The organism is Vibrio cincinnatiensis DSM 19608, from assembly GCF_900167345.1.
GTDB classification, from domain to species: Bacteria; Pseudomonadota; Gammaproteobacteria; order Enterobacterales; family Vibrionaceae; genus Vibrio; species Vibrio cincinnatiensis.
This window is the reverse complement of sequence record NZ_FUXB01000004.1, coordinates 115,343-173,013: the sequence shown is the minus strand read 5'-3', so window position 1 is coordinate 173,013 and position 57,671 is coordinate 115,343. Positions and strand designations below refer to the sequence as shown.

The 57,671-nt window shown below is 43.6% G+C and carries 55 protein-coding genes (2 of these 55 running past the window's edge); 40 read left to right on the top strand and 15 right to left on the bottom strand.

The features are described 5' to 3' along the window. A protein-coding gene (locus B5D54_RS04985) for a uracil-xanthine permease family protein (protein WP_078925390.1) crosses the window boundary here: on the bottom strand, nucleotides 1–399 show its 5' portion. It extends 849 nt beyond the left edge of the window; only the first 399 of its 1,248 coding nucleotides appear in the window; the start codon lies at nucleotides 397–399; its stop codon lies off the left edge, out of view. 211 nt (nucleotides 400–610) lie between these two features. On the opposite strand from B5D54_RS04985, the gene B5D54_RS04980 reads away from it, so the two are divergent. Together B5D54_RS04980 and B5D54_RS04975 are read left to right on the top strand one after the other, a co-directional pair. Beyond that, on the top strand, nucleotides 611–1,762 hold the full coding sequence (locus B5D54_RS04980) for a DUF8605 domain-containing protein (protein ID WP_078925389.1): 1,152 nt from the start codon (nucleotides 611–613) through the stop codon (nucleotides 1,760–1,762). Between the two features lie 35 nt (nucleotides 1,763–1,797). Then, nucleotides 1,798–3,198 carry a metal-dependent hydrolase family protein gene (locus tag B5D54_RS04975; protein ID WP_078925388.1) on the top strand — a complete coding sequence of 467 codons (1,401 nt, stop codon included), beginning with the start codon at nucleotides 1,798–1,800 and terminating at the stop codon, nucleotides 3,196–3,198. A gap of 65 nt (nucleotides 3,199–3,263) precedes the next feature. On the opposite strand, the gene B5D54_RS04970 is transcribed toward B5D54_RS04975, so the two are convergent. From B5D54_RS04970 to bepA, 4 genes are read right to left on the bottom strand one after another with little or no spacing between them, the layout of a single operon-like run. Next, the gene (locus B5D54_RS04970; RefSeq protein WP_078925387.1) at nucleotides 3,264–3,695 is read right to left on the bottom strand and encodes a DUF2069 domain-containing protein; all 432 of its coding nucleotides are present in this window, start codon (nucleotides 3,693–3,695) and stop codon (nucleotides 3,264–3,266) included. Then, entirely contained in the window at nucleotides 3,692–4,264 is a 573-nt protein-coding gene (wrbA, locus tag B5D54_RS04965; protein ID WP_078925386.1) for an NAD(P)H:quinone oxidoreductase, read from the bottom strand. The genes B5D54_RS04970 and wrbA overlap by 4 nt, the downstream gene beginning before the upstream one ends. Beyond that, the gene (gene arsC / locus B5D54_RS04960; protein WP_078925385.1) at nucleotides 4,261–4,611 is read right to left on the bottom strand and encodes an arsenate reductase (glutaredoxin); all 351 of its coding nucleotides are present in this window, start codon (nucleotides 4,609–4,611) and stop codon (nucleotides 4,261–4,263) included. The genes wrbA and arsC overlap by 4 nt, the downstream gene beginning before the upstream one ends. A gap of 57 nt (nucleotides 4,612–4,668) precedes the next feature. Continuing rightward, entirely contained in the window at nucleotides 4,669–6,141 is a 1,473-nt protein-coding gene (gene bepA / locus B5D54_RS04955; RefSeq protein WP_367946445.1) for a beta-barrel assembly-enhancing protease, read from the bottom strand. Nucleotides 6,142–6,393: 252 nt separating this feature from the next. Between bepA and B5D54_RS04950 the strand changes: the two genes are divergently transcribed. The 3 genes from B5D54_RS04950 (at nucleotide 6,394) to B5D54_RS04940 (ending at nucleotide 9,685) form a co-directional block, all read left to right on the top strand. Next, nucleotides 6,394–6,630 (top strand): sulfurtransferase TusA family protein, encoded by a 237-nt coding sequence (locus B5D54_RS04950; protein WP_078925383.1) that lies wholly within the window; start codon nucleotides 6,394–6,396, stop codon nucleotides 6,628–6,630. Next, nucleotides 6,623–7,693: an AI-2E family transporter gene (locus B5D54_RS04945; RefSeq protein ID WP_078925382.1), complete on the top strand. Its 1,071-nt coding sequence runs from the start codon at nucleotides 6,623–6,625 to the stop codon at nucleotides 7,691–7,693. The genes B5D54_RS04950 and B5D54_RS04945 overlap by 8 nt, the downstream gene beginning before the upstream one ends. A 120-nt stretch (nucleotides 7,694–7,813) precedes the next feature. Further along, nucleotides 7,814–9,685: a methyl-accepting chemotaxis protein gene (locus B5D54_RS04940; RefSeq protein ID WP_078925381.1), complete on the top strand. Its 1,872-nt coding sequence runs from the start codon at nucleotides 7,814–7,816 to the stop codon at nucleotides 9,683–9,685. Between the two features lie 110 nt (nucleotides 9,686–9,795). On the opposite strand, the gene bcp is transcribed toward B5D54_RS04940, so the two are convergent. Both bcp and B5D54_RS04930 read right to left on the bottom strand, forming a co-directional pair. Next, nucleotides 9,796–10,266: a thioredoxin-dependent thiol peroxidase gene (gene bcp, locus B5D54_RS04935; RefSeq protein WP_078925380.1), complete on the bottom strand. Its 471-nt coding sequence runs from the start codon at nucleotides 10,264–10,266 to the stop codon at nucleotides 9,796–9,798. 16 nt (nucleotides 10,267–10,282) lie between these two features. Next, a complete protein-coding gene (locus B5D54_RS04930; protein WP_078925379.1) occupies nucleotides 10,283–10,825 on the bottom strand; it encodes a glycine cleavage system transcriptional repressor in 543 nt (180 codons plus the stop codon). Nucleotides 10,826–11,161: 336 nt separating this feature from the next. Here B5D54_RS04930 and dapA point away from each other — a divergent pair, with 336 nt between their 5' ends. Beyond that, entirely contained in the window at nucleotides 11,162–12,040 is an 879-nt protein-coding gene (dapA, locus tag B5D54_RS04925; protein ID WP_078925378.1) for a 4-hydroxy-tetrahydrodipicolinate synthase, read from the top strand. A 52-nt stretch (nucleotides 12,041–12,092) separates the two neighbouring features. Continuing rightward, the gene (gene bamC, locus B5D54_RS04920) at nucleotides 12,093–13,115 is read left to right on the top strand and encodes an outer membrane protein assembly factor BamC (protein ID WP_078925377.1); all 1,023 of its coding nucleotides are present in this window, start codon (nucleotides 12,093–12,095) and stop codon (nucleotides 13,113–13,115) included. Between the two features lie 40 nt (nucleotides 13,116–13,155). Here the strand turns inward: bamC and B5D54_RS04915 are convergent, their stop codons facing one another. From B5D54_RS04915 to B5D54_RS04900, 4 genes are read right to left on the bottom strand one after another with little or no spacing between them, the layout of a single operon-like run. Then, complete coding sequence (locus tag B5D54_RS04915) at nucleotides 13,156–13,377, bottom strand: DUF2897 family protein (protein WP_078925376.1); 222 nt, start codon at nucleotides 13,375–13,377, stop codon at nucleotides 13,156–13,158. 1 nt (nucleotide 13,378) lies between these two features. Then, a complete protein-coding gene (locus tag B5D54_RS04910) occupies nucleotides 13,379–14,059 on the bottom strand; it encodes a M15 family metallopeptidase (RefSeq protein WP_078925375.1) in 681 nt (226 codons plus the stop codon). Continuing rightward, a complete protein-coding gene (dapE, locus tag B5D54_RS04905) occupies nucleotides 14,059–15,195 on the bottom strand; it encodes a succinyl-diaminopimelate desuccinylase (protein WP_078925374.1) in 1,137 nt (378 codons plus the stop codon). The genes B5D54_RS04910 and dapE overlap by 1 nt, the downstream gene beginning before the upstream one ends. A gap of 17 nt (nucleotides 15,196–15,212) precedes the next feature. After that, the gene (locus B5D54_RS04900) at nucleotides 15,213–15,560 is read right to left on the bottom strand and encodes an ArsC family reductase (RefSeq protein WP_078925373.1); all 348 of its coding nucleotides are present in this window, start codon (nucleotides 15,558–15,560) and stop codon (nucleotides 15,213–15,215) included. A 266-nt stretch (nucleotides 15,561–15,826) separates the two neighbouring features. On the opposite strand from B5D54_RS04900, the gene B5D54_RS04895 reads away from it, so the two are divergent. The 5 genes from B5D54_RS04895 (at nucleotide 15,827) to galM (ending at nucleotide 21,056) form a co-directional block, all read left to right on the top strand. Beyond that, complete coding sequence (locus B5D54_RS04895) at nucleotides 15,827–16,114, top strand: winged helix-turn-helix domain-containing protein (protein WP_078925372.1); 288 nt, start codon at nucleotides 15,827–15,829, stop codon at nucleotides 16,112–16,114. 380 nt (nucleotides 16,115–16,494) lie between these two features. Continuing rightward, nucleotides 16,495–17,514, top strand: coding sequence for a UDP-glucose 4-epimerase GalE (gene galE / locus B5D54_RS04890; RefSeq protein WP_078925371.1), 1,020 nt, complete (start codon nucleotides 16,495–16,497; stop codon nucleotides 17,512–17,514). 81 nt (nucleotides 17,515–17,595) lie between these two features. Beyond that, nucleotides 17,596–18,648 (top strand): UDP-glucose--hexose-1-phosphate uridylyltransferase, encoded by a 1,053-nt coding sequence (locus B5D54_RS04885; protein ID WP_078925370.1) that lies wholly within the window; start codon nucleotides 17,596–17,598, stop codon nucleotides 18,646–18,648. Nucleotides 18,649–18,821: 173 nt separating this feature from the next. Further along, nucleotides 18,822–19,982: a galactokinase gene (gene galK / locus B5D54_RS04880; protein WP_078925369.1), complete on the top strand. Its 1,161-nt coding sequence runs from the start codon at nucleotides 18,822–18,824 to the stop codon at nucleotides 19,980–19,982. Nucleotides 19,983–19,994: 12 nt separating this feature from the next. Then, nucleotides 19,995–21,056, top strand: a complete 1,062-nt coding sequence (gene galM / locus B5D54_RS04875) for a galactose-1-epimerase (RefSeq protein WP_238124129.1) — start codon at nucleotides 19,995–19,997, stop codon at nucleotides 21,054–21,056. Between the two features lie 181 nt (nucleotides 21,057–21,237). On the opposite strand, the gene B5D54_RS04870 is transcribed toward galM, so the two are convergent. The 3 genes from B5D54_RS04870 to B5D54_RS04860 all read right to left on the bottom strand — a co-directional run bounded on the left by B5D54_RS04870 (nucleotide 21,238) and on the right by B5D54_RS04860 (nucleotide 24,623). Beyond that, nucleotides 21,238–22,248: a substrate-binding domain-containing protein gene (locus B5D54_RS04870; RefSeq protein ID WP_078925368.1), complete on the bottom strand. Its 1,011-nt coding sequence runs from the start codon at nucleotides 22,246–22,248 to the stop codon at nucleotides 21,238–21,240. A 171-nt stretch (nucleotides 22,249–22,419) separates the two neighbouring features. Then, nucleotides 22,420–23,427, bottom strand: coding sequence for a substrate-binding domain-containing protein (locus tag B5D54_RS04865; RefSeq protein ID WP_078925367.1), 1,008 nt, complete (start codon nucleotides 23,425–23,427; stop codon nucleotides 22,420–22,422). A gap of 77 nt (nucleotides 23,428–23,504) precedes the next feature. Then, a complete protein-coding gene (locus B5D54_RS04860) occupies nucleotides 23,505–24,623 on the bottom strand; it encodes an ABC transporter ATP-binding protein (RefSeq protein WP_078925366.1) in 1,119 nt (372 codons plus the stop codon). Between the two features lie 272 nt (nucleotides 24,624–24,895). On the opposite strand from B5D54_RS04860, the gene B5D54_RS04855 reads away from it, so the two are divergent. From B5D54_RS04855 to B5D54_RS04820, 8 genes are all read left to right on the top strand, one after another. Further along, nucleotides 24,896–26,134: an extracellular solute-binding protein gene (locus B5D54_RS04855; protein ID WP_078925365.1), complete on the top strand. Its 1,239-nt coding sequence runs from the start codon at nucleotides 24,896–24,898 to the stop codon at nucleotides 26,132–26,134. A gap of 60 nt (nucleotides 26,135–26,194) precedes the next feature. Further along, entirely contained in the window at nucleotides 26,195–27,499 is a 1,305-nt protein-coding gene (locus B5D54_RS04850; RefSeq protein WP_078925364.1) for a sugar ABC transporter permease, read from the top strand. A gap of 11 nt (nucleotides 27,500–27,510) precedes the next feature. Next, complete coding sequence (locus B5D54_RS04845; protein ID WP_078925363.1) at nucleotides 27,511–28,353, top strand: sugar ABC transporter permease; 843 nt, start codon at nucleotides 27,511–27,513, stop codon at nucleotides 28,351–28,353. Between the two features lie 4 nt (nucleotides 28,354–28,357). Next, nucleotides 28,358–29,584: a glycoside hydrolase family 53 protein gene (locus tag B5D54_RS04840; protein WP_078925362.1), complete on the top strand. Its 1,227-nt coding sequence runs from the start codon at nucleotides 28,358–28,360 to the stop codon at nucleotides 29,582–29,584. 24 nt (nucleotides 29,585–29,608) lie between these two features. Then, nucleotides 29,609–31,672 (top strand): beta-galactosidase, encoded by a 2,064-nt coding sequence (locus tag B5D54_RS04835; RefSeq protein ID WP_078925361.1) that lies wholly within the window; start codon nucleotides 29,609–29,611, stop codon nucleotides 31,670–31,672. Between the two features lie 257 nt (nucleotides 31,673–31,929). Next, complete coding sequence (locus tag B5D54_RS04830) at nucleotides 31,930–33,156, top strand: maltoporin (protein WP_115173969.1); 1,227 nt, start codon at nucleotides 31,930–31,932, stop codon at nucleotides 33,154–33,156. Between the two features lie 58 nt (nucleotides 33,157–33,214). After that, on the top strand, nucleotides 33,215–34,213 hold the full coding sequence (locus B5D54_RS04825; protein ID WP_078925360.1) for a glycoside hydrolase family 53 protein: 999 nt from the start codon (nucleotides 33,215–33,217) through the stop codon (nucleotides 34,211–34,213). 103 nt (nucleotides 34,214–34,316) lie between these two features. Next, the gene (locus B5D54_RS04820) at nucleotides 34,317–36,053 is read left to right on the top strand and encodes a methyl-accepting chemotaxis protein (protein WP_078925359.1); all 1,737 of its coding nucleotides are present in this window, start codon (nucleotides 34,317–34,319) and stop codon (nucleotides 36,051–36,053) included. A gap of 55 nt (nucleotides 36,054–36,108) precedes the next feature. On the opposite strand, the gene B5D54_RS04815 is transcribed toward B5D54_RS04820, so the two are convergent. Further along, nucleotides 36,109–36,453, bottom strand: a complete 345-nt coding sequence (locus B5D54_RS04815) for a DUF2956 domain-containing protein (RefSeq protein ID WP_078925358.1) — start codon at nucleotides 36,451–36,453, stop codon at nucleotides 36,109–36,111. Nucleotides 36,454–36,643: 190 nt separating this feature from the next. Between B5D54_RS04815 and B5D54_RS04810 the strand changes: the two genes are divergently transcribed. The 20 genes from B5D54_RS04810 to fliL form a co-directional block, all read left to right on the top strand. After that, a complete protein-coding gene (locus tag B5D54_RS04810; protein ID WP_078925357.1) occupies nucleotides 36,644–37,144 on the top strand; it encodes a DUF2919 domain-containing protein in 501 nt (166 codons plus the stop codon). 65 nt (nucleotides 37,145–37,209) lie between these two features. Continuing rightward, entirely contained in the window at nucleotides 37,210–38,112 is a 903-nt protein-coding gene (locus B5D54_RS04805; RefSeq protein WP_078925356.1) for a Dyp-type peroxidase, read from the top strand. Between the two features lie 121 nt (nucleotides 38,113–38,233). Continuing rightward, nucleotides 38,234–39,370 (top strand): flagellin, encoded by a 1,137-nt coding sequence (locus tag B5D54_RS04800; RefSeq protein WP_078925355.1) that lies wholly within the window; start codon nucleotides 38,234–38,236, stop codon nucleotides 39,368–39,370. Nucleotides 39,371–39,606: 236 nt separating this feature from the next. Then, complete coding sequence (locus tag B5D54_RS04795; protein ID WP_078925354.1) at nucleotides 39,607–40,743, top strand: flagellin; 1,137 nt, start codon at nucleotides 39,607–39,609, stop codon at nucleotides 40,741–40,743. A gap of 291 nt (nucleotides 40,744–41,034) precedes the next feature. Beyond that, complete coding sequence (locus B5D54_RS04790) at nucleotides 41,035–42,165, top strand: flagellin (protein ID WP_078925353.1); 1,131 nt, start codon at nucleotides 41,035–41,037, stop codon at nucleotides 42,163–42,165. A 73-nt stretch (nucleotides 42,166–42,238) separates the two neighbouring features. Further along, nucleotides 42,239–42,697: a flagellar protein FlaG gene (gene flaG, locus B5D54_RS04785; RefSeq protein WP_078925352.1), complete on the top strand. Its 459-nt coding sequence runs from the start codon at nucleotides 42,239–42,241 to the stop codon at nucleotides 42,695–42,697. Between the two features lie 21 nt (nucleotides 42,698–42,718). Further along, nucleotides 42,719–44,674 carry a flagellar filament capping protein FliD gene (gene fliD, locus B5D54_RS04780; RefSeq protein WP_078925351.1) on the top strand — a complete coding sequence of 652 codons (1,956 nt, stop codon included), beginning with the start codon at nucleotides 42,719–42,721 and terminating at the stop codon, nucleotides 44,672–44,674. A 4-nt stretch (nucleotides 44,675–44,678) separates the two neighbouring features. Further along, entirely contained in the window at nucleotides 44,679–44,984 is a 306-nt protein-coding gene (locus B5D54_RS04775) for a flagellar protein FliT (protein ID WP_078925350.1), read from the top strand. Nucleotides 44,985–44,994: 10 nt separating this feature from the next. Next, on the top strand, nucleotides 44,995–45,405 hold the full coding sequence (fliS, locus tag B5D54_RS04770) for a flagellar export chaperone FliS (RefSeq protein ID WP_078925349.1): 411 nt from the start codon (nucleotides 44,995–44,997) through the stop codon (nucleotides 45,403–45,405). Nucleotides 45,406–45,632: 227 nt separating this feature from the next. Then, the gene (locus B5D54_RS04765) at nucleotides 45,633–47,105 is read left to right on the top strand and encodes a sigma-54 dependent transcriptional regulator (RefSeq protein WP_078925348.1); all 1,473 of its coding nucleotides are present in this window, start codon (nucleotides 45,633–45,635) and stop codon (nucleotides 47,103–47,105) included. A 119-nt stretch (nucleotides 47,106–47,224) separates the two neighbouring features. Continuing rightward, entirely contained in the window at nucleotides 47,225–48,277 is a 1,053-nt protein-coding gene (locus B5D54_RS04760) for a sensor histidine kinase (protein WP_078925347.1), read from the top strand. Nucleotides 48,278–48,279: 2 nt separating this feature from the next. Beyond that, a complete protein-coding gene (locus B5D54_RS04755) occupies nucleotides 48,280–49,692 on the top strand; it encodes a sigma-54-dependent transcriptional regulator (protein ID WP_078925346.1) in 1,413 nt (470 codons plus the stop codon). A gap of 92 nt (nucleotides 49,693–49,784) precedes the next feature. Beyond that, nucleotides 49,785–50,096 carry a flagellar hook-basal body complex protein FliE gene (gene fliE / locus B5D54_RS04750; RefSeq protein WP_078925345.1) on the top strand — a complete coding sequence of 104 codons (312 nt, stop codon included), beginning with the start codon at nucleotides 49,785–49,787 and terminating at the stop codon, nucleotides 50,094–50,096. An 18-nt stretch (nucleotides 50,097–50,114) separates the two neighbouring features. Continuing rightward, complete coding sequence (fliF, locus tag B5D54_RS04745; protein WP_078925344.1) at nucleotides 50,115–51,857, top strand: flagellar basal-body MS-ring/collar protein FliF; 1,743 nt, start codon at nucleotides 50,115–50,117, stop codon at nucleotides 51,855–51,857. After that, complete coding sequence (gene fliG / locus B5D54_RS04740; RefSeq protein WP_078925343.1) at nucleotides 51,850–52,890, top strand: flagellar motor switch protein FliG; 1,041 nt, start codon at nucleotides 51,850–51,852, stop codon at nucleotides 52,888–52,890. The genes fliF and fliG overlap by 8 nt, the downstream gene beginning before the upstream one ends. A gap of 54 nt (nucleotides 52,891–52,944) precedes the next feature. Further along, complete coding sequence (gene fliH, locus B5D54_RS04735) at nucleotides 52,945–53,748, top strand: flagellar assembly protein FliH (RefSeq protein WP_078925342.1); 804 nt, start codon at nucleotides 52,945–52,947, stop codon at nucleotides 53,746–53,748. Then, nucleotides 53,748–55,070: a flagellar protein export ATPase FliI gene (fliI, locus tag B5D54_RS04730; RefSeq protein WP_078925341.1), complete on the top strand. Its 1,323-nt coding sequence runs from the start codon at nucleotides 53,748–53,750 to the stop codon at nucleotides 55,068–55,070. Before fliH ends, fliI begins: the two co-directional genes overlap by 1 nt. Nucleotides 55,071–55,079: 9 nt before the next feature. Beyond that, entirely contained in the window at nucleotides 55,080–55,532 is a 453-nt protein-coding gene (gene fliJ, locus B5D54_RS04725) for a flagellar export protein FliJ (RefSeq protein WP_078925340.1), read from the top strand. A gap of 115 nt (nucleotides 55,533–55,647) precedes the next feature. Then, nucleotides 55,648–57,219, top strand: a complete 1,572-nt coding sequence (locus B5D54_RS04720; protein ID WP_078925339.1) for a flagellar hook-length control protein FliK — start codon at nucleotides 55,648–55,650, stop codon at nucleotides 57,217–57,219. 32 nt (nucleotides 57,220–57,251) lie between these two features. Beyond that, nucleotides 57,252–57,671, top strand: partial view of a flagellar basal body-associated protein FliL gene (fliL, locus tag B5D54_RS04715; protein WP_078925338.1) — the 5' portion only. It continues 63 nt past the right edge of the window; only the first 420 of its 483 coding nucleotides appear in the window; it begins with the start codon at nucleotides 57,252–57,254; its stop codon lies beyond the right edge, outside the window.

Genomic DNA, 57,671 nt, shown 5'->3' with positions numbered 1-57,671 from the left:
CCCCAATGCCATATTGACTGCCGTAGGGGCAAGGCCTAAACCAATCACCATAATGACCGGGCCAACCACGACAGGGGGCAGTAATTTATGTACGATTCCGACACCACGGACTTTGATTATTGCTCCAAGTAGCACATAAACAATCCCTGCGGCCATTAACCCCCCCATGGTTGCTGCAATTCCCCAAGCTTGAACGCCGTACATAATAGGAGCAATAAAAGCGAAGGAAGAGGCGAGGAAGATGGGGACTGAGCGGCGGGTGATAATTTGGAATAAAAGAGTACCGATACCGGCACCGAACAGTGCTACGTTAGGGTCGAGCCCAGTAAGTAATGGAACCAGAACCAGCGCTCCAAATGCAACAAATAACATCTGTGCGCCTTGAATGGCATTTTTCATCGTATTTTCCCTAATGCTGAATAAAATTCGCGGGATTCTATCATCTTTGCAAACGATTGCTATGGAAAATAGATCAAATTTCTTCCATTTTAGGCCGGTTATCAACCCATAAAAGTTGAAGGAAATTTGACAGGGGCGTGAGAGGGTTGCCTTGCTCGAAGATCGATAGTTGCTTATCATCAACGCTTACTCGTGAGGAGATAGGAATACTATGCGCTATTTACTTTTGCTGATAATGGGATTAATGAGTTTACCTGGACTCGCTTCTTCTAAAATTAGCCTATACCAAGCTGAAGTTGTCCTTGATGGGCAACAACGTGATGCAGAAGCCAATGCCAGAATGAGAGGCCTACAGGAAGTGATTGTCCGAGCGTCTGGTAACAAGGATGCGGTCAATAATGAGGTTATACAAAAAGCGTTACGGCAAAGCGCACAGTATTTAAATCAAATGAGTTATGGCCAACAAGATGGGCATCGAACCCTGAATATGACTTTTAGCGCTCCTCATATCCGAACTTTACTGACGCAAGCTCAATTACCCTTCTGGCCTGAAACTCGAAGCAATATATTGGTGTGGTTGGTCGAAGAGTCCAATTATGATCGCCATATTAGTTGGGAGTATTCAAATAGCGAACTCATGCAGCAACTCAAAACCAGTGCCCAACTGCGAGGTTTACCGTTAACGATTCCTATCGGCGACTTTGATGACATTACGGGAATTCAAACTTCAGATCTATGGGGAGGCTTTTCTCAACCGATTAGCTTTGCAAGTCAACGTTATCCTACTGAGGCGATATTAGTGATAAGGGCACAAGGTAATACTTTACGCTGGACGCTTTATGACCAACCTGCAGAACAAATGTTAGCCTCACCAAAGACGCCAATGGTTGGGCAAACAAGTGGCACGCAAGCGGCGAGCTCACTGATTGATGAACTGAGTGATTATTATGCCCAAAAAGGGGGGGTACTCGTCAGTAGTGAGTCTTCTCAAAAGTTACTTGTCGAATTTAAATCCGTTAACTCTCCTTTGACTTTCTTTCGATTAGAAGAGTCGGTAAAGCGTTTAAGTTCAGTGGCTTCTCTTGATGTGGTAAAAATTAAAGGTGATGAAGTGACCTTTCATGTCCACTTACTGGCGAGTGAGGAAGAGTTTACACAAGAAGTACTAAGAATGAGGCAGGTGACTCAGCGAACCGTGCCTCAGCCTGCTGTGATTCCTCCCCCCTCCTCTTTTCAGCAAGGGGAATCAGAGCCATCGATTCAGCAAGAGAGCGAGATAGAGGGATCTGAGAAGCTAAACGTCGAGCAGACGTTGGCAGTTGAGCCACAAGAAACTAAACTTTATTTTTCTTGGAAAGAGTAATCAAGAATGGCGTTGATTTGCATGAGGAAACCGTTATGAATGAACACAGTGAGCAGACTTGTTCCTGTTGCAGTGACACGATGAGCCAAATCAATGAGCGGTTAACCCTAAGCGTTCAAGAGTCACAAGCTATCTATCAGCATTTGTCTCAATCGCTGACCTCAACGTCTTCATTGATGAGTGAAACACAGTATTGGTTGATTAATGCTAAGTTGTTTGACGGTGAAACGTTAACGATTAAAGATAACGTCAGCCTATTTATCGATGGGGATAAAATAGGTCAAGTCGTCGTCGGGCAAGATGCGAAAGTGGAAGGGTATAAAACTTTAGACTGCCAAGGTTACACGTTAATGCCCGGCTTGATCGATGCACATTGGCATTCATTGTTGTGTGCTATTACTAAGCCACAAGCGATGATGGAAGCAATGACGTATATTCATCTGCTGGCGGCGAGAGAGGCCAATAACACTTTAATGAGAGGGTTTACCACCGTCAGAGATGCGGGGGGGCCTTGTTTTTCTTTAAAAAAAGCGATTGATCAACAGATCTTTAATGGGCCTCGTATTTATCCTTCGGGGGCAATGATTTCTCAAACCTCCGGCCATGCTGATTTTAGAATGGCTTCAGAATTATTTGAGTGCCATTCCTTAAGCCGTATCGAACGTGAAGGTATCGCCTCTATTGCTGATGGGAATGATGCGGTACTGAAGTCGGTTCGTGAGCAGTTAATGCAAGGCGCTTCACAAATTAAGCTGATGGCAGGGGGCGGCGTCGCTTCACCCCATGATCACTTGTTCACCAATCAATATACCGAGAATGAGCTTAAAACGGCGGTAGAGGCAGCAAAAGATTGGGGCACTTATGTCATGGTTCATGCTTATACAACACACAGTATTCAGCGAGCGATCAAATGCGGTGTGCGTTGTATTGAGCATGGTCAGCTTTGTGATGAAGAAACGGCACAGCTAATGGCCGAACGTGATGTTTGGTGGAGTCTACAGCCTTTCCTCGCGGATGAAGATGCCAATGTTTATCATGATACAAACAGTATTCACAAACAACGGCTAGTGTCAGAGGGAACGGTAAGAGCCTATGAGCTGGCAAAAAAATATAAGGTGAAGCTTGCTTGGGGAACGGATATTTTATTTACCCCCAGTAATCTGGCTAAGCAAGGGAAGATGTTGTCTAAACTGACGTGTTTCTTTAAACCGTTAGAAGTCTTGAGAATGGCAACCAGTAGCAATGGGCAGTTACTGAAATTATCAGGCCATTGTGATCCTTACCCAGGAGAACTTGGCGTGATTAAAGAAAACGCATTGGCGGATCTTTTATTGGTTTCTGGTAATCTGAATAATGATATTAGCTTTTTAGACGATCCTGACAAGAAGATTGCAATGATTATTCAGGCCGGAAAAATTAAGAAGCAGATTCTATAAATACGGATTCCAACTCAATATCAAAATCGCCCCAGCGTTCAAAAGCTAGGGCGTTTTTGTTTGAGTTACTTATCTTGACCAAATTGAGCTTTCTCTGCCTTTTCCACTTCGGACAGTTTGGTTAATTTTAGTCCCAGTTCTTTACCACGCAGACGTGCATAAAGCGTATTGCCAATAAAGGCACCACTGGTGAAAAGTAATTCTATTGCCGCCAACCAGCGTTCACCGTTATCGACATATAAAAGGGTGAGAGCATGTAAAAAATAGAGCATGAGCACAAAGTTTGCCCAAGCATGAGTATAGGGTTTTCCTTTCATGATCCCCGGCAATGGCAGTAATAGCGGGATAAGCCAACCAATAGTGACCGCCAGTGGCGATATATGTGGATGTGGAGACCAGATTAATTGCCAAAGTGCAATCCAAATCATTAGTGAGAGTATTCCCCCAAGTGCTAGCCAGCGCACCACACGAGTCTGAGGGGAGTGGTAGATTGTCATGATCCTTCCTTGAGTTGACGTGCAATACGAGCAAGCCGTTGCCCTAGTTTTCGAGCTAATTCACTTTCATCGCTCGTTAATTGCCCTGATGAGGAAACATAACTCGCCCCGTAAGGTGTTCCACCAGAACGAGTCGTGTGAAGTTTTGGCTCAGAATAGGGAATACCAACAATTAACATACCGTGATGGAGCAAAGGGAGCATCATGGTGTGTTGGGTTGTTTCTTGCCCACCATGTAAACTTGCTGAACTGGTAAAAAGGCAAGCAGGTTTATCGATTAAATCTCCATTGATCCATAATGGCGTGGTTTGGTCCCAAAAGTGCTTCAGCGGGGCGGCCATATTGCCGAACCACACTGGGCTACCAAAAGCTAAACCGTCACACTGTTGGAGTTCTTCCATCCTAATAATGGGGTCGCTCACTGGAACGAGAGGATCATCCAACGGCGCGACTGTGCGTAATAAGGCTTCACAGCCTGAGACAGACTCTATCCCTCTGGCTATCTGCCGAGCCAGAGCGAGCGTTCCCCCGTGACGGCTAAAATAGAGAACAACTAAGCGCGTGCTCATAAAATTTCAAGAACTTGCTCTGGTGGCCGTCCATGTCTTGCTTGACCGTTAGCGACAACAATAGGGCGTTCAATCAGTTTAGGGTGCTCAGCCATCGCTTGAAAGAGCACATCATCCGAGAGTGTTTCATCGGCGAGGTTAAGCGTTTGATAAAGGGCTTCTTTCGTACGCATCATACTACGGACAGTGGGCAGACCAAGCTGGGTATACAGCTGTTTTAACTGGGCAACATCGGGTGGGGTTTCTAAGTATTTAATAATGGTGGGCTGAACGTGTTGGGCTTCAAGCAATGCCAGTGTTTCTCTACTTTTAGAGCACTTAGGATTGTGGTAAATGATAACAGACATAACTTTTCCTTTAGGTCATTATTATAGTAATTGTGGTCAATTTTGAGTGATGACGGATTATTTAAGCGATAAAAAACGCTCTCTTTGTACCATAAGTTGGTCGATACGGGCATCATAACGCGCTTGCTCTAAGCTACCTAACGTTGCTCGTTGGCTGGCCTGAGTATAAAACTGTATAGCCTTGTTCCAATTCGCCCCTAAGGCAAGAAGCTCGGCGCGAGCCGCCAATTCTTCAGGTTCATTACCTTGATGATGATTTGCTTCCGCCAATAAGCTCCAACCATTGCTATCATTGGGATTATCATGGGTATAGCGTTGCAATAACCGAATTGCCTCAGCGTATTTCTCTCCCTTGAAAAGGGCGTTAGCATAGTTGATAAGCAATACGGCGTTATTGGGCTTTTGTTGCAGAGCTTGAGCCAGAAGTTGCTCAGCGTCGTGGGTTCGCTTCGTTTCGATGAGTAAATCGGTCATCGCATCAAGATAGAAATTGTTATCCGGATTACTTTTTAATAAGGCTTGCAATAGCGGTTCTGCTTGTTGGTACTGTTTGGTATCGAGGTAAACCAATGCTTTACCATAATCAAAAGCATCGGTGAGGTTTTCTTGAGACTTTTTCTGAGTTCGATTGAACCAATCTAGCGCAGCATCACTACTGATCCCCGCATAACGAGCAACCACCCGTGAACGAGCAAGGTGATAATTGAGCGAGGGGGGGACTCGAACTTCTGGGTACTGCTGTGCTCTTGCTCGACTATCGGTGATGCGATCTTCGGGTAATGGGTGAGTGAGGAGCATGGGGGGAGGCGTACTGGCATAACGGTATTCATCCGCTAGGCGGCCAAAAAAACGAGGCATAGCCTGAACATCAAACCCGGCTTTCGCTAACGTTGCAATACCAAAGCGATCCGCTTCTTTTTCATTACTTCGAGTATAGTTGATTTGGCTTTGCATACTGCCTGCGGTTGTTGCTGTAATCGCGGCAATTCCTGCTTGTGGTGCGGCAATAGCAAGCAATAGCGAGCCCGCTAATGCGGCAATGGTGGCTGGTGAGCGGCGTGCTTGCTCTTCCATGCTGCGAGCTAAATGGCGTTGGGTAACATGGGCGATTTCATGTGCCATGACAGAGGCCAGCTCACTTTCTGATTGCGCATGAAGCAGTAGCCCTGAGTGTAGGGCAATGTAGCCACCAAAAAAGGCAAAGGCGTTAATATTGCGGTCACGAATCATGAAGAAAGTAAACGGGGTTTTTACATCATCGGCATGAGCCACTAATCGATGGCCGATTATATCGATATACTCATTGATAACAGGGTCGTTGATGATGGGTTTACTGCTTCTTAACATACGCATATAAGCATCACCATAAATCCGTTCTTGATCTATGGTTAATGTTGAGCCTGCAACGGTGCCAATATCCGGTAATTCAATACTATCGACTCTTGATACATTCGCATAAGAGAGTGAGGGAAGGCTTAGTGTTGCTACTAAGCAAAGGCTAATTAGTGAACGTGACCGTTTTATTATCATAACTATGTGGAAAACTCCGAACTCATCTTTCACTAAGACCATGCCTTGTTCGATAGGTTTCGCATGGGGTTGATCAAAGAAAAACAAACAGGCCCAAACTGAACAATATCATGAGAAAACAATGGCACCCAGAGCAAAAGCCGATACAATGTGCTTCTCCCAAGTGACCTCAGTATATTGAGTTGCGTGATCAGTTTCGTTCGATATGCTGAAATGACTCGGATATGCCTATATTAAGGATTGAGAGGCAGAATGGAACCTAATATTCTCGATTTACGTGAACATCGATGCCCAATGACACTTTTGCTTGCGAAACGTCACATCTTGATACTTGATCACAAGCAAAGTACCACTATTCTAATCAACGACCCTAGTTCGGTTCGTGATATTCAATCTTATTTACAGCAGCAGGGTTTTCTCAGTAAGTGCCAACCTGTGGCTGATTATTTCTCGGTTTATGTTTCTAAGGAGAGTTTGCCCAATGTTTGAAATGTTGAATCGCTGGTATCAGCGCCGTTTCTCCGATCCTCATGCCGTCAGTTTAATCGCCATTCTTTTCTTCGGTTTTATTATCATTTATTTCTTTGGTCATTTGATTGCACCTCTGCTCGTTGCACTGGTATTGGCTTATTTGTTGGAATGGCCAGTGGTTCAATTATGCCGTTTAGGCATTCCTCGTACGGCTTCTGTCGTTTTGGTGATTTTTCTATTTATCGGCCTGATGTTTTTGGCGATATTTGGGTTGGTTCCAACAATTTGGCAGCAGGTGGTTAACTTAATCAATGATATACCCAACATGTATAACGGGCTTCAGCTGTTTATTGCCAGCTTACCTGAGCGTTATCCTGAACTGGCGAATTTACAAATTGTTGAATCTCTTATCAATAATGCTAAAAACCAAGCTCTCAGTATGGGGGAATCGGTGGTAAAAGGCTCTCTAGCCTCGTTGGTGAGTTTAGCGACGTTAGCGGTATATCTTATTTTGGTGCCCATGCTGGTCTTTTTCCTACTGAAAGATAAACAGGAATTGCTTAGTGTTGCCAGCGGTCTTTTACCGAAAAACCGCAAACTGGCTACCAAAGTTTGGGTTGAGATGAATCAACAGATTTCGAATTATATTAGGGGCAAAGTATTAGAAATTCTCATTGTGGGTGGGGTGAGTTACGTAACCTTTGCTATTTTAGATTTACGTTACGCGGCCTTGCTGGCTGTTGCGGTCGGTTTTTCGGTGCTAATTCCTTATATCGGTGCGGCAGCGGTTACCATTCCTGTTGCTATCGTAGGTTTATTCCAATGGGGAATGACCCCACCTTTTTATACCTTATTAATTGCCTATACCATCATCCAAGTGCTAGACGGGAATGTATTAGTTCCTGTGCTCTTCTCTGAAGCGGTTAATTTGCACCCGATGTCAATCATTATCGCGGTCTTAGTCTTTGGTGGGTTATGGGGATTTTGGGGGGTCTTTTTTGCTATCCCTCTCGCAACCTTGGTCAAAGCAGTTTGGAATGCGCTTCCCAGCAATGATGATACCCCTTCACCAACAGAATAAGATGAGGAAGTGAATACCATCATCAACGAAAGTTTGTAAGACGAGCACTTAAGTTTTCATTTGGCTTGGCGATATAGAAATCATAAGAATAAAAAAATGGAATAGAAGTCGAGGGAAATTATGAAATTTAGTCAAAAAATTGTAGCTGCTTCATCAGCGCTTTTATTGGTTATTGTGGTGCTGTTGTCTTTACAGCAATTATCGACGGTACGTTCTGAGGTCCAATCCTTGGTTCAAAACAGCTTGAAAGAGATGGTCTTGGGGGTAAAAAATACCATTTCATCGGAAATGAGCAGCAAAAAAGGGTTGGCCCAAGTGATGACGGAAAGTCTTGAACTTGACCCGACGAATCGGCAATTTGTACAGGATGTTTTAGAGAAACCAACGCTTAAAAAGAGTTTTTTATCCATTGGATTAGGCTATGAAGTGGATGGGTCTATGGTAGAGAATGACGATGGTTGGGAGCCTGACAGTAGTTATGACCCCAGACGTCGCCCTTGGTATATGGAGGCTAAAAGCCAGCAGTCGATGATTGTGACAGCCCCTTATATCGATGCTTCTACAAAAAATATGATTATCTCTATTGGCGTGCCGGTGCGTGAACGTACCCGTTTCATCGGAGCAATGTATTACGATTTAGAACTAACCCCTCTGGCTGAGTTAGTTAACCGTGTGAACTTATTCGATGCGGGTTATCTTTTCATTGTGACAGAGAAAGGCAACACCATCGCACACCCTAATGCCTCTTACAACGGGCAAGCGCTATCGAGTTACCTTCCGCAAGTGGCCTTACAAGAAGGTATGCGAACGGTAGAATTAGAGGGGCGTCCACATCTGGTTTACTTTAGTGAAGTTCCTAATGAAAATTGGTATGTAGGGGCTATTGTTGATGAATCTCAAGCCTTTTCGGCGCTCTCTAAATTACGCAATAGTTCGATCATCTATACCTTTATTGGGGTTGTTATCAGCATTATTGGATTAACGATACTGATCAATTTCTTAATACGCCCACTCGGTTTACTCAACAATGCTATTCAGGATATGGCTTCTGGGCAAGGTGACTTGACCAAACGTTTGAACACCAATACTGATAAAGAGTTTGCTGAACTGGCTTATGGTTTTAATGCCTTTACGGAAACCTTGCAAAAACAGATTCAGCAATCCAAAGCGATTGGTGAGGAAATTATGCGAGGAGCTGAGCAAACCATGTCAAGTGTTGAGGGTTCTTCGGCGGCAATGCGAGATCAATTGCAAGAATTAGAGCAATTGGCTACCGCGATGCATGAGATGTCAGTAACCGCAACTGAAGTGGCAAATAATGCTCAAGGTGCGGCTTCGGCAGCGAAAGAAGCCGATGAAGCAACGCAAGAAGGCTCCTTAGTGGTCAGCGATACCTCTCAATCGATTGACCGTTTATCTGCACATATCGAAATGGCCGTTGAAGAGGTTCGAGGCCTTGAATCGGCGACTGCGAATATCGAAACCATTTTGAAAGTCATTAATGATATTGCTGACCAAACCAACTTACTTGCACTGAACGCGGCTATTGAAGCGGCTCGTGCGGGAGAATCTGGACGAGGCTTTGCGGTGGTGGCAGATGAAGTCAGAACACTAGCGCAACGGACTCAGCAGTCCACGACTGAAATTCGTACCATGATTGAGCAGCTACAAGTGGGATCCAATTCCGTGTCTGTTGCGATGAATGAAAGCAAAACCACGGCGGAAGATGCTGTAGCTAAAGCGCAGTTGGCGGACGCGGCATTGCAGCGTATTCGTCATGCGATTCAGCAGATCAGTGATATGAACTTGCAGATAGCCTCTGCCGCTGAGCAGCAAAGTTTGGTTGCAGAAGAAATCAATAACAATACGGTTAAAATTAAAGATCTATCGACACAAGTATCGGAATCGGCAGAAGAAGCGAATATTGCGATGCAGGTTCAGGCAGAAAATGTTCGTGAACAAGATGCTATCTTGAGTAAATTTACGGTTTAATGATGCGTTGCTCCTTAAGGGGCAACGGAAACTTTCATCTAAAAAAGCCATCCGAACTTGTGAGGATGGCTTTTTCTTAAGAGGGAGAACCCCGCTTCTTTAGAGGCTGATTATGAATGTTGAGCAAGGTAAGTTAAAACGACTTGGTGATGATCTTTTGTTTTAAATTTATCAAATACCTGCTCAATGATACCTTGCTCATTAATTAAAAAACTGATGCGGTGCAAGCCATCATAGGTTTTTCCCATGAATTTTTTCTCTCCCCACACACCGAATTGTTCGGCGACGTGGTGATCTTCATCCGACAATAGGGTGAAGTTGAGGTTGTCGCGTGCGATAAATTTACCGAGCCGAGCAACCGGGTCGATACTGACGCCTAAGACAACAATATTATAGTTGTCTAGTTCAGCTTTGCTGTCTCGTAACCCTTTAGCTTGTACGGTACAGCCAGGTGTCATGGCTTTAGGATAAAAATAGAGCAGCACTTTTTTATCGCTAAAGTCGGCAAGTGAAACGGTTTTTCCGTCTTGATCTTGAAGTGAAAAGGCGGGCGCGGGCGAACCGACTTTCAAAGTATTCATGGTTATTCCTTTCCTTTTATTGGCTGTTTTTTATAAAGTTTAATGCGCCTCGAACGTCTAAATGCTGGCATAGGGTTTCGAAATCTTCTTGCAACTGCATTAAATTACACTCGCTATTGACTTGTGCGGTGATCGCAATATGAAAGTGATCGGCTTCTGTGCCTAATTTGGACTTGTGGATGGTTTGTGCACTGAGAGATGCCATCCCCATATGGCGTTCGGCAAAAAACTGGGTAAACTTTTCGGTCAACCCCAGCTTGTCATCGGATTCCACATACACTTCTACAGTGTAAGCACTCGCTTGTTGGTTATGGGGGGAGGTTCGCTTCATCATGGTGATCAAATCCTGCTCTTGACCCAACAACGGTAAAGTCGTTTCAACCCGAGAGATGCTATTCGCTTTGCCCGATACCAGCATAAGCAATGTGAATTCATTACCAAACAGTGCTATTCGGCTGTCAACAATATTGCAGCCAGCTTGAGTAACCAATTGGACGACTTGGTTACAGATTCCTGGGCGATCTGAGCCGACAGCGGTGATCACAAGATGTTGAGTCATAAGGTTGCTTCACTTGATGTTTTTCTGCATGTTAGCACAGTTATGAAATGATAGAGAAACCGTTGTGAACGCTTAGCATGTAAAGCCAGTAACCTCCTTTTGAGTGAGAAAAAAACGGCGGATTTCTCTTTTTTATAGACCATCATCCGTGAAATTACCTTCCATTGACATGAGGAAATGGTATCCGAGTCTACGTTTTGTTGAGCTGAGAGTTGGTGGAATCTCAAACATCTGATAAATATTCACAGATATGCTCGGTTTAAGCAGATTTCCCCCCTTGTCTTTTTTAAGTGCCATGCAGTACCATGCAAAGGTTATCAATCAAGGGAGATAGACATGTTTTCAGGAAGTATGGTTGCGTTAATAACCCCTTTTCACCAAGATGGTGAAGTTGACTATTCCAGTTTGAAAAAATTAGTAGATTACCATATCGCAGCCGGTACTGACGCGATCGTTTCGGTAGGGACCACCGGTGAATCCGCGACACTCTCGGTGGAAGAGCATGTCAAAGTTGTCGAAAAAACCGTTGAGTTTTCTGATGGGCGAATCCCTATTATCGCTGGAACCGGTGCAAACGCGACTCATGAATCGATCACGTTTAGCCGCCTGTTGCACAATACCGGTATTAAAGGGTTTCTCAGCGTGACACCCTACTATAATAAACCGACCCAAGAAGGGTTATTTCAGCACTATAAAGCCATCAGCCAAGAAACCGATGTTCCTGTTATTTTGTATAATGTACCCGGGCGCACGGCGGTTGATCTTCGACCTGAAACAGTGGCACGCTTAGCGGAACTAAAGAACATTGTTGCACTCAAAGATGCTACGGGTGATTTAAGCCGTGTTGCGCTGCACCGTGAATTATGTGGCAATGATTTCATTCTACTCAGTGGTGATGATGCCACTGGGCTTGAGTTTGTAAAACTCGGCGGGCAAGGCGTGATTTCTGTCACCAATAATGTTGCCGCAGCAGACATGGCAAAAATGATGAAGCTGGCGTTAGCGGGTAAGTTTGAAGAGGCAGAAGTCATAAATCAGCGTTTAATGCCATTACACAAAGACTTATTTGTGGAGTCGAGCCCGATTCCGGTGAAGTGGGCAGCACATAAACTAGGGTTAATTGCTGACGGTCATTTACGTCTGCCGCTTACTGAGCTTTCAGAACAAGCTCGTCCATTGGTTGCCCAAGCCATGACCGAAGCTTGTATTTTATAAAGAGTTATAACGATAGTGCTGAGCTTTTCGTTTCGGCCATTTAGGAGTTTCAATGAAGTTATCCCGCCAGCTGGTTGTTGGTTCACTGGCTGTTTTGGTTTTAAGTGCTTGTTCAAGTAGCCCTGCGCAGCGACGCCAAGCAAAGAATGATTTTACTTACTTAGAAACAAAACCCTTTACACCTTGGGTGTTACCTGAAGGAGCCACTCCTCAGTATTATCCGAACTACGAAATACCGAAAGGGGAGTTTGTGGGTGCGGTTGGAGGCGAAGTCGATATTCGTCCACCTCAGCAGATCCTTGAACTGATCCCTGGTGCTCGTTCTGAGCGGCAAGATGGAGATTCCACATTATGGATGATTCGTCAAGATGAGGTCGATACTGTTTGGCAGACGGCATTGTCGATGTTGCAAGAACGTGGCGTGAAGGTGAGAAAGCAAACTGACAACTATCTGGAAACAGATTGGGTGAACTGGAGTTCGGAAGACGAAGATACCACGTTAGGTAGCCGGTATGAATTTTCTCGGGTAGCTGCGAATAACCGATTTGGCTTTAGAGTTTCACTCATTGATTGGCGTGAAAATGGTAAAGTTGTTCCTGTGAGTACGACCAATAAAGAGCGATATAACATCTTCATGACCAATTTGGTGACGAGTCGTTACGATCAATATCGACGTGAGGAAGCGGCGCGTCGAGCGGAGGAACTGGTTAAACAGATCCCAATTACTATGGGGGCTGATCGCAGCGGTTTGCCGGTGATTATCGCTCGTACTCCTTATGAGGTACTATGGCAGCGTATACCGACTTTAATGCCAAGCATGGGCTTTACGATTGAAGAACGAAATCAGTCACAGGGTACAATTAAAGCAAGGTATGCCTCACCAGACGATGAGTTTTGGTATCGTATTGGTGTGAAACCGATGAATTTAAGAGCGGGGACTTACACCTTCTTATTGGGTGATTTAGGAAACCGAACCTCGATCAATGTAACAAACTCTGCGGGAAGGCCTGTTGAACAAGAACTGTTGCAAGAAATGGTTCCGGTGTTAGCCGCTATGGTTCAGCCAGAAGAGTAGAAAAATACGTTATTAGGTAAAGAGGGTGCGATGGCATCCTCTATTTTTTTTCGTCCTGTTTATCCACATCTGATGTAGAGGATCTATTTTGCTCAGATAAGTTGGGGTGAAGCTTTTTATCCAGCTCATTGAGTTTATCTAAATCACTTTTTTCTTTTTGTTGAAAACGAATCTTAGAAAGGTGTTTTAAGGCTGCTAAATTACCAACAATCACGCTCATTGCTATGATAGAAATTACCCAAGGGTTGAGTAAAAAATCCATACTATTTTACCTTTGCGATATTGATGATGTAGTGATTGTAGATCATCTCTAGGTTTTGCAGTACGGTTTGTTTTCCTTCCATCGACTCTTTGTCCAACTCAGTTTGTAGCGTCTCGCGTGTGAGTGCTGTTAAGCATTGTTCTGCGGTATGTTTATGACTGATATGCCAAGGTTCGAAAGCCACACCACCGCCATTTTCTTGATAAGGAAAGAAGAAACCAAACTCGGCAATATGCGTTTTCAACCAAGCATAAAAAGGGGCTTGATGAGCTTGTAAGTATTCCCAAGGTTCCAGTTGTAGTGATGTTCCTTCGGGTAATGCTTTTCTATCAAAAATATCAAAGTCAGTGCCCCAATGGTGTCGACTGGCACCGGGTAAGGCAGACCAACGCAAAATGGCCAATATCTTCTCTTTTTCAGAGTAAGGCGATATGTCTAGTGGGTGGCCATCGTCATCCAAAATGGCCATTTCTCCTTTCATTTTTCGATCCCAGATACTCTGCTGGCGAGTAAAAGAGCGAAAACCACTGGCGATATTGAGATTAAAGCCTGCGAGATCCGCTGCCTGTTTTAAGGCCAGCAAATCTTGGCTTACTTGGGGATGAACCCAAAAGGCTTTTTGCCCGATGATCACCGCAGTAAGGTGATCATCCGTCTTACCTGTCAGCTGTTCTGGTGACATCATTTGATGAATAGTTTCTCTAAGATTTTTTCATACATATCGGTCAGTTTCTCTAAATCCGCAATACTGACACACTCATTAACTTTATGAATTGTGGCATTGACTGGCCCTAGTTCAACCACTTGGGCGCCCATTTTGGCAATAAAGCGCCCATCAGAAGTCCCTCCGGTGGTTAATAGCTGCGGTGCTTGATGATTGACTTCTGTCACACCGTGAACCACGGCATCCAATAAATCCCCCGTGTCGGTTAAAAATGGATGACCACTCAAGGTCCATGTGAGTTCGTAATCGAGCCCATGGGCATCAAGGATGGAGTGTACCCGGCGTTTGATCTCCTTATCGGTAAGTTCCGTACTAAAACGGAAGTTAAACTGGACATCAAATTCCCCTGGAATCACGTTGGATGCTCCTGTCCCTGCCTGTAAATTTGGAATTTGAAAGCTGGTGGGTGGGAAGTAAGCATTCCCATCATCCCAAGTGGTCGCAGCTAATTCAGCCAGTGCAGGAAGAGCATGGTGAACCGGGTTGTTGGCTAAGTGAGGGTAGGCAACGTGGCCCTGAACCCCTTTAATTTTTAAATCACCCGTGATTGAGCCTCTACGCCCATTCTTGACCACATCGCCCACTTTTAAGGTGCTGGATGGCTCACCCACGATGCACATATCAATCAATTCATTACGAGCCATTAAGGTATCGACAACTCGAGTGGTGCCATTAATAAAAGGGCCTTCCTCATCGGAAGTAATAAGAAAACCAATGGAGCCTTTATGGCTTGGGTTCTTTGTAAGAAAGCGTTCTATTGCGACAACCATACAAGCCAGTGAGCCTTTCATGTCAGCGGCCCCCCGCCCATGTAAATAGCCATCAATGACGGTTGGTTCAAAGGGGGAGGTGTGCCACTGGAAAAGTGGCCCTGCTGGAACGACATCGGTATGGCCAGCAAACACGAAGAGTGGGGTTTCTGTCCCTTTTCGAGCCCAAAAGTTGGTGGTGTCATCAAAGATCATCTCTTCAATGGTAAATCCCAACGCTTTCAACCTCTCGATCATGACTTGTTGGCACCCTGCATCATTAGGGGTGACCGATTCACGGCTAATTAAATCTTTTGCAAGAGCCAGTACGGGACTGTCTGTCATCCTTGAAATCCTTGTATTTAAGAAAAAAGTTCACTGTATTGCTGGGGGGTAAAGCCAAGATAGAGGGTCTCTTTTACACGTAAAATAGGCCGTTTGATCATCGCAGGCTGTTCAAGAAGAAGTGCGAGTGCGTTGGCTTCATTTAGGCTCTCTTTTTGTTCTTGGCTGAGTTGGCGGTAGGTCGTTCCCCGTTTGTTGAGAACCTTTTCCCAACCGAGTGACTGAAAAAATTCATTCACTAACTCAGGAGTAATACCATTTTTTCGGTAATCATGAAATTGATATTCGATGGCTTGGGTCTCTAGCCATTTTCTGGCTTTTTTTATGGTATCGCAGTTAGGGATACCGTAAAGCGTGATGAGCATACTATTCCTTTGAAATGGATGGTGATTGGTCTTATTCAACCTTGTTTTATGAGGCGATCCTAACAGGAACCGTGGGTGGTGACAAAATGAATACCGCAGGTTTTTCTTCTGTAGGAGCATCGAGTGATGGATAAGCGTAAAACACGGGTAACAAAAGAGGTAGAAAAGTGCTTGATAGAATGGTCGATTAGCCAGTTCTTGATCAATCTCAACAAACTTACTGGTAAAACAGAAATAATGTGCTTTGCACTATTTAGGAGGTATCAATGGAACTGAGTCCTGTTTTTGCAAGGCGGTTATATTTAGCTTTGTTAGTTGAAAGCCTTGAGCGGCCTAATGTCCCGAAATTAATTGAGAAAACGGGATGGCCTCGCCGCACGATTCAAGATGTGATTAAAGCCATGCCGGGAATCGGTATTGAGCTTAATTTTGTACAAGATGGTCGCCGGCATAATGATGGCTATTATCGACTCTCTGACTGGGGGCCTTTTGATAGCCAGTGGGTGATTGAGCGTAAGGGAGACATTGCTGCAAGCCTTGGTTTTCATGCTTAAGCTCATGGTCTTCACTCGTGTTATTTCCCCATTTGGGTTGAGTGGTGTCATTGGGAGATTGGCGTGTTAACGCTGGATTCGCTATCCTTTTAAGCCAGCATTGCTGGCTTTTTTGCATTGATCATGCTTCGTTTTCTCTCCCCCTTTGCTCCTGTGGTGAGTCTCTCTCATCTTTTCTCCAGTTTATCATGTAAACGTTGAGCAATATCTTTGGTTGTTTTTACTCATATTTTTCATTTTGTAATATAACAATCAATAGTTATCTTGTTTTACTTCATGTAAACGTTTCCACTTTTGGGGTTTTTATCACAGAAATACCTCAACGTCTGCTGATAGACTTATTGCCACTGGATTCAAGTTGGAAGAGTAAGGGGTGACGTGTGAGTGTTTTAATTACAGGAGGGATGGGCTATATCGGTAGTCACACTTGTGTGCAGATGATTGAAGCCGGTCTTGAACCCATCATCATTGATAATTTATGCAATGCAAAAACGGAAGTATTGAACCGAATTGAAGCATTAACAGGCAAGAAACCGACCTTTTATCAAGGTGATGTGCGTGATGAGGCGTTGTTAGATTCCATTTTTTCGGCACATACCATTCAAGCCGTTATTCATTTTGCTGGACTAAAAGCCGTAGGCGAATCCGTCAGTAAACCGCTCGAATATTACGATAACAATGTTAATGGGTCATTAGTTCTGCTGCGCAGTATGCGTAAAGCTGGAGTGAAAACCATCGTCTTTAGTTCTTCTGCTACTGTCTATGGTGACCCTAAAGTGGTGCCTATCACGGAATCGTCCCCGACAGGGGCAACGACAAACCCTTACGGCAGCAGTAAACACATGGTTGAGCAATGCTTAAGTGATCTGTTTGTTGCTGAAAAGGACTGGAGTATCACTTTGCTGCGCTACTTTAACCCCGTTGGGGCTCATCCATCCGGTTCGATGGGCGAAGACCCGCAAGGTATACCGAATAATTTGATGCCGTTTATCGCCCAAGTTGCGGTAGGGCGGCGAGAAAAACTGTCGGTATTTGGTGATGACTACGCCACTCCTGACGGAACGGGGGTGCGAGATTATATCCACGTCATGGATCTAGCGGATGGTCATATTGCAGCGCTTAATACGGTGGGGAAAAAAGCGGGATTACACGTTTATAACTTGGGAACAGGAAAAGGTTCCAGCGTATTGGAGATGATTGCTGCCTTTAGTGATGCTTGTGGTAAACCCGTTCCTTATGAAGTGTGTCCACGTCGTCCTGGGGATATCGCTCAGTGTTGGGCGAGCACCGAAAAAGCAGAGCGGGAACTGGGATGGAAGGCCCAATATACCCTTGCCCAAATGACCGTAGATACTTGGCATTGGCAGGTTAATAATCCGAATGGGTACTCCCCTGTGTAATTGCAACCATAGCATTGTTGCCGAATAGCCATTCCCACTTTATTGGAAGGCAGAGAAAAATTTAAAAGTTGAGTAAGTAAGATGTCGAATGTTGAATTTAACCCAGTGGATCATCCTCATCGCCGTTATAACCCATTAACGGGACAATGGATTCTGGTTTCTCCGCACCGAGCCAAACGACCTTGGAGTGGGGCAGATGAAAAGCCATCCATGGATGTGCTTCCCAGTTATGACGAAACGTGCTTCTTATGTCCGACGAATAAGCGCATTTCTGGTGATATAAACCCTGATTATCAAGGAACGTATGTATTTAACAACGACTTTGCTGCATTGATGACGGATTCTCCGGATGCGCCGGAATCAAAGAATCCCCTTTTTAAAATCCAAGGGGTTCGTGGTTTGAGTCGGGTTATCTGCTTTTCTCCGGATCACAATAAAACCTTGCCTGAACTGCCCGTTGAAAAAATTCGCGGTGTGATTGATACCTGGAATGAGCAAATTGAAGCGCTAGGTAAAGAGTATATTTGGGTTCAAGCCTTTGAGAATAAAGGCGAAACGATGGGCTGCTCTCAGCCTCATCCGCACGGACAAATTTGGGCAAATAGCTTTTTACCCAATGAAATTGAACGTAAAGAGCACCACCTAAAAGCCTACTACCAAGAAAATAGCAGCAATTTGCTGGTGGATTACGTGCAAGCGGAGTTAAGAGATGGCTCTCGCATCGTCGTGGAAACCGAACATTGGGTTGCACTTGTCCCATATTGGGCGGCGTGGCCATTTGAAACCCTGTTATTGCCGAAAACACATATTCGCCGAATGAGTGAACTTTCCAATGAACAGCGGGATGACTTAGCGGTGGCGATCAAAAAGTTGACCAGCCGTTATGACAACTTGTTCCAATGTTCTTTCCCCTACTCAATGGGCTGGCATTACGCACCGTTCTTTGAAGAAGGCACCGATATTGACCACTGGCAGCTTCACGCGCTGTTCTACCCCCCATTACTACGCAGTGCAACTGTGCGTAAATTTATGGTGGGCTATGAAATGTTGGCAGAAAGTCAACGCGATTTAACCGCTGAGCAAGCGGCGCAGCGTCTGCGTGATGTCAGTGATGTCCATTACAAAGAACAATAACGTTTGTCATAGTTGAAGTTGCATGCGGTTGATTGCATAGATTCCAGAGGATCTATGCTCATCGGGTTGAATTCGTTGGTCGCCTAGCTGCAATTTCAACTAGTTAAGAGGCCTCATTATCGTGGCTTGATTTCGAGCTGCTATGAAAGCATTAAACAGTTTGAGTATTTACTATGTCTGATCTAATCCAAAATGTGAAAGCGTCTTTTGAGCAAGTGTTGGGGTATGCGCCTAGCCATATTATCCAAGCACCTGGTCGTGTGAACTTAATTGGGGAACATACCGATTACAATGATGGTTTTGTCCTACCCTGTGCCATTAACTATCAAACCGTGGTTGCCGCCGCAAAACGTGAAGACAGCCTCGTGCGGGTGGTCTCTGTGGATTATGGTAACGCATTCGATGAGTTTGATATTACCCAAGAGATTAAGTTTCAAGAGAACAAAATGTGGGCAAACTACATTCGTGGTGTTGTGAAGTCTCTTCTTGAACGCGGTTACTCGTTTACCGGGGCAGATATTTCAGTCAGTGGTAACGTACCTCAAGGGGCGGGCTTAAGCTCATCTGCCGCCCTTGAAGTGGTGATTGGTCAAACCTTCAAAGAGCTCTTTAACTTAGACATTAGCCAAGCGGATATCGCACTAAACGGCCAACAAGCGGAGAATGAATTCGTCGGTTGTAACTGCGGCATCATGGATCAAATGATCTCTGCTGAAGGCCGTGAAAACCACGCCATGCTTTTAGACTGTCGTAGCCTAGCCACTCAAGCGGTCCCGATGCCGGAAGAGATGGCAGTTGTGATCATCAACTCGAACAAAAAACGCGGTTTGGTCGACAGCGAATACAACACTCGTCGTCAGCAGTGCGAAGAAGCCGCTCGAATCTTTGGCGTGAAGGCGCTTCGTGATGTGACGATTGAGCAGTTCAATGAGAAAGTGTCTGAACTGGATGACATGGTCGCAAAACGTGCTCGTCATGTGATCACTGAAAACGACCGTACCGTAGAAGCGGCACAGGCATTGAGAACACACGATATGAAGCGCATGGGCGAACTTATGGCCGAATCGCATGCGTCTATGAGAGATGATTTTGAAATTACGGTGAAAGAGATCGATATTCTGGTTGAAATGGTTAAAGAGGTCATTGGCGATCAAGGTGGGGTACGAATGACGGGTGGCGGTTTTGGTGGGTGTGTGGTTTCCTTGGTGCCACTTTTATTGGTGGATAAAGTGAAAGCGACGGTTGAGGCACATTACCAAGCAGCGACAGGATTACAAGCGTCGATGTATGTTTGCCAAGCGACACAAGGTGCGGGTTTGGTTAATGAGTGGTAAGGAAGATTGAACATGTCAAACTTTGAACAACTTGAGCAATCTATGGGGCAAGCCCCCTCCTTTGATGGTCAGCCAGCAAAATTAATCCATTTAACGAATGCTCAAGGAATGACGGTATCCTTCATGGATATAGGGGCCACTTGGCTCAGTTGTACACTGCCCGTCAATGGTGAACACAGGGAAGTACTATTGCGTTCCTCCAATATGGATGAACATATGAAGCAAAATGCTTTTTTTGGTGCCATTGTCGGTCGCTTTGCTAACCGTATAAACAAAGGAAAATTTACCCTTGATGGGCAAACTTACCAAGTGGGTATTAATAACGGTGAAAACTCCTTACATGGTGGTTTAGATGGGTTTGATAAACGGCGTTGGGTCATTGTGGAACGGGATCAACAAAGGGTAGTGTTTGCTTTGCATTCTGAGGATGGTGATCAAGGATATCCGGGGTATTTGGATGTCAAAGTTGGGTATCGGTTAACCAACGATAATCAGATCTGCATTAATTACCATGCTCATGGTAATCACATCTGTCCTGTAAATTTAACCAACCATGCTTATTTTAACTTAGCGGGGGAAGGCTCTTCTGTAAATTGCCTCGGCCATACATTACAGATCAATGCTTATCATTATTTACCGACCGACAGTGGATTGATTCCAACGGGAGAGTTAAAAAATGTTTTTGGGCGTAGTTTTGACTTTACCCGAGCGAAGTTGCTTGGTGAGGCGTTGCTGAGTGATAACGATCAGCAATTGGCGGGCGGCTATGATCACTGTTTTGTATTCATGGATGAAGTCACCGATGGAAAAAAAGCGGCCGCGGTGCTGGTTGCGCCTGAAGGAGACGTCAGCATGACGGTCAAAACCACCAAACCAGCCATGCAGCTCTATTCTGGTAACTTCCTAGCTGGGGAGCAGGGAGCTTCAAGAACTTATGCTGCTTATGATGGCGTCGCGCTAGAGACTCAGTATTTTCCTGATGGTCCCAACCATCCAGAGTGGGAAAAACAGAACGGAATTCTTAATGCTGGCGAAGTGTATCAACATCAAACCAGCTACCAGTTTATTTTTTAGCTAATTATTCCCATTGATAGGTTAACTGACATTGTTGTTAATTTTTAGTCAGTTGTTTTTCCTCTAGGCTTAAAGAGGCATAGAGTTGATGTTGATAATGATTTCATCAACTTTCATTTATACAGTGACTTGGGGGAGTGACTGTATAAATTAGCCTCTAATGCCTATGAGGATTTTTTCGCTATGAGTGATTAGCCATTTTTACCGAATCTCGTTTGACCATCGTTGGTGAATAGCGTTTAGGGCTGTTATCCAGGGTGTTTTCATCTTTAGCGAGTTGCAGAGCGAGTAATGCTGCTTTTTCTGCCATCATCTGAATCGGGTAGCGGATAGTGGTTAGGCGAGGTTTCACATAGCGAGCGATTAAACCATCATCAAAACCAATGATTGAAATCTGATTAGGTACTTCAATACCATTTTCCTCCATCACGGAGAGAGCGCCAGCAGCCATATAGTCGTTATAAGAGACAATAGCTGTCATATCAATGGCTTTAGTCAACAAGTTCGTCATAGCCAATTCGCCCCCTTCGCTGCTAGGATCGCCATATTCAATGTAAGAGTCTGGTAGTTGAATATGATGAGCGATGAGTGCCTCACGATAGCCTGCGATTCTCTCATCAGCGTCAGAAATGGGATGGCTTGAAGCAATACAGGCAATCTGTTGATGCCCTTGGCGAATTAAAAACTCGGTGGCTAGATAAGCCCCTTTCTGATTATCAAGGGAGATGCAGCGTTCTGCCAATTGCGGAATATGTCGATTTATGACAACCATTCCCTTTGTTTCTTTAGCAAAATTGATTAACTCTTCATCAGATAAAGCTTTCGAGTGAATCACCAAGGCATCGCAACGGTTATTGATAAGAAGTTCAATGGCCCTACGTTCATCATCTGCATTGTGATAGCCATTGCCGACCAATAAATGTTTACCATGTTGATGTGCAATGGTATCGACGGCTTTCACTAGCGTACCAAAAAAAGGATCAGACACATCCGAGACCAAGACCCCCATCGTGTTGGTACTTTGGCTGACCAGTGCTCGTGCTGCAGCGTTAGGCCGATATCCTAGGTCGTGCATTGCTTTGGTGACGGACTCAATAGCACTTTTACTGGCTTTAGGAGACTGATTAATGACACGTGACACTGTTGCAACAGAAACGCCAGCCGCCTTTGCGACATCTTTAATAGTAGCCATAGAAATTCAACCTTTATCAATGCATTAGGTGAATTAAACACTTTTCGACTACCCATAGCAATGCCTGAGAGGCAAGTGATGAAGAAATGAGATTTAATCCCGATTTTTGCTGGTGATAAATCTCTTTTCTATTATCAGTAACATGAACTCCATACTTTCAAATGGTGAGTTTCATGAACAGGAATAGGGAATAACCGATGCACGACGAATCATTGTTGGAACAAAAATTCGAATAGGATCGGTCGCTGTTTGCCCATTCGCTAACAAAAAAGCCAAATGTACGGCTTTTTCTGCCATCATCTGAATGGGGTATCGCATCGTAGTCAGTTTAGGGCTAAGGTATTTGGCAATGATACCATCATCAAATCCAATCAAAGAGACATCTCGTGGAACAAGAATGCCATTTTCATCTAAGATGGATAAAGCGCCAGCCGCCATATAATCGTTGTAGGTTGCAACGGCAGTCAGTGGCAGGTTTTTAGAGAGAAGGTGAGTCATCGCTTCTTCGCCACCTAATTCGGTTGGTGCACCATACTCAATGTAAGAAGCGTTAATTTTAATATTGTACGCTTTAAGGGCTGATAAATAGCCATTTCTACGTTGTTCAGTATCTTCGATCTCGTGATTAGAGCACACATAACCTATCTGCGTATGACCCATCTTGATGAGATATTCAGTGGCTAAATAAGAACCTCGGTAATTGTCGAGGGCGATACAGCGTTCTGCTATTTCAGGAATATAGCGGTTGATCAATACCATTGTTGGCTTTTCTTCAGCAAAACGGATCAGTTCCTCATTACTCAGCGCTTTGCTGTGAATAACAAGAGATTCGCATCGGCTATTAATGAGGAGTTCAATCACTTCTCGCTCAAAATCTGCATTATGGTAACCATTACCAATCAGCAAATGTTTTCCATTTTGGATAGCAATAGAATCAATGGCTTTAACCATACTACCGTAAAACGGATCGGAGACATCACCAATGAGAACACCAATGGTATTCGTTGTTTGGCTAACCAACGCTCGTGCATTTGCATTAGGGCGATAACCGAGTTTCAGCATCGCTTTTTGAACGAGGGATTTGGTTGAGGCACTGGCATGTGAGGAATTATTCATTACTCGAGAAACGGTAGCAACGGAGACTCCCGCTTCTCTTGCAACATCTTTAATGGTAGCCATACATATCTCGTATTAATCAGTCAATAGAACAGGAAGAACAATGTACAGCCTCTGCTACCGAGCAGAGGCTGATGACATTAGGCGATGTGAGCTAAGGTGGCCGGCGCTTTGTTAACTCTGATATTTTCACCTTTTGCATTAAATAAATGGATCGAATCAAAGTCAGTATAAAGAGGTATTTCTGTATAAGGTTTGATAAAGAAATCACCAGAATTTAAAAATTTAAAATCATCTACACCTAAGCTTTGGCCGAATATATAGGTGCTACTTCCTAAGCGTTCCACCACTTCTGAGTGAAAGACAAAGGTTAAGTCCCCCGCTTCTTTATTAAGATGTTCAGGCCGTATCCCAACGGTAATGTGCTCTCCTTCGTGAACTTGTTGAGTCATGATGAGTAATTCTGTATGAGTCTGTTGATTTCCTAGTGTGATCGTTAACTTCTCTGGTGACCAACTTTCTACTTTCGCGGAGATAAAATTCATTTTTGGAGAGCCAATAAAACCGGCAACAAACTGATTTTCTGGATGGTAATAAAGTTCCATCGGGCTACCGACTTGCTCAACACAGCCTTGACGTAGTACGACAATTTTATCCGCTAAAGTCATTGCCTCGACTTGATCGTGAGTAACGTAAACCATGGTTGATTGTAATTCTTGATGTAGCTTGGCGATATGTAAACGCATTTCAACCCGTAATTCGGCATCCAAATTAGACAAAGGCTCATCAAATAAGAAGACATCGGGATTACGCACAATCGCTCGGCCAATAGCGACCCGTTGCCGCTGACCACCCGATAATTGAGCCGGTTTTCGATCCAGTAAGTTATCTAGTTGTAAGGCTTTAGCCACTTGAAGAACTTTACTTTCAATTTCTGTTTTTGGTGTTTTATTGACCTTTAATGCGTATCCCATATTTTCGCCAACAGTCATGTGTGGGTATAAAGCATAAGATTGAAAGACCATGGCAACGCCGCGTTGTGAGGGTTGGACATCATTGACGATTCGATCTTTGATCGAAATGGTTCCTTCTGATATTTCCTCTAGCCCTGCGATCATTCGTAGAAGAGTTGATTTACCACAGCCTGATGGACCAACAAAAACCACAAATTCACCATCTTTTATGGAAAGGTTTACATCGTGAATGGTTTTTATATCACCAAACCGCTTGATTACATTTGATAATTCAATAGAGGCCATAGGGCTTATCCTTCATGATTTTAATTATTAACTTGTTGATTTTAAATTAATTGATAGTGATTTTGCCAAGTGGCTTGTTTTTGTTTTAAAGATTATAAAACTTAGTGTAAACGTATTCCATTTTTTGGGCTTTTTTTGTGTTAGCTGTCACGATTGTGAGCAAAATTTATGGTCAATACAAAGGGAAGCGCCTATTTTAAACCGGGTAATCGTTTTACTTATGCATAGAAAAAAACCAAAACTGCATCCTACACATTAACCTAGGAGACGTTATGAAAAAACGTACATTAATAAAAGCAATGAATGCTGCTCTAATCGCTGGTTGCACTTTTTCTTCCCTCAATGTTGTTGCCGCAGGCAAGTTGCTTGTATGGGAAGATATCCAAAAATCAGCAGGTAATGCCCAAGCGACAAAAGCGTTTGAACAACAATATGATGTGAAAATTACGGTTCAAGAATTACCTTATGGTGGGCAAGTTGAGTCATTACGTATGGACGGTCCTGCTGGAACGGGGCCTGATGTCATCAACTTACCGCACGACCAAATAGGCAGTGCCGTTGTGCAAGGTTTATTGGTCCCACTTAAGGTTGATCAAACAATACTGGATACGTTTACAGAGTCGGCAGTTGATGCGTTAACCTATCAAGGCCAGCTTTATGGATTACCGAAAGCGGTAGAAACGTTGGTGATGGTTTATAACAAAGACTTGATGCCAGAATTACCGAAAACAATGGAGGAGATCTATCAAGCCTCTAAGCAATCCCGAGCACAAGGTAATTATGGCCTATTAGCGAAATGGGATGAAATTTATTACACCTATGGCATTTTAAAAGCGATGGGGGGGGATGTCTTTGGCAAAAATCCAGACGGCAGCTATGACTCAAAAACGATTCTTTTAAATACCGAAGGTGCGGTTAAAGGTGGTGAGTACGTAGAAAAATTCTTTAAAGAAGCGATTTTTCCTCGAGGAATTATTGGTGATTCTGGCTTGAATGCGATTGATTCACTATTTACGAGCCAAAAAGCCACCATGGTGCAGACTGGACCTTGGTCATTTCAGCCATATAAAGAAGCGGGCATCAATTATGGTGTAGCACCTTTACCACTGCTGCCTAATGGTGAGCATATGGGATCGTTTATGGGAGTAAAAAGTTATAGTGTTTCAAGTTACTCAAAAAATAAAGAGCTAGCACAAAAGTATATTGAATTTATCAATAATTATGATAATTCAAAACGACGCTTTGAATTAACGGGTGAAGTTCCCGCAGTAAAAGCATTAATTGATGATCCGATTATTAAAGATAATGAAGGCGCTCGGGCTGTCGCCATACAAGCTGAATTTGCCACACCCATGCCATCTATTCCAGAAATGAATGAAGTGTGGGGACCGGCTAATAGTGCACTACAGCTTATCGCCACAGGAAAGCAAAAACCTAAAGAAGCATTAGATAGTGCAGTGGAAGCGATTCAGATGCAAATTGAAGCGAACCACGCAATGATGGGATGGTAAGTTATTTTTAGCCAGCCCTTACTAGGGCTGGCGTTTGTCGTTGTGTTCAGGATGTGTATTATGCCTACTTTATCTCCAGAGATATTACCGAGTGATATTAAATATAAAACTCAACATAGAGTTGTGGCTTTATGGTTGTCAATTATCCCAGGATTAGGACAGCTATATAATAGACAGTTTGCTAAGTCAGCCATTTTTTTTATTTTTTTGTTGAGCTTTTATGGCGTATTTTATGACTTTCTAAAAGAGGGCTACTGGGGGCTGTTTACTTTAGGGGAATCATTACCTGAAGATAATTCTGTTTTCTTACTTGCAGAAGGTATTATTTCTCTTATTGTATCTGTTTTTGGGATTGGCGTTTATAGTTTATCCTTTTACGATGCTTATTCGAATGGCAAGCTTCGAGATCAAGGGAAAGAGTTAAATTCAATTCGTCGACAGTATCGTACGATTATTGAATCTGGGTTTCCTTACTTGATGGTAACTCCTGCATTCATTCTGTTGGTTTTTGTTGTTATTTTCCCTATTGTTTTTGGTTTCGCTATCGGTTTTACTAACTATAATTTGTATAATTCACCACCCGCAAAATTAGTGGATTGGGTTGGCCTCAGAAATTTTATTAATATTTTCAAAATTAACTTATGGCGTAATACTTTTTTTGATGTATTACAGTGGACGGTAGTTTGGACTTTAGTTGCTACAACACTACAATGTACAGTTGGTGTATTATTGGCGATATTGGTAAATCAAAAAGATCTAAAATTTAAACCTCTAATTCGAACCATTTTTATTTTACCTTGGGCGGTTCCCGGTTTCGTTACTATTCTTATTTTTACCGGAATGTTTAATGAAACATTTGGTGTGATTAATAATGTTATTTTAAACTTTTTTGGTATTGACCCTAAACCTTGGTTAACCGATCCATTCTGGACTAAAACGGCACTAATACTGATTCAAACATGGTTAGGGTTTCCATTTGTCTTTGCTATGACAACCGGTGTATTGCAGGCAATTCCTAATGATCTGTATGAAGCGGCAACCATTGATGGGGCGAGTAAGTTTCAGCAAATGAAGACCATTACGATACCACTTGTTCTTTTTTCTATTGCTCCGATATTGATCACACAATATACCTTTAATTTTAATAACTTTAATATTATTTACCTCTTTAATAATGGCGGGCCAGCCGTGATAGGTAGTAATGCTGGCGGAACAGATATATTAGTTTCTTGGATTTATAAGCTAACGATGTCATCGTCACAATACTCTATTGCCGCAGCCATTACACTATTGCTGTCTATTTTTGTTGTTGGCATTGCATTATGGCAATTCCGTATGACAAATTCATTTAAAGACACGAATTAAAGGACTTGAAAATGAGTATTAAAAGAAGCAATGCCATAAGGTTGACGCTTAGTTATATACTAATTGCTATTGTTAGTATTATTATTATTTATCCATTGTTATGGACCGTTGGAGCTTCATTTTATCCAGGAAATAGTATTATGGGAGAGTCGATTTTTCCTGACAACCCCACATGGAGTCATTATTTAACACTATTTGAAAATAATAAGGTTTCCTATTTAACTTGGTATTGGAATAGTTTGAAAATTAGTGTGATGACCATGGTATTAACACTGATCAGTGTTTGCTGTACCGGATATGCCTTTTCTCGTTTTCGTTTTAAGGGACGTAATAATAGTTTGATACTGTTTCTATTACTCCAAATGGTACCTCAGTTTTCGGCCTTGATTGCTATTTTTGTTTTAGCTCAAATGTTAGGGTTAATTAATAGCCATATCGCTCTTGTTTTAGTGTACGTAGGGGGAATGATCCCCATGAATACCTATCTGATGAAAGGGTATTTAGATGCGATTCCAAAAGATCTTGATGAATCAGCACGTATGGATGGTGCAGGTAACTTCCGTATTTTTATTGAGATTATACTGCCTATATCCAAACCCATTATTGCGGTTGTTGCTCTATTTTCTTTTACCGGCCCACTTGGTGACTTCATCCTTGCAACCACAATTTTACGTACGCCAGAAAATTACACGCTCCCCATTGGCTTATACAACTTAGTGGTTGAAAAAATGGGGGCAAGTTATACCACATATGCTGCTGGTGCAGTGCTTATTTCTATTCCAGTTGCAATGCTTTATTTGTCATTACAAAAGTATTTTGTTTCTGGTTTAACCGCGGGTAGTACAAAAGGATAAAGTGATGAATGTAACCTACAAAAAAACATTAGCTGCCGTTCTGAGCAGTGCTCTATTATTGGCTGGATGCAAGTCTGGTGAAATGTTTTCAGACAGTAATAGTACACAATCAGTCATTATTCCTGCTCAAGTTTCTGAATATTTTATTAAAGGAATGGATGTTTCTATGATTCCTGAAGTCGAAGCTTTAGGCGGAAAATATTATCAAGATAATCAGCAAAAAGACCCAATCACTATTATGCAAGCGCACGGTATTAACTATTTGAGAATGCGTATTTGGGTTGATCCACAAAGTGCATCTGGTGTGGAATATGGCGGCGGAAATTCTACCTTAGAACGTGCCATTGCAATGGGGAAACGAGCCCATGAGCATGGAATGAAATATTTATTAGATATTCATTATAGTGATTTTTGGACTGATCCTGGTAAACAGGTGAAACCAAAAGGGTGGGAAACGCTCAGTTTTGAAGAGTTGGTTGCCCAAGTCGGCCACTACACGGAAGAGGTGATGCAAGCCCACCGAGATGCAGGGGTGATGCCTGAAATGGTCCAAGTCGGCAATGAGCTTAACAGTGGAATGCTTTGGCCCGATGGGAAAAGTTGGGGAGGCGATGGACACGAATTTGATCGCCTCGCTGAACTTTTAAACGCTGGTATCCAAGCGGTTAAAGCGGCCTATCAAGAGAATGAAAATGTTGAGATCATGCTGCACCTAGCGAAGGCGGGAGATAATGGAGCGTTCCGTTGGTGGTTTGATGAGATAACAAAACGTAATGTTGAATTCGACATTATTGGCATGTCTTATTACCCATTTTGGCATGGTCCAATGGATAAGGTAGAAGAGAACATTGCCGATGTGATTTCTCGGTATGGTAAACCCGTTGTGATTGCTGAAACCTCTTACGCTTATACTACGGCCAATGGTGATAGCTTAGAGAATGCTTATACCGGTGCTGAACCTGCTGAAGGGTATCCGGTGAGTGTTGCTGGCCAAGCGCTGTTTTTGAAAGAGATGATGGAGCTGGTTAATGCCGCACCAGAGGGGAAAGGCCTTGGTATTTTCTATTGGGAACCCGCTTGGTTACCTGTCGATAATGCAACGTGGGCCACTCAAGCTGGTATGGAATACACCAATGACTTTTGGCAAGAAGGAAATTCTTGGGATAACCAAGCCTTGTTTGATTTTGAAGGAAACGTCCTCCCCTCAATGAACGTTTTTAAAAATGAATAAAGCATGACGCTAGGAGTTGTTGTTATGGAAAAATGTTTACCTATTCTGCCTAAAGTCAATCATCTACTGCATGGCGCGGATTATAACCCTGAGCAATGGTTGGATCGCCCTGATATCTTAGAAAAAGATATTGAGTTGATGAAGCAGACTCACTGTAATGTCATGTCAGTAGGGATTTTTAGTTGGGCTACATTAGAGCCAGAAGAAGGTGTTTTTGATTTTACTTGGCTAGATGAGGTCCTCGATCGTTTAGCAAACCATAATATTCATGTATTGCTAGCAACACCAAGTGGGGCTCGCCCCGCTTGGCTTTCGCAGAAGTATCCGAGTGTTCTTCGTGTCAATGCTGCGCGGGTGAAACAATTACATGGAGGGCGCCATAACCACTGTTATACCTCTCCAGAATACCGGGAAAAAGTTCGTATCATGAATACGAAATTAGCCGAGCGTTATTCTACACACCCTGCGGTTATTGGTTGGCATATTTCAAACGAATATGGTGGAGACTGTCATTGCCATCATTGTCAGGCGGCTTTTCGTTCTTGGCTTAAAAAGCGCTACATCAGTTTAGATGAACTGAATAAAAAATGGTGGAGTAAGTTTTGGAGTCACACGTATCAAAACTGGGATCAGCTCGAATCACCGTCACCGATTGGTGAAAATGCCGTACATGGGCAAAATTTGGACTGGAAACGTTTTGTTACCGAGCAAGTGACGGATTTCTGCTTACAAGAAATTAAGCCACTCAAAGCAGTGAACCCAAATTTACCTGTTACTGCAAACTTGATGGAGTACTTTTACGATTACGATTATTGGAAATTGAGTAAAGTCATTGATATTGCATCATGGGACAGTTATCCCTTATGGCATAAAGGGGAAGATGATTTAGCATTGGCTTGCTATACCGCGATGTACCACGATTTGATGAGAACCCTTAAGCAGCAACCTTTCTTATTAATGGAATCGACACCAAGCCAAACTAACTGGCAGCCCATTACTAAGCTAAAAAAACCGGGGATGCATTTACTTTCCTCGATTCAGGCCGTGGCACATGGTTCGGATTCGGTACAATATTTTCAGTGGCGTAAAAGTCGAGGATCATCCGAAAAATTCCATGGTGCCGTGGTTGATCATGTTGGACATGTCGAGACGCGTGTTGGGAAAGAGGTGGCTCAAGTGGGAGAGTGGCTAGAAAAGATCTCTGCTTTAGCTGGAAGCCGAACCGAAGCTGATGTGGCGATTCTCTTTGATTGGGAAAGTCGCTGGGCCATGGATGATGCGCAGGGCCCTCGTAATCAAGGCCTTGATTATGAGCAGACGGTTAATGAACATTACCGAGGTTTTTGGGAGCAGGGAATTAACTGCGATATCATCGAACAGCTTTGTGATTTCTCACCTTATAAAGTCATTGTCGCGCCAATGCTTTATTTGATTAAGCCTGGTGTTGCTGAACGTATAGAAACGTTTGTTCAACAAGGTGGCGTCTTTGTTGCGACTTATTGGAGTGGCATTGTTGATGAGCACGATCTCTGCTTCTTAGGCGGATTTCCTGGGGGAGAACATAGCCCGCTACGGCGAACGTTTGGTATTTGGGCTGAAGAGATTGATTCGTTATACGACGAAGAGCGTATTACTGTCATTTCTGATGAGTCTAACCAATTGGGTCTGCAAGGTAACTATCAAGCCCGTCATCTGTGTGAACGAATTCATTTGGAAACCGCACACTCTTTAGCCACTTACGGTAGTGACTTTTTTGCGGCTACGCCAGCGGTGACCAAACATGAGCATGGTCTGGGAACGGCTTATTATATAGCGTCAAGAAATGATCAACGTTTTCACCGAGATTTTTATCGAGGGATCGTTAAACAACATCAAGTAACATCCTGTCTTAATGTGGCACTACCGCAAGGTGTTTCCGTAACTTTGCGCTACAAAGAAGAAGAGGTTTATGTCTTCATCATGAATTTCAATGCTTATTCTGTTGATGTGGATTTAACAGGTGAGTCATTGATAAATATGGTTTCAGGGAAGAAGGTTGAGAGTGTTTTATCATTAGATGCGTACGGTGTTAGCGTGCTATATCGCTAACTTTGCTAACCTGAATGGTTCCAAGCCGACTCTTCTCAGAGTCGGCTTTTCTATTTCTTAAGAGAAATAGCATGGAATGTTGAACTGTGATCTATTTATCAAAAAGACAATGTTTTTATTTGTTTGTGGTAACGTTTACATAACTGTGACCTATTTATAATTTCTTGTTTATTTTTTTCGCTATAGTGTTTTCGAAACATAAGGACGCGTCTTTATTAGGCGACGATAATAAAAACTGAAACTCGAAGGACACATTGATGAAGATGAACTTAAAACCTCTAGTTCCTGCCATTCTTGTTGCTTTATCTGCTCTACCTGTCCATGCAGTGGACTTTTCTGGTTATGTTCGCTCTGGTCTCGGCATTTCTAGCAATGGAGGTGGCGTAGAAGGGGGAGATGAACTGGCTAAATCTAAATTAGGCCGCTTAGGTAATGAATTTGATACCTATTCGGAAATTGGTTTAGGGCAAGAGCTCTATCAAGAAGATGGGAAAAGCTTTTATTTTGAAAGCATGTTTGAAATGTCTTCTACTGGAAATTTAGAAACAGAAAAAACAACGGATGATAGTGCGAACTTTGCTATCAAACAGCTCAATCTCCAGGCCAAAGGCTTTATCCCTGCTGCACCAGAAGCAACGATTTGGGCGGGGAAACGTTTTTATCAACGCCACGATCTCCACATTATTGATACTAAATATTGGAATATATCCGGTTATGGTTTTGGTGTTGAAGGCGTCAATATTGGTTCTGGTGCATTATCGACCGCCATTATTCGTGGCGATCAAGACGGATTAAACATTAACTATTTAGATGTTCGCTTTGCAGGTTTCACCCCATGGGAAGGGGCTTGGACGGAAATTGGTATTGACTATGCGTTACCAAACCCAACTGACTCTCAAAAAGAGGGGGGAAGTGATTTTGATAACGGTCTTATGTTGACGGCAGAACTAAGTCAAAGTTTTTCTCGTGGTTATAACAAAATCGTCTTGCAATATGCAGACAGTGGGCTTGCTCAGAATATGGTGTCACAAGGTGGCGGTTGGTTTGATGTTTGGAGTGGTAACGTAAACAGTGCTAAAGGTTACCGTATTATCAATACGGGAGACTTCAAGGTCAGTGAAAATATCTCGTTTAACCATGTGCTGACTTATGGTTATGCAGAAGATCATGGTGACTGGGTTAAAGATGAAGATCTCTTCTCTGCCGTTATTCGCCCTCAGTATACATGGTCTAAGCATAATAAAACGGTTTTCGAGTTAGGTTACTACACCCAGACGAAAACTTGGACATCAGGTACGGAAGAAAAATCGGGTGGGCAAAAATTAACGATTTCTCAAGTATTGAGTGCTGGCGAATATCTGTTTACTCGTCCTGAAATACGACTCTATGCCAGTTATCTAAAAGACAATGAAAATAAGTCATTTAATGACGGGCGTGATGACGACGACATTAAAATTGGCGTGCAGATCGAAGCGTGGTGGTAAATCACCTTGTGGGGCAGCATTGTGTGCTGCCCTTATTTATTCAGGATGGATGAATACGATGCAAATTATACCAAATACCCTTGCTAGCTTAAGTTTGCTGCTTTTTGCTCACTCTTCTTTTGCTTTTACAAAAGGCGCAGATATCAGCTGGTTGACTCAAATGGAAAACAGTGGCTATCAGTTTTATAACGATTGGGGATATAGGCAGGATGTGTTGTCTATTTTACGCGATCATGGAATGACAGCTGTACGTTTACGGGTGTGGGTTAACCCAGCTGACGGTTATTATAACTCATTGGACGATGTTATCGTTAAAGCGCAGTGGGCAAAGGCGGCGGGTATGGATGTCATGATTGACTTTCACTATAGCGATACTTGGGCCGACCCGGGAAATCAATGGAAACCGAATGAGTGGAAGAATCTCAACTTTAACGAATTAATGGGGCAAGTGTGGTCTTATACTCGGGACTCTTTAACCGAGTTAAAAAATGCAGGGATCACGCCTAAGTGGATACAAATAGGTAATGAAACCAATAATGGCATGCTATGGAATGATGGTTTGGCATCCAACAACATGAGAAATTTTGCGTGGTTATTTAACAGTGGACGAAATGCCGCCAAAGAGGTATTTCCTCAAGCTAAAATTATTGTTCATTTAGCCAATTGCCATGATAACGCCAACTTTCGTTGGATTTTTGATGGTTTGAAAGCCAATGGTTCTGAATGGGATGTTATCGGTGCTTCTTCTTACCCAAGAAGTGCAACGGGCCTGACTTGGCAGCAAGCCACCAATCTATGTCGGAATAATTTGAATGATATGGTGAGTCGATATGGATCCGAAGTGATGGTGACGGAGGTAGGAGTTCCTTGGGATGATCCAGAAGCCAAGGCGATTCTCTCTGACGTCATTAGTAAAGTTCGTAGTGTTAATCAAGGGAAAGGGATAGGCGTATTTTATTGGGAACCTCAAGCTTATAGTTGGCAAGGGTATACATGGGGAGCATGGGATCCAAATACTCAAAGACCAACCGAGGCATTAGATGCCTTCTTAGAATAATATCCTTCAGCCTGATTGCTATAAATAGCTCAGGCTTTTTCCTGTCAATGAGCTTGAATTATTATCAAAAGAGTGAACATTAAGTATCACCAATAGGTCATATATGAAGTGGTTAACCTTTAAAGTAAAAATATTAATATTAATGATTGCGACAATTGTGGCAACCATCGCGGTCTCTTTTATTAGTGTAAAAAGTGTCATTAATGATTATATTTATCAATCATCGATGAATAATATGACGAAGACGGTATCATTGATTGAAGAGAATATTAGTGATTATATCCAAAGTAAATTAAATTTAGTTGAAAGCGTTGAATTTGGCATCATGCATATTAAATCTACCAAAGATAAGCTTGGATTTGAACGGGTAGTAAAAGTGATGAATAAAATGGCGCTGAGTGATGAAGGCAGTATGGATGATGCTGAAACTCAGGAATATATTCAGTTAGCTCGCTCCCACACTGATGGTATTCATGTGAGTGAAGTGAGTCTGAAAGATGGAAAGTTGAGCTTAACGTTATCTCGTAAGAACAAGAATATCGTCGATTTTTTTGTATTGGATCTGAACGTTCTTGAAAACGTTATAGAAAAATTTGATACCGATGGAACCTATTTTCAACTTATTGCTGATAATGGCGTATCCATTTATACCAATAAACCCCAAGTATCTTCTTTACAAGAATTGCAAAGTCAAATAACAATAGGAAATCGGCATTGGAAATTGATTAGTTATATTGACCAAGGGTTTATTGCTTTGCAGACGACGCGGATTAATACCCAAATAAATATTTATTTAATTAGCTGTGCGATAATTATGTTATTATTAAGTAGTATCGTATTACAGTTATTATTGCGTCCGGTAGAAAGGTTAAGACATTTAGTCCAAGGGTTAACGGCTGGCGAAGCAGATTTAACACAACGTTTAACTGTAAATAGCGGTGATGAATTTGGTCAGATTTCTCAGGCAATCAACCAATTTATGGCTCAGATACAAGATATTTTTTCACAAATAAAACGGACCAATCTAGAGATAGAACCTTTGATTGTGCAACTGAATGGCCAAGCGAAGAATAATATGATGTCGGCAGAACAGCATAGCGCCGAAACACAAGATATTGTTAAAGCGATGAACAGTGTTACACAGCTCTCAAGTGAGGCTCAACAAAGTACCATTCAAGCGGCAGAATTTGTTGAATGTGTAAAAGAGCAGATGAATGAATCTGCGCAAGCTGGGCGTCGAGCGTCAGGTAGTATGGATACCCTTGCTCAAGATGTGAAAGCCATGTCATGTGAAGTTCAGCAAATCACGCGAGATTCACAAGCCATTAGTAATATTCTTCAAACCATTAAGCAAATAGCGGATCAAACCAATTTACTGGCTTTAAATGCTGCGATTGAAGCGGCTCGAGCTGGGGAAAGTGGGCGAGGTTTTGCGGTTGTGGCTGAAGAGGTCAGAACATTGGCCGCTCGAACCGGATCTTGTACCAAGGAAATTGATGATCTATTCCGCCAATTCACGCTGACAACAGAAACGATACAGAAAAAAATGGCCACTACTCAAGAAAATTGTCATGTCTCTGAAGCCAGCTCGGCTACGGTGGTTGCTCAGCTTGATGACATGTCTTTAGCGATAAATCGTATTTTACAACAAAACTTAACCGTAGCCGACATCGTCACGCAACAGACACAAGTCATGAATTCGGTCAACGAAAATATGGCTGAGCTGAATTTGATCGTCTCTAGTATGAGTCAAAATGAAAAAATAGCCTATCAAGCCAGTGCTGAGTTAACTCAAATGTCTGCGGCATTGAGCCAGTACATTCAGTGTTTCAGAACATAATCTATCGGCGGTAGTTTTATCGGTAATCACTAAGTGTGCCCGTTGCCCTTGGTTATTACCGAAGCCAAAACGTGGCAAATCCGAGCCAACTGGCCACCAGCAGTGCCCAAGGTAATAAAATTAGATAACGTGATGTTGTCGTAACGGAGTCGTCATCGGTAATGTGGGTGTTATCGTCTTCAAGGGCGGAAGGGGATTTGTCTTTCAATACTTTTTTACGTGCTTTATCTGCTTGTCGGTTCTTTTCCTTTTGCTGCTTTTTATAGAGCGCAATCCCTTTCTCTATTCCTTGCGCAATCAGTTTGGTCTGCTCTTTGGTTTGGCCTGGTTTTTGAGTGGCTTTGGCTATCGACATGGCTTCTTGTTGAGTTTGTGGTGAGGGTATGGCGGTTTTTTTCATGAGCGATCCTTTTGCTTTGTCGATAGGTTAGCATGCTGCAACGTTTTTACTCAAACGGCAAGGTATTCAATCATTCAGTGATCAAAAAGAGGATGAGGCACTTTGCGGTGTCTCTTTCTCGTGTTGGAGTAGGTTATTTCTGATGATTGCGTTAAAGTATTGGCAGTGATTTTATCAACCATCCAAGACAGTGCGCTATTCTTTCGAACATTATGATTCTCATGGTTACTTAAAAGCTTCCTTATGGCTTTGGCTTGGGTGGTTATTTTTAGCGCGTGCTTGGGTGGTTTTTGTCGTGGCTGGGGTGAGCCGAGAAAACGGCCCAACGATTCTTCGCTTTATTTACCCTGATACACAAATGCTCTACTTAGGATTAGTCGCTGGGATACCGAGCCTGTTTTTGATGTGGCTGATCCATTTACGACATATCAAGCGTTGGTATGTTTGGATTTGGGTTGGCTGGGGCCGAACGTTAACCTTGTTGACACTAGCCGTTCAATGGCTGCAAACGCTCTACCATGTTTATCTGCAACACGGCGCTTTTCAGTGGGCTAATGCGCTAACATTACTCATTTTATTATGGTTTTTCTTGTATCTTGCTCGTAGTCAGCGAGTGAAAGACTGCTTTGACTCTTTCTCCTCTTCTGCGCATTTGTCACAAGAGGCAGGCAGAGTGGCGAAGAAGCCATGATCGGTATCAAAACTATAGAATCTCTTTTTATTACACTGTGTAAAACAGCAAAGTGAGGACACATTATGTCAACGCCACAGTCGGCCATTTTACCGGATGCAGAGCCCTTTGCTCTGTACAGCATTTTGAAAATCAAGCATAACCATGCTCAGGTACTGGCTCAATTACAAACGCTTCCTGCCTTCGTTGAAGACATTAATAACACACAAGCGGGGGCTGAACTGACGCTATCGCTCGCTTTTACTAAGGCTTTTTGGCAGCGAGTGAATGCCCCGATGCCGGAAGAGTTGATCGATTTTCCTATTCTTGGTGAAGGGGAAATACAAGCGCCAAGTACAGACGTAGATGTGCTTATCCATTGCCATTCTAAACGGCATGATCTGCTGTTTTACGTGATGCGAAAATGCTTAAGCGAGATTGCAGAATCTGTGGATGTGGTGGACGAAACCTATGGTTTCCGTTATTTAGATGCGCGAGATATGACCGGTTTTATTGATGGGACCGAGAACCCCAAAGAGGAACAGCGCCGTGAAGTTGCGATTGTTCCTGAGGGTGAGTTTGCTGGTGGCAGTTATGTGATGGTGCAACGTTTTGTGCATAACTTACCTGCGTGGAATCGGTTGAACATGGCGGCGCAGGAAAAAGTGATCGGCCGTACTAAACCCGATTCCGTTGAACTCGATAAGGTTCCCGCCGCTTCTCATGTTGGTCGAGTGGATATTAAAGAAGAAGGCAAAGGGCTGAAAATTGTTCGTCATAGCTTGCCTTATGGCAGCGCCAGTGGTGAGCATGGCTTATTATTTATTGCTTACTGCCAAACACTGCATAATTTTAAGGTGATGCTAGAAAGCATGTATGGTGTTACCGATGGTAAAACGGATCAGTTGCTGCGTTTTACCCGTGCGGTGACAGGGGCGTATTTCTTTGCGCCATCACAAGAGATGCTAGCGGCATTAACGATTCAGTAGGTTCCGTATTTTCCCTTCTTTCTGCCGGGCTTTTGTCCGGCATTTTATTTCAAGTTTTTCCATGAGTGGTCGATAACGGAGTTACGTCAACGTAACCGTTAAGTGGGAGTGGTAATACCGAATGTCAATGACGGTGAATACCAATGTTTCTGCGTTAATGACACAGCGTCATCTCAATAACGCCACGGAAAGGCTAAACCAATCGCTAGAGCGACTATCTTCAGGTTCTCGAATCAATCGAGCCAAGGATGATGCAGCTGGGCTGCAAATCTCTAACCGTTTAGTGACACAAATGCGAGGGTTAGAGGTTGCCGTACGTAATGCCAATGATGGGGTTTCAATCATGCAGACCGCAGAAGGGGCCATGCAAGAAACCACGGCATTATTACAACGAATGAGAGACTTGTCTTTGCAATCGGCGAATGGGTCAAACAGCCTTGCAGAGCGTCGAGCGCTGCAAGAAGAGATGAACGCCTTAGATGATGAAATTAATCGAATAGCAGAAACCACCTCTTTTGCGGGAAGAAAGTTACTGAACGGCTCATTTGGGCAGTCATCTTTTCAAATTGGTGCCGCGGCCGGTGAGGCGGTTTCCCTGTCTCTAAAAAATATGCGTTCAGATACGCTGGATATGGGGGGCTTTAGTTATCTCTCTGCCCTATCGGCCAATGATCAATGGGCGGTAAGCCATGAACGTCGAGATTTGACGATCGACTATCTTGATGCCTTTGGAAATAACCAGCAAATAACCGTACAAGCCAAGGCGGGAGATAATATTGAACAGCTTGCCACTTATATCAATGGTCAAACAGAGCTTCTTTCTGCTTCGGTGAATGAGTACGGGCAGTTACAACTTTATATGCCCGGAAAAGAAACCGCTGGCACCCTATCATTGAGTGGGGGCTTGGCTGATGAGCTACAACTTGGGCTTGATGGTTATGATTCTGTGCATGATCTCGACATTACCTCGGTGGGCGGAGCTCAGAGAGCGGTGTCAGTGTTAGATACCGCACTACAGTATGTCGATAGCCATAGAGCCGAACTTGGTGCATGGCAAAATCGGTTTAGCCATGCGGTGAACAACCTTGATAACACGCATGAAAACTTAGCGGCCTCCAATAGCCGGATTAAAGATACCGATTACGCGAAGGAAACCACGCAAATGCTTAAACAGCAGATCCTTCAACAAGTGAGTACCTCTATTCTTGCTCAGGCGAAAAAACAACCCAACCTCGCGCTGAGTTTACTCAATTCATAGAAAATCGAAATCTATCGGCATCGGTTAGTAAAACTTGAATGAAAAAAGACGTTATTTCTTCTTTTTGTGAAGATATTGCCCATTTTTATCAGCCAACCGTTTTTTTTAAAAAAAACACATTTTTTCCCTAAAGCTTTTTTTCTGTACGCCGTTAAGAGAATAACTTTGAGAGAACTACTTGGTTTTCCGAGACGTCGGAAACCGGAAATATCGGAAAATCAATTGGAGAAATCACCATGGCAGTGAATGTAAATACCAACGTATCAGCAATGACCGCACAACGTTACCTAAACAGTGCAACCAGCGCACAACAAACATCAATGGAACGTTTGTCTTCTGGGTTTAAAATTAACAGCGCGAAAGATGATGCAGCCGGGCTGCAAATTTCTAACCGTTTGAATGTACAAAGCCGTGGTTTAGACGTTGCGGTACGTAACGCCAATGATGGTATCTCAATGGCACAAACCGCTGAAGGTGCGATGAATGAAACCACCAACATCCTACAACGGATGCGTGATCTCTCGCTACAATCTGCAAACGGCTCTAACTCTAAATCTGAGCGTGTTGCGATTCAAGAAGAAGTCGGCGCACTCAATAAAGAATTGAACCGTATTGCAGAAACCACATCATTTGCGGGTAACCGACTATTAAACGGTACGTTCCAAACTAAAGCGTTCCAAATCGGTTCACAAAGTGGTGAAGCGGTCATGCTGACCATGAAAGACATGCGCAGTGATAACGAAATGATGGGGGGTAAGAGCTACGTTGCCGCGACAACCACAGATAAAGACTGGGGGGTAACTGCGGGAAATAATGATCTTACCATCACGATTACCGACAAAAATGGCGATGTGCTGGATCCTATCGATATCGTAGCCAAAGAAGGCGATGATATTGAAGAATTAGCGACTTACATCAATGGTCAAACCGATGCTATTCGTGCGTCTGTTAACGAAGATGGACAGTTACAAATTTTTGCCAGTAATACCGATAATGTCGACAGTGTCGCATTTTCTGGGGCTTTAGCTACGGAATTAGACATGCAAGCCCCTTCTGAGGTAACGATTAATACTATTGATGTGACCACGGTGGGTGGGGCACAAGAAGCGGTAGCGATTGTTGATGCAGCGCTTAAGTATGTGGATAGCCATCGTGCTGAACTGGGTGCATTCCAAAATCGTTTTGGTCATGCTATCAATAACTTAGATAACATCAATGAAAACGTGAATGCCTCTAAGAGCCGCATTAAAGATACCGATTTTGCGAAAGAGACAACAGCATTGACGAAAGCGCAAATTCTCGGTCAAGCATCAAGCTCGGTGCTTGCTCAAGCGAAACAAGCGCCCAACGCCGCACTAAGCCTACTTGGCTAATCGAGTTAAACGAAAAAAATCCAGCTTCGGCTGGATTTTTTTATGCCTAAAATCGGGGGGTATGGGGAGGTGACTTCTCTTTAAAGAGCGAACTATTTGATTGGAGACTATTATTATTTATTGACGTTGATCACTTTTTTTTACTTCAGAGAAAAAAAGTAAAAAAATGACACATTTTTTTCTAAAGGATATCTAATCTAGGCCGTTAAAGGATACGAGAGAAATGAGGTGTACCGACGAGGGGTGAGAGACTCGGAGGAACACTAACAATCGCCTAAGGAGATCAATACTATGGCAATTAACGTTAACACCAACGTTTCGGCGATGACCGCACAGCGTCACCTCAATAATGGGGCGGCAGGTGTGCAGAAATCAATGGAACGCTTGTCATCCGGATACCGAATAAACAGTGCGCGAGACGATGCTGCCGGTTTACAAATATCCAACCGTTTAACTTCGCAAAGTCGTGGTCTGGATGTTGCTGTCCGCAATGCCAATGATGGTATCTCGATTGCACAAACGGCTGAAGGTGCGATGAATGAAAGTACCAACATTTTGCAACGTATGCGAGATTTGGCACTGCAATCATCAAATGGTTCTAACACCCGTTCTGAGCGTTTAGCGATTCAAGAAGAAGTGGGTGCGTTGAATGATGAACTCAACCGCATTGCTGAGAGTACCTCTTTTGGTGGTAACCGCTTATTGAATGGTACTTTTGGTAGTAAATCTTTCCAAATTGGGGCTGACTCCGGTGAAGCGGTCACATTAACGATGGGAAGCTTGCGCTCGGATACCACGGAGATGGGCGGAAAAGCTTATCGAGCGGAAACGGGACAAGCCGCTGATTGGCAAGTGACAACGGCAACCGAACTGACCTTGAATTATACTGATAAGCAAGGGGAAGTTCGTGATATCTCCATTAATGTAAAAGCGGGGGATGATCTTGAAGAAGTCGCTACCTACATCAATGGCCAAAATGATGACATTCAAGCTTCTGTTGGTGAAGACGGTAAGTTGCAACTTTTCGCTTCATCACAAAAAGTGATTGGCGATGTCACCATTGGTGGTGATTTGGGGACTGAAATTGGCTTTGGCGCTGGGCAAGATGTGACCGTTAAAGATATTGATGTCACAACGGTGGCAGGGTCACAAGAAGCCATTGCTTTGCTTGATGGCGCGCTAAAATCGGTGGATAGCCAACGTGCACAATTAGGGGCATTCCAAAACCGGTTTGGCCATGCAATTAGTAACTTAGAAAACATTAACGAAAATGTGAATGCTTCTCGTGGTCGTATCAAAGATACTGATTATGCGAAGGAAACCACAGCAATGACTAAGTCACAAATATTGCAACAAGCCAGTACCTCTGTCTTGGCTCAAGCAAAGCAGTCACCATCTGCAGCTCTTAGCCTGTTAGGTTAATTTCAGGTTTGAATGAGTAACATGGGTAATTTGATGTAAGTCGAGTTACCTATAAGGTGGAAGGGAGATTGTTATGGAAGTTCCATCCTACACATCGAACATCCAGCCTTACGGCTCGCAAAGTGGCATTAAATTTGCTTCAGAAAACGAGAGCGTAAAAAGTGTTTCGAATTCAAAAGATAGTCACCGTTCAGGGCCGTCTGAAAAAGTAACAGAACAAGTCTCTGAACAGCTCAAACGCAGTCAAAAACAAGCGTTAGAGATGACTATCAAACAGACCCATGAACGGGAACGTTTGAATGAAGAGCAACGAATAAAAATCCTTGAACGAATGGATGAATTTGTCAATTCGATCAACAAAGGATTATCGTTCAGAGTCGATGAAGAATTAGGACGGGATGTTGTGACAATATATGAAGCCGCAACTGGTGACATTATTCGTCAGATTCCTGAAGAAGAAATGCTTGAAGTTTTGCGACGTCTTTCTCGTGAGCAAGGCCCAAAATCTGGGTTGCTGGTGGTTAAGGCGTAATCGTATTGTTGAGGTGATTGAATGAGTTTAGGCCCGATGGGGATGAACACTGGTTTTGATATCAATAATGTAGTTAGTACTATTGTTAATGCAGAGCGGATACCTAAGCAGCAAAGCATCGACAACAAACGCTATGATATTGATACCAGTATTAGTGCCTATGGGCGACTTAGAGAGTCGCTGGATACGATGAAAAATCTCATGGCGAATTTTCGCCAAGAGAAAGCGTTCGCTGTGCGAAGAGTTGACACTTCGGACGATAACGTATTATCCGCCACGGCAAATACAGAAGCCATGGCGGGTAAGTATGCGGTTGATGTATTGCAGCTTGCTCAAAGCCATAAAATTGCATCGGAGGTTATGCCGAGTGATGTTAAGTTTGGCCCGGGCAAGCTGCAAATTTCTTTAGGTTCGAAAAAATTTACGGTTGATGTCGCTGAAAATGCTCAATTAAGTGATGTTGTCCGTGGCATAAACAGCCAGAAAAATAACCCCGGTGTACGCGCTTCCATCATTAATGATATGGAAGGCCCTCGACTCATTGTTGCTTCCAACCTTTCTGGTGAGAAAAATCGTCTTTCTATACGAGCCGATTCTGAGGCTGGAGATGCGCTGAAACGTTTAGAATATAAGACACTAGAAGATCGCGTTAAAGATTTAGAAGCGGCTCGGGCACAGGCTCAGCAGTTGATTGCTCCTTTGACACCAGAGCAACAAGAGATGGCGGCCAAAGTGGCCGATAAAATAGGGGGCGCCGCTCGTGAATTGGATGAAGAAATCGCTGCGCAAGCGGCACAGGTCGCCGAAGCTTCCGAGGATTTATCCGGTTCAGAAATAAAAGCGCTTGAAGAGGCTAACCGCTATCTTAAACCTGAGGAGCGCATTCCCGGTTGGACGGAAACCGCGTCGGGAACGTTGTTAGATTCTTATTCTGAACCTAAGCCTGAACTTGATGATAAAGCGTTAGCTAAAGCGCCGGATGTTCCGGGATGGACGAACACCGCATCTGGCACGTTAACCGATTCTTATGTTACGCCAAAAGAAGCCCAAGCGAAATTAGATGCAAAACTCGCTAGCGAGCAAGCGGCTATTGATGAGGCGGTAAAAAGCGGCAAGATGACGCCGGAAGAAGCAAAATTGGCTCAGCGTGAAAAGCTTTCGGATGAAGAGCGTGAAGCGCTTGAAACCATGGAAAAAGTACAAGCTGAGTTGAAAGCGGCCCAACAATCTTTTGATGAGTACCAAGGTATGATTCAAGTACAAGCTGGGCAAGATTCTCGAATATTACTGGATGGTATTGCTACGCTATCTAGTGATAACAATGTCATTGAAAATGCGATTGAAGGGGTTAATTTAACCTTAAAAGGAAAAACGGAACCTAACCAGCGTCCTGCGGAAATTGGTATTGAGTATGATAGGGAGAGTGTTCGAGAAGATATTGAACAGTTTGTCGCCTCCTACAATCAGTTTTATCGGATAAGCAAAGAGCTCGCCAGTGTGGATCCCAATACTGGTCGAGCGGGGCCATTAGCTGGGGATAGCATTGTTCGCAGTGCAGACTCTAGGCTAAAATCGGTCTTTTCTTCGCCTATTGAGCAGGCACCAGAGAATTTAAAAAGCCTGACTGAGTTTGGTATTACCACCACTCGTCAAGGGACGTTAGAAATCAACTATGGTATGCTTAATCGTCAGTTGAACACGAACTTTACACAATTAGGTGAATTTTTTGGTGGAAATCAAGGGTTTGCTAAGCGTGTAGAAGATGCTATTCAAGGGTTAACCGGCGCAACTGGATCCATTCGTACTCGAGAGAACAGTTTATCGGAACAAACTCGTCGTTTATCTAAAGATCAAGATGCTTTAGATCGTCGTATGGATGGTTTAGAAAAACGGACACATGCCAAATTTTCAGCGATGCAAGATGCAACAGGGAAAATGCAGTCCCAACTAGCTGGCATGATGAATGCTTTAGGTTAGTAATATGCAAATGACCCTTCAAGTTTTATGTGATATCAACCATCAAATCAAAGAAAAGTTGATGGTTGATGAGATAAATACTGAAGAAATTATTGTGTTGGTCGATAAAAGAGAAACCCTGCTAGGGGAACTGCTGAGTTATATTGCAAGTAACCCACAGTTTGCGCAATCTGCCGAATGGCAGAGTGCCATTTTAGAGACACAACACCTTGTTGAACTGATGCAGAGAAAGACACAATCGATAGGGCAGGCGCTTCATAAATATCGATACGGCAATAAATCCGTTCAGCAATACAAAAAGTTTTTATAAGAGGAAGACTATGCGTGGTTCTTTACAGGCGTACAAAAAAGTATCAGTGGATAGCCAGCTCACGGCAGCCTCACCACATAAAATTGTGCAGATGCTGATGGCAGGTGCAATTGAGCGCTTGATTCAAGGCAAGGCCGCCATGCAGCAAGGTAACATCCCTGTAAAAGGTGAACGTTTGGGTAAAGCGTTAGATATTATCATTAGCTTGCGCAGCAGTTTATCGATGAAAGAGGGCGGTGAAATTGCACAGAATTTAGATATGCTTTATGAGTTTATGATCACTCAAATTTCTACGGCTAACCACAAAAATGACCCACAACCTATTGATGATGTTATCGATATCATCCGGGAGATCAAGTCAGCTTGGGATCAAATCCCAGCGGAATATCACAATTTAACCGCTTCAGAAATCGGGATGTAGGATTTATCCTAATCTTTTAACCGGTATCACACCTGATAATTGCTTGGTTGCCTTATTTTTTTAATTAAATAGAATAGAAGCCACTAACTAGCCAAGTGGCTTTTTTGTTGCTGATTTCACACGTTGTTTATCCTTGCTTTGGCTGCTTAGCGCTGTATTTAGCCAAGAGAGTGATTCTCAAAGGTGTTCACACAACAATCTCAGAATTAAGGCAAATATTCTCACCTATGCAAGGTTTAGCAAAACTACTTGTCATTGAAGACGACGTTTCTGTTCGTCAAAGTTTCAGCACAATCCTAGAATTCGTGGGGGAGCAGTGTGAAGTCATTGACTCTTCACAAATTGATCGTATTGATTGGTCTGGCCCTTGGGCTGGATGTATTCTGGGTTCAGTTGATGCTCCTTGTTTGCCTGAAACGCTAAAAAATACGCTTTTTCATGCGAACCACATTCCTTTACTTGTCGCAAACAAACACTTTTTTTCTTTTGAATCTTTCCCACAGTTTGTCGGCGAATTAGAGTTTCCCCTTAACTATCCTCAACTAAGTGAAGCATTGCGTCATTGTAAAGAGTTTTTAGGTCGTAAAGGTATTCAATTACACTCTTCTTCACGTAATAACACCCTGTTTCGTAGCTTGGTTGGACAGAGTCTTGGCATTCAAGAAGTTCGTCATTTAATTGAGCAAGTCGCCAGTACCGAAGCCAATGTTCTTATCTTAGGAGAATCGGGAACCGGGAAAGAAGTCGTTGCTCGTAACATTCATTATCACTCTCCTCGTCGTCGAGGGCCTTTTGTTCCTATTAACTGCGGCGCTATTCCAGCGGAATTGCTGGAAAGTGAATTGTTTGGCCATGAGAAAGGGGCTTTTACCGGAGCGATTACCGCCCGTAAAGGACGGTTTGAGTTGGCGGAAGGTGGGACACTGTTTTTAGATGAAATTGGTGATATGCCTACCAATATGCAAGTGAAACTCTTGCGTGTGCTTCAAGAACGTTGCTTTGAACGAGTGGGGGGCAACACCACCATTAAAGTCGATGTTCGAATTATTGCCGCGACTCACCGAGATCTCGATAATATGATCAGTGAACAGCGTTTTCGGGAAGATTTATACTATCGTCTCAATGTTTTTCCTATTGAAATGCCAGCGCTGAAAGATCGCAAAGAAGACATTCCTTTGTTGTTGCAAGAATTAATGACCAGAATGGAATCCGAAGGGGCATCTCCCATTTGTTTTACTCCTAGATCCATCAACTCCTTAATGGAACATGATTGGCCTGGAAATGTGCGTGAATTAGCGAATCTTGTCGAGCGGATGGTCATTCTTTATCCTAATAGTTTAGTGGATGTGAACCATCTTCCCACTAAATATCGCTATAGTGATATTCCGGAGTTTCAACCTGAGCTGAGCCGTTTTAGCTCAGTGGAAGAGCAAGAACGAGATGTCTTGGCGAATGTTTTTTCCGAGGATTTCAATTTTGAACAAGGGGATGAATTTTCGCTAAATGGGCATTTAGATACACCACAGGCGCTGCCTCCAGAGGGCATTAATTTGAAAGAGCTCTTAGCTGATTTAGAGGTCAATTTGATTAATCAAGCGTTGGATGCTCAAAGTGGGATTGTGGCTCGAGCGGCGGATATGCTGGGAATGCGCCGCACCACATTGGTTGAAAAAATGCGGAAATACAATATGCAGCGGTAGTCATTTTTCCGTGAGTCAATTTATTGACCCTGCTGTAATTGTCTGAAATAAAAGAATAATAGCCTGGCGTGCAATTTGCATGTTAGGCTATTGTTGTTTTTTAAGGTCAAAGATTAGCGATGGATAACTCAATGCAAAAGCAACATTCGCATTTGGACTCGTTGGAAGATCAAGTTGAGCGTTATAAACAAGTGTTGGATGTGATGCCCGCAGGCGTTATCTTACTCGATACTCAGGGAATCGTGCGTGAAGCCAACCCAGAAGCTCAACGACTTTTGCAAATCCCCTTACTGGGCGAAAAATGGTATACGGTGATTCAAATCGCATTTGCGCCTCGTGAAGATGATGGGCATGAAATATCATTGCGTAATGGACGAAAAGTTCGTTTAGCCATCTCAGCATCAACCACAGGGCAGTTGATTTTGATCACCGACTTAACGGAAACTCGTTTACTACAATCTCGTATTAGTGATTTACAACGATTATCTTCGCTTGGTCGTATGGTGGCTTCTTTAGCTCATCAGGTTCGAACTCCCTTATCTAGCGCTATGTTATATGCGGCGAACTTGTCTGCGCCTAATTTGCCTCTTTCGACGCGAGAGCGATTTCAAAATAAACTGCTTGATCGACTGCATGATCTAGAAAAACAAGTCAATGATATGCTGCTGTTTGCTAAAGGTGGAGATAATAAAGTTATCCAACCTTTTTCTATTGCCGATTTAGTGGCTGAGTTTTCACCCATGGTGGAAACAGCATTGAAAAATAATCAGATAGATTATGACTTGCAAGTTGAGCAAGAAGAGACAAGGTTATTGGGGAATGCTAATGCGGTCGCGTCTGCAATCAGTAACTTGGTCATGAATGCGATTCAAATTGTGGGTAAACATGCACAAATTGATGTGTTTTTTCGTCCTGTGAATGGTGAATTAAAAATTTCAGTACAGGATAATGGCCCCGGTGTACCGGAAGAATTGCAGCATAAAATTATGGAGCCCTTTTTTACCACTCGTTCTCAAGGAACGGGATTAGGGCTTGCTGTCGTGCAAATGGTTTGCCGTGCGCACGATGGCCGATTAGAGTTGATGTCACAGTCAGGGGAAGGGGCATGCTTTACCATGTGTCTTCCTCTTGAACGTCAATCCCAACCCTCTCAACCAGATAGTGGAGAATGATCATGGCGCAAAATAAAGTCTTAGTCGTTGAAGATGACGAGGGTCTACGTGAAGCGTTGGTGGATACGTTGGCGCTAGCGGGGTATGAGTGGCTCGAAGCGGATTGCGCTGAAGATGCATTGGTTAAGCTAAAAAGTAACCCTGTCGATATTGTTGTCTCTGATGTTCAAATGGCGGGGATGGGCGGGTTAGCCTTACTGCGCAATATCAAGCAACATTGGCCTAATTTGCCTGTTTTGTTAATGACCGCTTATGCCAATATCGAAGATGCGGTTGCAGCCATGAAAGATGGTGCGATTGATTATATGGCTAAACCTTTTGCGCCAGAAGTATTGCTGAACATGGTCAGTCGCTATGCACCAGTCAAATCTGATGATAATGGCGATGCGGTGGTCGCTGATGAGAAGAGCCTCAAACTACTGGCCTTAGCGGAAAAAGTCGCAAAAACCGATGCGAATGTCATGATTTTAGGTCCGAGCGGTTCTGGTAAAGAGATCATGTCGCGTTACATCCATAACGCCTCCCCGCGTAAAGAGGGCCCCTTTATTGCCATTAACTGTGCAGCGATCCCTGACAACATGTTAGAAGCAACCCTCTTTGGTTATGAAAAAGGGGCGTTTACCGGGGCGGTACAAGCGTGTCCTGGTAAGTTTGAGCAGGCACAAGGTGGCACGATTTTGCTCGATGAAATCAGTGAAATGGATTTAAGTTTGCAAGCAAAATTGTTGCGTGTGTTGCAAGAGCGAGAAGTGGAACGCTTGGGGAGTCGTAAAAGTATCAAGCTTGATGTTCGAGTTCTTGCAACCAGTAACCGTGACTTAAAAGCCTATGTGCAAGAAAATAAATTCAGAGAAGATTTGTATTATCGGCTCAATGTTTTTCCCATTACTTGGCCTGCACTTTGTGAGCGGAAAAAGGATATCGCCCCCTTAGCTAACCATTTGGTTGAGCGGCATTGTAAGAAGCTGGGGTTACCTGTTCCTAGTATTTCAATGGCCGCCATTACCAAGTTGCAGAGTTATCCATGGCCTGGCAATGTGCGAGAACTAGACAATGTGATTCAACGGGCATTAATCTTAAGTGAGCAGGCAGACATTGATCAGCAGCATATTTTACTCGAAGGATTGGATTGGCAAGATGCTTCAGGTTTACAGACCCTTGTTGAAGAAGGGGAAGAGCGAGCCTGTCCTGACATTAAACCTCTAACAGAAGTGGGTTCAGAGCCCAAAAGTTACCCTAGTACTACGGGATTAGGGGATGAACTTCGAGATCAAGAGTTTTCTATTATCATGGAAACTTTGGTGGAGTGTCATGGACGTCGCAAAGAAATGGCTGAGAAGCTAGGCATTAGTCCACGAACATTACGGTATAAGTTAGCAAAAATGCGGGATGCGGGTATTGATATTCCGGGATAAGAACAGAAGTTGGTAAGGTTTCAAGTGGCATATTAATTGCTGCACTATTAAATTATTCTATCAGAGTCAAAGAATTGGCACCCGAGGTCACAATGAAATTAGATAGCTTACACAGCGAAATGCAGGCCATGATGGTAGAAGCGGGTAACCGTAATCCTACTGTGACAGGACAAAAAATTGGCGCTGATTTTGGTAATATGCTGACTCAGGCTATCAATAATGTGAATGGGTTACAAAAAACCTCCAGCGATTTACAAACTCGTTTTGATCGAGGGGATGAGGGCATTTCATTATCAGATGTGATGATCGCTCGTAATAAATCTAGTGTTGCATTTGAAGCAACGATTCAAGTACGCAATAAACTTGTTGAAGCGTATAAAGAACTCATGAATATGCCAGTATAACCACATAAGGTATGAATTGTGGCTGAAGATAAACAAACAACCGACTTGGCACTCGCTTCTGGTGGAGAGCATGCTTTATCCACGAGTGTTGATCTTGATGGTGGCGTGCAAAATCCAGATTTAGAAGAAAAAAGTTCTTCTAAATTAGATTTTGCCATGGGCGATCTTGACCTGTTACGACAAATTGTTCTGGTGCTATCGATCTCTATCTGCGTGGCTTTAATCGTTATGCTGTTTTTCTGGGTGAAAGAACCTGAAATGCGCCCTCTTGGGGCTTATGATATGGAAGAACTCATCCCAATTCTGGATCATCTCGATCAACAAAAACAAAACTATCGTCTAGATGGTAATACCATTTTAGTACCAAGTAGCGATTACAACAGTATTAAACTCAATATGGCTCGGATTGGGTTGAATCAGTCACGTAATGCCGGTGATGACATCCTGTTGCAAGATATGGGATTTGGTGTCTCTCAGCGTCTGGAACAAGAACGCTTAAAGCTGAGTCGTGAACGTCAATTAGCGAAAGCTATTGAAGAAATGCGACAAGTCAATAAAGCCCGTGTTTTATTAGCGTTACCAAAACAAAGTGTGTTTGTTCGTCATAACCAAGAAGCGTCAGCCTCTGTTTTTCTGACTTTACGTACCGGGACGAATCTTAAACAAGAAGAAGTCGATTCTGTGGTTGATATGGTGGCGAGTGCGGTTCCAGGGATGAAACCGACTCGCGTGACCGTGACGGATCAACACGGGCGTTTGCTCAGTTCCGGTTCACAAGACCCGATTTCTTCTGCTCGACGTAAAGAACAAGAGCTTGAACGTCGTCAAGAAGAGAATTTGCGCAGCAAAATCGACTCCGTACTGATCCCTATTTTAGGGTTGGGTAACTATACGGCTCAGGTGGATATTGAACTCGATTTCAGTGCGATTGAACAAACTCGTAAAGTCTTTGACCCTAATACTCCTTCTACCCGCAGTGAATATACCTTAGAAGATTATAATAATGGCAATGTGGTTGCTGGTATTCCTGGTGCCTTGAGTAATCAACCTCCTGCTGATGCGTCGATTCCGCAAGATGTTGCTCAAATGAAAGACGGCTCTTTACTTGGTCAAGGTTCTGTTCATCGTGAAGCAACGCGTAACTTTGAATTAGATACCACCATCAGCCATGAAAGACGGCAAACGGGAGTGGTTAATCGACAAACGGTGGCGGTTGCTGTCAGAAACCGACCCGTGGTAAACCCTGAAAATGGGCAGATCACTTACCAACCTTTAACGGAAGGGGAGCTAAGCGCTATTCGCCAATTATTGATTGGTACGGTTGGTTTTAATGAAAATCGTGGTGATCTATTAAATGTATTAAGCATGCAGTTTGCTGAACCAGAGTTTGAGCAATTGGCCGATATTCCTATTTGGGAAAATCCACACTTCAACGATTGGGTTCGTTGGTTGGCGAGTGCATTAGTGATTATTGTTATTGTGCTAGTGCTGGTTCGCCCTGCAATGAAGAAACTGCTTAATCCTACGGCTGATGATGATGAACAGCTCTATGGACCTGATGGGCTTCCGATTGGGGTTGATGGCGAAACCAGCTTGATTGGCAGTGATATCGAAGGGGGTGAGTTGTTCGAGTTCGGATCCGGTATTGATTTGCCTAATTTACATAAAGACGAGGATGTACTGAAAGCGGTACGTGCTCTGGTCGCTAACGAGCCAGAATTAGCGGCTCAAGTTGTGAAGAATTGGATGCAAAATGCCTAATGAAATTATGAATAAAGATACTGAAAACGGTATCGATATTGCCAATATTCCTGGGGAAGAACGTGCGGCTATCTTATTGCTGAGCCTCAATGAAGAAGATGCGGCTGGGATCATTCGCTATTTAGAGCCAAAGCAAGTTCAGCGAGTGGGAAGCGCGATGGCGAAAGCGAAAGACTTGAGCCAAGAAAAAGTGACGGCGGTTCACCGCGCATTTTTGGAAGATATCCAAAAATACACCAATATTGGTATGGGGAGCGAAGACTTTATGCGTAATGCATTGATTGCTGCCTTAGGTGAAGATAAAGCGAACAACTTGGTTGATCAAATTCTACTAGGAACCGGCTCGAAAGGGTTGGATTCATTGAAATGGATGGACCCAAGACAAGTGGCTAGCATTATTGTTAATGAACACCCTCAAATACAGACCATCGTATTGTCTTATCTTGAACCCGATCAGTCTGCTGAGATCCTTGCCCAGTTTTCTGAGCGAGATCGTCTCGATCTTATGATGCGTATCGCTAACCTTGAAGAAGTTCAACCTTCAGCCTTGGCGGAATTGAATGAAATCATGGAGAAACAGTTTGCAGGTCAAGCTGGTGCGCAAGCCGCGAAAATTGGTGGCCTGAAAGCCGCTGCGGATATTATGAACTATCTGGATAACAACATTGAAGGTCCGCTTATGGATCAGATGCGCGAGCAAGATGAAGACCTCGCTACTCAGATTGAAGATCTTATGTTTGTCTTTGAAAACTTGGTGGAAGTTGACGATCAAGGTATTCAGAAATTACTACGTGATGTTCCACAAGATGTATTGCAAAAAGCACTCAAAGGGGCTGATGAAACCTTACGTGATAAAATCTTTAAAAACATGTCGAAACGTGCAGCTGAATTGATGAAGGACGATTTGGAAGCCATGCCTCCGATTAAAGTCTCCGATGTTGAAGCTGCGCAAAAAGAAATTCTGGCCATTGCTCGGCGAATGGCAGACAACGGGGATCTCATGTTGTCTGGCGGGGCTGATGAGTTTTTATAATAAACAAGGCCTGCTGACTCAGCAGGCCTTGTTTATCGTCGAATGAGGTGTCTCATGACTGGAGAGAGAAAACGTGGTTTTATCCGTTTAGGTTCTGATGCCACCATAGAACCGCCGAAAAAATGGGGGCTGCCCGATTATGCGAATGGACAGAATAAAACCGCCAAAGAGACCGCATTAAATTATGATCCTGCTTGGGTCCCGAATTTTGATGAAGAGGAAGCGGACTTACCACATACACTCAGTGATGAAGAGATTGAACTGATTAAACAGGCCGCTTATCAAGAAGGAGTAGAACAGGGGCAAGCCGAAGGATATCAGCAAGGTTTTGAGCAAGGTAAGCAAGCGGGTTTTGATGCGGGTCACCAAGAAGGGATTCAGACAGGGGAAGCCGAAGGATTAGCGGCCGGTCAATCACAGATCCAGCAACAAGTTGAACATTTCTTAAACTTAGCGAACCAATTTGCACAGCCGCTGGAGCTAATGAATGCTCAGGTAGAAAAACAGTTGGTTGATATGGTGTTGGCACTCGTAAAAGAAGTGGTGCGAGTGGAAGTTCAAATGAACCCCCAAGTGATTTTAGATACCGTTAAAGAGTCGGTTGAAGCTTTACCCGTTGCCGGCCATACCATTCATGTCAAACTTCACCCCGAAGATTGTGAAATCATCAAACAAGCTTATGGTGAAAAAGAGCTTGAACTTCGTCAATGGACATTGGACAGTGAACCCGCCCTTAATCGAGGGGATGTGCAGATAGAAGCGGGTGAATCAAGCGTGAACTACCGTATGGAAGAGCGTATTCGTAGTGTACTGCAACGTTTTTGTGGCACAAATCGTCATCATCAAGGGCAAGACTAATGCAAGCGCTGGCAGACCGATTAGCACAGTATAAGACTCAGGGATTAACGAGCCGGCCTGTTGCTTCAGGTAAGTTAATTCGGGTGGTTGGATTAACCTTAGAAGCCACAGGGTGTCGAGCGCCTATTGGGAGTTTGTGCTTAGTGGAAACCATGTCTGGTGAAATGGAAGCGGAGGTTGTGGGCTTTTCTGGTGATCGCTTGTTTTTAATGCCCAGTGAGCAGATTAATGGCGTATTACCTGGTGCCAAAGTCACCCCATTAACAGAAGAAGCAGGCCTTGCGGTGGGGATGGAATTATTGGGTCGAGTCATTGATGGAGTCGGGAACCCCTTAGATGGGCTTGGCCCTATTTATACCGATCAATATGCCACCTTCAATGCTCAGCCCATTAACCCTCTATCACGCAAGCCGATCACTGAACCCCTAGATGTGGGAATTAAAGCCATTAATGGCTTATTGACGGTTGGAAAAGGTCAACGTATTGGTCTGTTTGCGGGTTCAGGGGTCGGTAAGTCGGTCACCTTGGGGATGATGACACGCGGAACCACAGCTCAAGTAGTGGTGGTGGGATTGATTGGTGAGCGTGGCCGAGAAGTGAAAGAGTTTATCGAAGAGATACTGGGTATCGATGGCCGTCAACGTTCGGTTGTGGTTGCCGCTCCTGCGGATGCCTCCCCATTAATGCGTTTGAAAGGTTGTCAGACAGCATTGGCGATTGCTGAATACTTTCGTGATCAAGGGTTGGATGTTTTACTGTTGATGGACTCATTAACCCGTTTTGCACAAGCTCAGCGAGAAATCGCGTTATCGGTGGGAGAACCACCAGCCACGAAAGGTTATCCACCGTCGGTTTTTGCAAAGTTACCCGCGTTAGTGGAGAGAGCGGGTAATGGTGGTCCAGATCAAGGTTCTATCACCGCTTTCTTTACCGTATTAACGGAAGGGGATGATCTCCAAGACCCTATTGCCGATGCTTCTCGTGCGATTCTTGATGGGCATATTGTGCTTTCTCGGGAGATGGCTGATGCGGGGCACTATCCTGCCATTGATGTTGAGAAGTCGGTCAGCCGTGTGATGCCACAGATCACAACCGATGAGCATATGTTGATGTCAAAAGCCGTTCGGCAAATACTCTCCATTTGTCGAAAAAATCAAGATTTGGTCTCGATTGGGGCTTATAAACCGGGAACTGATAAAGCGATTGATAGTGCCTTTACCCTAAAACCACGATTAGATCATTACTTACAGCAAGAAATGAAAGAGTCCGTTCCTTATGAAATGTGTATTGGGATGTTGAAAAATGTCCTTAGCATGGAGTAAGGATAAAAAATGGATAACGCTTTAGAGTTTTTATTAGGACAAGCCAAAGAATCGGAAGATAAGGCGGTATTGGCACTAAGTAAAGCCAGAAATGAATTAGAAGGTTACTATCAGCAGTTGAAACAGATTGAACAGTATCGTTTGGAATACTGTCAGCAATTGGTTCAACGTGGCCAAGCGGGATTGACGGCTAGTCAATATGGCCATTTAAATCGCTTCCTAACGCAATTGGATGAAACTTTAGCAAAGCAACGTAGTGCTGAACAGCATTTCACTCAGCAAGTAGAAAATTGTCAACAGCATTGGATGAGTGTCCGCAAGCAGCGCCGTTCTTATGAGTGGCTGATTGAGAAAAAACGGAGTGAAAGGGAGCGTTTACAGGCTCGGCGGGAGCAAAAGCAAATGGATGAATTCTCGACACTCAGCTTTAATCGCCAACGTCTTCGTTCTAGTTCTCGTTAGTTTTTTCATCGCCTTGTTTTGGCTCATTTATTGCATAATTTAAAGTTCTAATCCTAGATGTCGTCAAGGCCAAGCAGAGCTTTTAGGTATTAAATACAATGCGAGCGGTGTGAATATGAATATCAATCCAATCTCTTCAGTTGATAGCAAGCCCATCTCCAGTGTGAGTGGCGCAACCAATGCTAACTCAAAAAATACCTCAAGAGAGGGCGAAACTGGAGAGGTGAGCGGGTTTTTAGATAAATTAACCGCACTTCTGTTTCATTCTCAATCAGAAACGGAGTCAGATAGCGCTGACTTGGCGGCTTTATCTGCGAAGTCAGAAGAGATTCCCACCGAGTTGCTTGATAGCCGTGATCTTGAGGCGGAGCCAGTGATGCCAGAGGCTCAAGATGGGGAGCCGATAGCTCATTCGAAGCATGTTGATATGGTGTCGCTCTCTACTTTGGACCATGAAGCGAATCAGGAACCTTCTATCACGACTGCACAAGTGATGAATCAGGGCGATGAATTGTTAGGTCGGTTGCAGCAAGCAAATCAAACGTTGTTAACGAATCCAAGCGGCAAGAATTTGCCCAAGGAAGAAAGTGCACTGATTGATGTTGCGGTTGTAGATAGACAAGATAACGCATCACTAGAGGATCCGGAATTTTCTACTTGGGATAACCTCGAAACCGCTTTCAATCAATCAGACTTAACTCATTCAAAGATTGAATTTTCTGATCAAGTTATTGACGAGTCAGGAGAGCCAGTGATTCAGTGGGTTGACGGACAATCGAACATTCGTACGCAAGATCAACACGCAGCATCACAAAATGAACAACCCCAGCCAGAAGAAGAGGGGGAGACAGTGTTGATGGCAGCCGGAGCGCAGACAGAACATGTAACCCCATTCACTCAAGGGGATGCACATGTTCGTCATGAACCGAGTAAGTCTGTTGGTCCAAATGGTCAGTCCTCATACGCTGCGATGGCGGGGGCATCTCAACCCATCACTAATCAGGCGAGTGTATCCGCGACGGTGACTGAAGCTCCTTTTACAACAGTACCATCGACTCCCGTGATGGACTCAAATGTATTAAAAGTGTCATTAAATGGCAGTGTACTTCTTGGAAAAGAGAAAGAGCCTCTCAACTCAGACGCGGGGAACGAGCATCTCTTGGCTCAGCAATTAGCCAGTGCGGCAGGGCAATCGACAACGGCGCAATCTGCGGGGCTGCGTAGTGAATCGGTATCCGTTCAAGGGCAACCATTACCTTTAGCGCTGAATAACGGCGCGGTGGCGGATGAAATGGCCGAACGAGTGCAGATGATGATGTCGAAAAACCTCAAGAACATTGATATTCGTCTTGATCCCCCAGAACTGGGTCGTTTACACATTAGAATGAACATACATAGTGATGGAACCAGTGTACAATTTACGGTTTCTAATGCTCAGGCACGTGATGTGTTAGAGCAGTCTATGCCTCGTTTAAGGGAGATGTTAGCTCAACAAGGTGTTCAGCTAGCGGATACTTCAGTACAGCAACAAAATGCTGGTCAGCAGCAACGCTACTCTGCAAATGACAGCGAATCTAGAGGTACTGGCGGCCGTGATCCTTTGGGGAGTGACGAAAATATTGAGTCTGACATCAAACTTGATTTGAATGTGACAACAAAGCGTGATGGAATCAGCTATTACGCTTAAACTAATAAGAAAATAACCGCATAGAGTAAGTTATGGCTACTGATGAGAATGCACCAAAAAGTAAAAAGAAACTGTTTATCATTGCCGGGGGCGTTTTTGTCTTACTATTGATTGCCGGGGGCGCTTTTTTCTTTATGGGGTCAGGGAGTTCTGAACCTAGAGACGCAGTAAGATCTCAGGAACGCGCCACTCTTGATCCTGTGTCTTATGTCAATATAGCTCAGCCTTTTGTTTTCAATGTCAGTGGAGAAAACCGTGGGCGAATGGTACAAGTGAAAGTACAGCTGATGGTTCGTGGTAGTAAAAATGAGAATTTAGCTCGTTATCACTCCCCCTTGGTGGAAAGTACACTGCTAGCAACCTTTGCCTCTGCAACGGTTGAGCAATTGAGAACGACATCTGGTCGAACGGAATTACGAGATAAAGCAACGGAAGATATCAAAGCCGCAATG

Bases quoted from the DNA above. Each gene is read 5' to 3' on its own strand.
- B5D54_RS04980 (WP_078925389.1), top strand. From the start codon at position 611: ATGCGCTATTTACTTTTGCTGATAATGGGATTAATGAGTTTACCTGGA.
- B5D54_RS04975 (WP_078925388.1), top strand. From the start codon at position 1,798: ATGAATGAACACAGTGAGCAGACTTGTTCCTGTTGCAGTGACACGATG.
- B5D54_RS04970 (WP_078925387.1), bottom strand. From the start codon at position 3,695: ATGACAATCTACCACTCCCCTCAGACTCGTGTGGTGCGCTGGCTAGCA.
- wrbA (WP_078925386.1), bottom strand. From the start codon at position 4,264: ATGAGCACGCGCTTAGTTGTTCTCTATTTTAGCCGTCACGGGGGAACG.
- arsC (WP_078925385.1), bottom strand. From the start codon at position 4,611: ATGTCTGTTATCATTTACCACAATCCTAAGTGCTCTAAAAGTAGAGAA.
- bepA (WP_367946445.1), bottom strand. From the start codon at position 6,141: ATGATAATAAAACGGTCACGTTCACTAATTAGCCTTTGCTTAGTAGCA.
- B5D54_RS04950 (WP_078925383.1), top strand. From the start codon at position 6,394: ATGGAACCTAATATTCTCGATTTACGTGAACATCGATGCCCAATGACA.
- B5D54_RS04945 (WP_078925382.1), top strand. From the start codon at position 6,623: ATGTTTGAAATGTTGAATCGCTGGTATCAGCGCCGTTTCTCCGATCCT.
- B5D54_RS04940 (WP_078925381.1), top strand. From the start codon at position 7,814: ATGAAATTTAGTCAAAAAATTGTAGCTGCTTCATCAGCGCTTTTATTG.
- bcp (WP_078925380.1), bottom strand. From the start codon at position 10,266: ATGAATACTTTGAAAGTCGGTTCGCCCGCGCCCGCCTTTTCACTTCAA.
- B5D54_RS04930 (WP_078925379.1), bottom strand. From the start codon at position 10,825: ATGACTCAACATCTTGTGATCACCGCTGTCGGCTCAGATCGCCCAGGA.
- dapA (WP_078925378.1), top strand. From the start codon at position 11,162: ATGTTTTCAGGAAGTATGGTTGCGTTAATAACCCCTTTTCACCAAGAT.
- bamC (WP_078925377.1), top strand. From the start codon at position 12,093: ATGAAGTTATCCCGCCAGCTGGTTGTTGGTTCACTGGCTGTTTTGGTT.
- B5D54_RS04915 (WP_078925376.1), bottom strand. From the start codon at position 13,377: ATGGATTTTTTACTCAACCCTTGGGTAATTTCTATCATAGCAATGAGC.
- B5D54_RS04910 (WP_078925375.1), bottom strand. From the start codon at position 14,059: ATGTCACCAGAACAGCTGACAGGTAAGACGGATGATCACCTTACTGCG.
- dapE (WP_078925374.1), bottom strand. From the start codon at position 15,195: ATGACAGACAGTCCCGTACTGGCTCTTGCAAAAGATTTAATTAGCCGT.
- B5D54_RS04900 (WP_078925373.1), bottom strand. From the start codon at position 15,560: ATGCTCATCACGCTTTACGGTATCCCTAACTGCGATACCATAAAAAAA.
- B5D54_RS04895 (WP_078925372.1), top strand. From the start codon at position 15,827: ATGGAACTGAGTCCTGTTTTTGCAAGGCGGTTATATTTAGCTTTGTTA.
- B5D54_RS04885 (WP_078925370.1), top strand. From the start codon at position 17,596: ATGTCGAATGTTGAATTTAACCCAGTGGATCATCCTCATCGCCGTTAT.
- galK (WP_078925369.1), top strand. From the start codon at position 18,822: ATGTCTGATCTAATCCAAAATGTGAAAGCGTCTTTTGAGCAAGTGTTG.
- galM (WP_238124129.1), top strand. From the start codon at position 19,995: ATGTCAAACTTTGAACAACTTGAGCAATCTATGGGGCAAGCCCCCTCC.
- B5D54_RS04870 (WP_078925368.1), bottom strand. From the start codon at position 22,248: ATGGCTACTATTAAAGATGTCGCAAAGGCGGCTGGCGTTTCTGTTGCA.
- B5D54_RS04865 (WP_078925367.1), bottom strand. From the start codon at position 23,427: ATGGCTACCATTAAAGATGTTGCAAGAGAAGCGGGAGTCTCCGTTGCT.
- B5D54_RS04860 (WP_078925366.1), bottom strand. From the start codon at position 24,623: ATGGCCTCTATTGAATTATCAAATGTAATCAAGCGGTTTGGTGATATA.
- B5D54_RS04855 (WP_078925365.1), top strand. From the start codon at position 24,896: ATGAAAAAACGTACATTAATAAAAGCAATGAATGCTGCTCTAATCGCT.
- B5D54_RS04850 (WP_078925364.1), top strand. From the start codon at position 26,195: ATGCCTACTTTATCTCCAGAGATATTACCGAGTGATATTAAATATAAA.
- B5D54_RS04845 (WP_078925363.1), top strand. From the start codon at position 27,511: ATGAGTATTAAAAGAAGCAATGCCATAAGGTTGACGCTTAGTTATATA.
- B5D54_RS04840 (WP_078925362.1), top strand. From the start codon at position 28,358: ATGAATGTAACCTACAAAAAAACATTAGCTGCCGTTCTGAGCAGTGCT.
- B5D54_RS04835 (WP_078925361.1), top strand. From the start codon at position 29,609: ATGGAAAAATGTTTACCTATTCTGCCTAAAGTCAATCATCTACTGCAT.
- B5D54_RS04830 (WP_115173969.1), top strand. From the start codon at position 31,930: ATGAAGATGAACTTAAAACCTCTAGTTCCTGCCATTCTTGTTGCTTTA.
- B5D54_RS04825 (WP_078925360.1), top strand. From the start codon at position 33,215: ATGCAAATTATACCAAATACCCTTGCTAGCTTAAGTTTGCTGCTTTTT.
- B5D54_RS04820 (WP_078925359.1), top strand. From the start codon at position 34,317: ATGAAGTGGTTAACCTTTAAAGTAAAAATATTAATATTAATGATTGCG.
- B5D54_RS04815 (WP_078925358.1), bottom strand. From the start codon at position 36,453: ATGAAAAAAACCGCCATACCCTCACCACAAACTCAACAAGAAGCCATG.
- B5D54_RS04805 (WP_078925356.1), top strand. From the start codon at position 37,210: ATGTCAACGCCACAGTCGGCCATTTTACCGGATGCAGAGCCCTTTGCT.
- B5D54_RS04800 (WP_078925355.1), top strand. From the start codon at position 38,234: ATGTCAATGACGGTGAATACCAATGTTTCTGCGTTAATGACACAGCGT.
- B5D54_RS04795 (WP_078925354.1), top strand. From the start codon at position 39,607: ATGGCAGTGAATGTAAATACCAACGTATCAGCAATGACCGCACAACGT.
- B5D54_RS04790 (WP_078925353.1), top strand. From the start codon at position 41,035: ATGGCAATTAACGTTAACACCAACGTTTCGGCGATGACCGCACAGCGT.
- flaG (WP_078925352.1), top strand. From the start codon at position 42,239: ATGGAAGTTCCATCCTACACATCGAACATCCAGCCTTACGGCTCGCAA.
- fliD (WP_078925351.1), top strand. From the start codon at position 42,719: ATGAGTTTAGGCCCGATGGGGATGAACACTGGTTTTGATATCAATAAT.
- B5D54_RS04775 (WP_078925350.1), top strand. From the start codon at position 44,679: ATGCAAATGACCCTTCAAGTTTTATGTGATATCAACCATCAAATCAAA.
- fliS (WP_078925349.1), top strand. From the start codon at position 44,995: ATGCGTGGTTCTTTACAGGCGTACAAAAAAGTATCAGTGGATAGCCAG.
- B5D54_RS04765 (WP_078925348.1), top strand. From the start codon at position 45,633: ATGCAAGGTTTAGCAAAACTACTTGTCATTGAAGACGACGTTTCTGTT.
- B5D54_RS04760 (WP_078925347.1), top strand. From the start codon at position 47,225: ATGGATAACTCAATGCAAAAGCAACATTCGCATTTGGACTCGTTGGAA.
- B5D54_RS04755 (WP_078925346.1), top strand. From the start codon at position 48,280: ATGGCGCAAAATAAAGTCTTAGTCGTTGAAGATGACGAGGGTCTACGT.
- fliE (WP_078925345.1), top strand. From the start codon at position 49,785: ATGAAATTAGATAGCTTACACAGCGAAATGCAGGCCATGATGGTAGAA.
- fliG (WP_078925343.1), top strand. From the start codon at position 51,850: ATGCCTAATGAAATTATGAATAAAGATACTGAAAACGGTATCGATATT.
- fliH (WP_078925342.1), top strand. From the start codon at position 52,945: ATGACTGGAGAGAGAAAACGTGGTTTTATCCGTTTAGGTTCTGATGCC.
- fliI (WP_078925341.1), top strand. From the start codon at position 53,748: ATGCAAGCGCTGGCAGACCGATTAGCACAGTATAAGACTCAGGGATTA.
- fliJ (WP_078925340.1), top strand. From the start codon at position 55,080: ATGGATAACGCTTTAGAGTTTTTATTAGGACAAGCCAAAGAATCGGAA.
- B5D54_RS04720 (WP_078925339.1), top strand. From the start codon at position 55,648: ATGAATATCAATCCAATCTCTTCAGTTGATAGCAAGCCCATCTCCAGT.